The sequence below is a fragment of the Halalkalibacillus halophilus DSM 18494 genome, from assembly GCF_000423105.1.
Taxonomy (GTDB): domain Bacteria; phylum Bacillota; class Bacilli; order Bacillales; family Alkalibacillaceae; genus Halalkalibacillus; species Halalkalibacillus halophilus.
The window spans coordinates 1-57,671 of sequence record NZ_AUHI01000014.1 but is presented as its reverse complement, the minus strand read 5'-3'; the positions used below and the strand labels follow the sequence as shown (position 1 = coordinate 57,671).

The window sequence follows — 57,671 nt, the reverse complement described above, 5'->3', positions numbered from 1 at the left end:
TCACGCACAAGTTCAGCAATTTTTTCAATTAAACGTGCTTTGTTTACTTGGTATGGAATTTCAGTCACGATAATGCGTGCTTTTCCATTAGCTTCTTCTTCAATGTCCGCTTTGGACCTTATCGTTACGGAACCTTTTCCTGTTTCATACGCTTGACGAATTCCGCTTCTACCTAAAATCTCTCCACCAGTAGGAAAATCAGGTCCGTGAATATACTCATCCATTAACTCCATAATCGAAATATCTGGGTTGTCACTGATTGCTAAAACAGCATCAATGACTTCTCCAAGTTGATGTGGTGGAATATTTGTCGCCATACCAACCGCAATCCCTGAAGCACCATTTACAAGCAAGTTAGGGAAACGAGCAGGTAATACAATCGGCTCTTTTTCCGCTCCATCATAGTTCTCTTCATAATCGATTGTGTTTTTATTAATATCTCTTAAAATTTCCATCGAGATCTTGGACATTCTTGCTTCTGTATAACGCATTGCTGCTGCAGCATCGCCGTCGACTGAACCGAAGTTCCCGTGTCCATCTACTAACATATATCTAAAGTTAAAGTCTTGCGCCATACGAACCATCGCATCATACACAGCAGAGTCACCGTGCGGGTGATACTTACCAATAACTTCCCCTACGATACGCGCGGACTTCTTGTATGCTTTATCCGAATGCATTCCTAGGTCATGCATTGCGTATAAAATACGTCTATGTACCGGTTTTAGTCCATCACGGACATCCGGTAAAGCTCGCGCTACAATAACACTCATTGCATAGTCTAAGAATGACGTACGCATTTCATGGCTAATATTAATTTCTTGTACTTGTGGACGTTGTTGATCCAAGTGTCATGACCTCCCTCATTTGTTTGCCAAAATAGAAACAAACGAATGTTTTAAATATCTAAGTTTTTCACGTATTGAGCGTTTTGTTGAATGAAATCGCGTCGAGGCTCGACTTGATCGCCCATTAATATATCAAATGTTTCATCAGCTTCCATGGCATCCGATAAATTGACCTGTAGTAGCGTACGAGTTTCTGGATCCATAGTAGTCTCCCATAGCTGAGTAGGATTCATTTCCCCTAGACCTTTGTAACGCTGAAGTCCTGGTTTCGGAGCTTTTGGAATTTCTGCTAACACATTTTCCATTTCTTTCTCGTTGTACGCATAATAGATTTTCTTTCCTTGCGTAATTTTGTATAAAGGTGGCTGAGCAATATAAATATACCCATGCTCAATAAGTGGACGCATGTAACGATAGATAAAGGTTAATAAAAGCGTTCTAATATGTGCCCCGTCTACGTCTGCGTCTGTCATAATGACAATCTTTTGATAACGTGCTTGTGTGATATCAAATTCTTCGCCAATACCAGTACCTAAAGCTGTAATGATCGCTCGGATTTCATTGTTAGAAAGGATTTTGTCTAAGCGAGCTTTTTCTACATTAATGATTTTTCCTCGTAAAGGTAAAATAGCCTGAAAATGACGATCACGACCCTGTTTAGCAGAACCACCAGCAGAGTCACCCTCTACCACGTAAATTTCACTTTTCGTTGCATCTTTTGTTGCACAGTCTGCTAGTTTACCAGGCAGGCTGGATACTTCTAATGCACTCTTACGACGAGTCACTTCACGAGCTTTTTTCGCTGCGATTCTAGCACGAGAAGCCATTAATCCCTTTTCAACAATTTTTCTTGCAACTTTCGGGTGTTCAATCAAAAATTGCGAGAATTTATCTGATAAGACTTGATCAGTAATGGTACGAACTTCACTATTACCAAGCTTTGTCTTTGTTTGACCTTCAAATTGAGGGTCAGGGTGCTTCACAGAAATAATGGCTGTAATTCCTTCACGCACATCATCACCAATCAAATTGGGATCATTTTCTTTATATAAACTATTTTTACGAGCATAATCATTAATCACTCGTGTTAAGGCAGTTTTGAAACCAGCTTCATGGGTTCCACCTTCAGCTGTATTAATATTATTTGCAAACGAATATAAGTTACTAGCAAAGCCATCATTATATTGAATAGCAAATTCTACTGTAATATCTTGTAGTTCATTTTCACCGAAGATCGGTTCATGTAACGCTTCTTTTGAACGATTCAAGTGAGCGACATATTCAGAGATTCCACCTTCAAAATAAAAGTGCTCTGCTTCTGAATCATTACGCTTATCTTCAATGGAAATTTGTAATTTTTTATTTAAGTATGCAAGTTCTTTTGTACGATTCTGAAGGGAATCATACTCATACTCTAGTGTTTCTGTGAAAATTTCAGGATCTGGTTTAAAATGTGTCTTCGTTCCTGTTAATTCCGTTTCACCAATCACTTCTAGTTCATTTTGAGGTACCCCGCGCTTATAACTCTGGTAATAAATTTTTCCATCACGATAAACATGTACTTCACATTCACTAGACAAAGCGTTTACTACGGAAGCACCAACGCCGTGAAGTCCACCAGAAACTTTATACGATCCACCGTCAAACTTACCACCAGCGTGAAGAACCGTCATAATAACTTCAATAGCTGGCTTTCCTACTTTCTCATGAATATCAACAGGAATTCCGCGCCCGTTATCCGTCACGGTAATACTATTATCTTTTTCGATTATAATTTCAATATGATCACAGTGTCCTGCCAGTGCTTCATCAATACTATTATCTACTACTTCCCATACCAAATGGTGTAGTCCACGTGTACTTGTAGACCCAATGTACATTCCTGGTCGTTTTCGTACTGCTTCTAATCCTTCTAAAACCTGTATTTGACTAGCGCCATAAGCATTGTTTTCGTTTAAGTTCTCTTCCATCGCTATCGTCTCACCTTCATTTAAAAAGTATCGTACTTATACGTTCTCTTCATCGTCTAACTCATTCAATTCATCGATTTTATCGAGCGTTAATGTAACTTGTGCTCGTCTATTTAAAGTCGATACAGATAAGGAACTAAAGAATATTTGATCGACAGTAATGACAATCGCTTTTGCGTCCCCATAATAAGCCTCTGTCACATTTCCATTTTCTCGTTGATTGGATATCATCTCTTCTATGATCGATGAAGATTTGAACAAGTTGTAATCAATAATAGATACGACTTCCTCCGAACGAATAACGTGTTCATCGCCTATATGTATAAACAATCTGTAACCTCACCCTTCTGTTTGTAGCTTCCCGTCCGATACGGTGAAGATATCAGCTTCTTCTAGTGTTTCATGAGCAATTCCATCTACACTTGTTGTCGTCACAAAAGTTTGGACTCTTCCTTGGATCGTGTTTAATAAATGAGATTGGCGGTGATGATCAAGTTCACTTAACACATCATCAAGGAGCAAGACTGGATATTCCCCAACTTCTTGATAGATCAGCTCTATTTCTGCTAGCTTTAAAGACAGCGCAGTTGTTCTTTGTTGTCCCTGTGACCCATATGTTTGAACATTACGACCGTTCACATAAAATAAAAGATCATCTCGATGTGGTCCGATCAAAGTAGTCCCACGTTCAATCTCACGTTTTTCTTTCGCTTCAAAGCTTGTCTGAAACGTCTCTTTTATTGTTTCCAAACTCATATCCTCTAATACTTCCATGGAAGAATCATAGTGAATTTCCAGCTTCTCTAATTCTCTACTAATTCCTTTATGGATCTCACTTGCCCAATCTCTAAGCTTACGAAGAAAAAGAAATCTTCGTTCAAGAACAATACTTGCATGCTCAATTAATTGCTCTGTTAAAACGTGAAGCATCGTTAAATCTGGAGATTGCTTTCTCATCAAATCTTTTAAAAGGGCATTCCGCTGCTTGAGAATTTTCTGGTACTGACCAAGATGATAGATATAGACCGGCTGAATTTGACCAATCTCCATATCAATAAATTTCCGTCGCTCCTGTGGACTGCCCTTCACGAGGTAGAGATCCTCTGGTGCAAACATGACCACATTCAACGAACCTATATAATCACTTAGTCGTTTTTGTTCGATATGATTAAATTTTGCTTTTTTACCTTTATGTGAAAAAATCACATCTAACGGAAAGGTTCGATTTCTTTTAAAGATGCTACCCTCTATTTTACCATACTCTGCGTCCCATTTAATTAATTCTTTATCCTTTGACGTACGATGCGACTTTGTGAATGCTAAAACGTAAATAGCTTCCATTAAATTCGTTTTACCTTGTGCGTTTTCACCAATAATCACATTTATTTGCCGATCGAATTGAAGGGAAATTTTTTCGTAGTTTCGGTAATTCGTTAACGTCAATTGTTGGATTTGCATATGGGACTCCTCAATTTCTCTTAAGCTTCTTTGGTAACTATAAAAATACCTACTTCTTCAATTTCAACCTGATCATTAATGTAAAGCTTACGACCACGGCGCTGATCTTGTTCTCCATTTACGTAAACAGTGTAATCTTGTAAAAATAATTTAACCATTCCACCGGATTCGACGACATTAGCTAATTTGATAAATTGACCTAACGTAATTTGATCGGTTTTTATCTCGATTGGTTCTGCCATTTCTTTCACCTACTTTACCGTTTCTTCCTAACTATATATTTTACTAAAGATTTGCCATAAAGAAAAGAAACTGAAAGCAAAGATTGATTTTATCTCGAATGCCTTCAGTTTCTTATATGTTTTTTTAATATTGGCTATGTTAGCGAATATGGCGGGTGATGACTGTTAGAGCAATCGATATCCTGAAAGCCATTCAAAAACTTAATTCAGCGGAAAAACATCGACTGCGGGAATACTTAATCGATGTTCTTCCTGTCTCATCTTCAACAGGAACGATACTGGAAGAAACACCGGAACGAAAGCATTTGGTGTGGACTCATAGTCGGCATGATTACAGGTGCTTTCTGTCGTAACCCCCCAGTTCATGTTCGGTTCATATTCGTTTGATACTCTGTGATTCAGATAGCGGCTGCCGCAATCATTTCAGTGGCAGCACACTTTGACATCAGATTAAAACGGAGGAACGACATGAAAGATGCACTCAATATTTTCAAACAGGACTTAAAGAACATAAAAAGGGTGCCCCTTGTGGGCATTCTTCTCATTGGACTGGCGATACTACCCGCCCTTTATGCATGGTTTAACCTGAGCGCCTCGTGGGACCCCTATTCCAACACGCAGGGAGTTCAGGTAGCTGTAGTGAATAACGATGACGGATATACCGTCGACGGTGAGGATATTAATATAGGTGATGACCTGGAAGAAAACTTAAAAGACAATAACGACTTCGGCTGGTCGTTCGTTTCCCGTTCCGCGGCTGAAGATGGAGTGGAGACGGGGGAGTATTACGCTTCTATTTACATAGAAGAGACGTTCTCTGAGGAAATTTCAAGTGTGATTGGCGGGGAGCCTAAATCCGCTGAAATGCACTATCAAGTGAATGAAAAAATTAATGCTATAGCTCCAAAAATGACGTCCTCAGGTGCTTCTGCTATCGTGACCGAAATTAACGATACATTTATTGAAGAGACTACTCAAAGTCTCTTTCACGAATTTGATGAAGCTGGTATCAAACTGGAGGAAGAAATGCCCACATTCAGAAGAATCAGAGACACCGTTTACAGTCTGGAGGAAGAATTCCCGCAAATCAATGAGACCGCAGACACCATCATCCAGATTGATGAAAACTGGGACAACATTGATTCTTACGCTGACAAATTTTTAGAGATACAGGAACTGGAAGATGAAATCTCAGAGGGTGAAGAACTGATACTGCTCCTGGAAGAACGTTTGCCGGATGCACACAGGTTAGGTGACAGTGTTGTAGAACTGGAAGAGCAGCTCCCGGCCTTCGAATCGGCTGTTGATCAAATGGAAGAAATCGATTCAGCGTTCGAGGAGATTACAGCTCAACTGGAAGAGGCTCTTAACGGTGCTCAAGAAGCGCAGGAAGTCATCGAAACGGCGCTGGCAGCTGTACCGGAAGTGGAAGAGAAGACTGTCAACGTTGAAGAGTACTTGAACGCTTTCCTCCTATTTTCAGAACAGGCTGAAACGGCTGCTCTATCTGTCACAGAAACCTTTTCCCAGCAACTCCTTTTCGCAGGCCAGACAGCACAGTCGATTGATGAATCGCTGTCGCAGCTGAATGATGAGAAGACAGCAGAGGCTGCACAGGACAGGCTGAATGAAGCGGAGAGCCAACTGGCTTCGCATATAAATACGCTCGATCAGGCCATATCCACCTACGAGGCGTTGTATGAGGTGACGGAAGACGAAGAGATTCAGGGGATCATTAACTCTTTGACAGAATTAAAAAATGAGACTGAACGTCTTCACGACCAGGTTGTATCCATAAATAGTCAGCTTGATGAAGGCGATATTCCTGGAGAAGAAGAGGTTCAAAACATTCAAAATGCCGCCGGTGAAGTGCAAGAGAAATCTGATAATCTTCACAGTTTTATGACCATTGAAGGAACTGAAACGGTTAAATCTGCCTTTTCTAAGCTTGAAGACGAGCTGGATGCTGCAGGTGAGTCTCTCGATTCCCAATATGAGCGATTGGAAGAATTGGAAGAGGTTCTCATTAATGCGGTAGAATTGTCTGTAACAGGAGAAGAACAAATTCAGGAGCAGCTTAATGAGTTACCTGAGATTGAACAAAAAGTTCAGGAAACGGTGGAACGCATTAACGACGCCTACCCGGAGCTCGAGCGAACAGTGAAGAACTCAGCCGATTTTGTCCGCCAGGATCTGCCGGAAGTAGACAGAACCATTGCATCAGCTGCTGATTTCGTCCGGGACGACCTTCCCGGTCTGCAGGAAGATTATCAAGAGTTGGCTAATCTCATTGAAGAAGAGATGCCTAACGTGGAATCATCCGTGTCAGAGTTGGCAACTTTCTCACAGCAGGAACTTCCGGAGCTGGAAGAAGATGTGGACTCTGCCGCAGACCGAATCAGGGAAATTGAGGATGAAGACGTGCTGAATGAGCTCGTATCCATATTGCGTAACGATCTGGAAGACGAGCAGGAGTTCTTTTCCAATCCGGTAAATTTGGAGGAGGAAACCTTGTTCCCCGTTCCAAATTACGGCTCAGCCAATACCCCATTTTACACAACGCTCAGTCTCTGGGTAGGGGCACTTCTGCTTACGAACTTAATGAGTACAAACTTGCACAGAAAGGACATGTCACCATCCTATTCGCTGCGTTCCATATATATGGGCAGAATGTTACTGTTTCTCATCGTAGGCTTTCTGCAAGGACTCATCGTCAGTCTCGGAAATCTTTTCATGCTAGGGGTTTATGCCGCACACCCCGTCATGTTCGTGCTGTTTTCCATCTTTATCGGCCTGATTTTCATGACCATGGTGTACGCTTTGGCGTCCATACTCGGAAACATCGGGAAAGCCCTGGCCATCGTGCTTCTCGTCCTTCAGCTCTCAGGAGGCGGAGGGACTTTTCCGATCGAAGTGGCACCGTCATATTTCCAGCAGATTAACCCTTACTTGCCATTTACGTATGCCATTAACTTGCTGCGAGAAGCCGTAGGAGGGATTATTCCAGCACTTATGACAAAAAATCTTGTCATCCTTACCGGATTCTGGCTGTTCACGTTTGCTGTCGGATTTTTTCTGAAGCCGGTTCTTGCGGCGCGGATTGAAAAAACGTATGAAAAATCCAAATCCAGCCGGTTGATTGAATAACCAATCAGGACAAAGAACAGAAGCAACTTCATGACTCATGATAAAATTAAGATAGAATTTTTTGCAAGGCTCGAAGAAAATTAACAATATACAAATGGCTGCATTCTTAGCTATAAATAAGAATTTTCGATTCATTTCCACTTTACAAGCGCATTAACTTATAGAAGGGCTGATCCTATCATGACAACAATTTTAGTCGCTGATGATGATCCACATATCCGAAAACTCATCACACTTTATTTAACAAACAGCGCATACCACGTGCTCGAAGCCGCAGACGGACAGGAAGCACTTGATCTTCTGGACAAAGAGAAAGTTGATCTAGTCATTGTTGACATTATGATGCCACACGTGGACGGACTGGAATTGACAGAGGATATTCGGTCTTTTTCAGACATTCCCGTTCTGATGGTTACGGCTAAGGGGGATTCACAGGATAAAGTGAGAGGATTCAACGCCGGATCCGATGATTATCTTGTGAAGCCCTTTGACCCGGTTGAATTAAGTTTGCGAGTGAGGGCACTGCTGAAGCGTTATCAGGTTAACGTATCACACCTCGTCACTCTTGGCAGCGCCACCATCGATTCAGAGCGGCTCTTAGTGGAAGATACCGACACTACCGTTCCTTTGAAAAAAAAGGAATGCGAGCTGCTAATGGAGCTGGCCGGCTCACCTGGAAAGATTTTCACTCGGTCCCAGCTCATTGAGAATATATGGGGATACGATTATGACGGGGACGAGCGAACCGTGGATGTGCATATTAAAAGACTTCGCGAACACACGACAGCAATCTCTGATGTTACTATCACCACAGTAAGAGGACTGGGGTACAGAATGGAACAGCCGCTATGATCCGGAAAAGTTTGTACTTACGTATTGTCATTACCTTTGTAACTGTCGTTCTTATAAGTCTTGTTATTTCTTATGTGGTCACTTCCTTTTTCTTTCAGCGCGAGTCTCTTTTTGAAGAGGAAATGATTCAGGTAACTGAAGGTGCCGCAAATGTTGTATCTCTTCTTGAAGAAAACCAGCTAGATGAATTAAATGACTCATTAACAGAGTTTGATCTGGATTTTTTTATTGCAGAAGAGAATGATTTAAGAGCTGAGGAAATCTCAGAAATGGCCGTTCATCAGGACATGATTAGGCAGGTATTAAATGCTGAATTCAATACACCTGTAGTTGTAAGTGACGGGACTCAGAGAATAGGGGCTGTGCGTGTTGAAAGAGATGGGACCCAACACGTTCTATTTGTTCAGATGAATTATGAAAATCAGGGAGAATCCATCCGCCAGGTGCTCATCATGGCGCTTGCTATCGTTCTTATTGCAGGAAGTGTGTTAATCTTTCTGGCGTCAAGGTATGTGGTGGATCCAATCAGAAAATTGACAGAAGCGGCTAAAGAAATGGCCCGCGGAAATTTTTTAATCCGGATAAACGCCAAAGACAAAGAAGATGAAGTAGGGGAACTGATCAAGAGCTTTAATCATATGGCATCTGAAGTGGAGCAAATTGATAAAATGAGAGATGATTTTGTCAGCAGTGTGTCCCATGAGTTTCAATCACCCCTTACCTCAATCAGAGGCTTTACGAAAGCTATTAAAGATGAAGTGGTTCCACTATCTCATCAGAAGGAGTATCTGAATATTATCTCGCAGGAAACGGATAGGTTGTCGCGATTAAGTGATCATTTACTTCAACTCGCCTCATTGAACCCAGAGCATTATGAGTTAGAAACTAACAGGTACAGACTGGATGAACAAGTTAGAAGGGCCGTCCTATCCACAGAGCCTTTATGGCAAAAAAAGAATATAACAGTAGATTTACAGCTGGAGCCTGTTTTTATAAATGCAGATGAAGACCTGATGAACCAGGTGTGGATAAATCTTCTTTCAAATGCTATTAAATGCTCACCTGAAAACAGTAAGATAACTTTAACGATCCACATTGGCAGTGAACAACTTTCTGCCTCATTAACCGACGAAGGGCCTGGGATTTCTGAAGATGCGCTGCCATATATTTTTGAACGTTTTTATAAAGTGGATAAAGCGAGAACGCGGGCAGAAGGGGGAAATGGACTGGGACTTTCAATAGTAAAGCAGATTATTACCATTCACGGCTACCGAATAACTGTTGATTCAGAGATAGGGAAAGGATCGACCTTTACTGTCAAAATACCCGAATCGAGTAGGAGGAGGTGATTAATCTCCGTCCTCTCACACCACCGTACGTACGGTTCCGTATACGGCGGTTTCTTTAAGATTGACGTATTGTTTGATATCTACCATACAAGCTTGTTAAGCCTAGGTTTCTCCAGTAGGAGTTTCCTAGGCTTTTGTGTAGGATTGGGCTATGGGCTATGGGCTATGGGCTATGGGCTATTCGCCAGTATGCTTTCCTAGTGTTGCCCCATTCATAAGCTTTTGAAGGGTTAACTCCAAGTGCTTTGAGGTTCCTTACTCTTGCCTTCGGCACCTTCCACTCTTTCCACTTGCACATTCGGAGCCTTCTTCGTATCCACTCATCGAGTTCTTTGAATATACTCTTTGTATCTGTTAGAGCGAAGTATCCAAGCCAACCGTTTAGGTACTTATTCAACCGTTCAATCCTCACTTCCATTGGAATTGAAGATTTACGTGATGTTAATTCCCTCACTTTTGACTTGAGACGTTTGATACTTTCCTTATGAATTCGAGTGCGCGTTTGCTTTTCTACTGTAAAACTAAATCCTAGAAATTTACGCTTCCATGGTCTTTCAACCGCTGACTTCTCTTTATTCACTTTCAGCTTCAGAGTCTCTTCAAGCAATGTCGCAACAGAAGCCATGACTCTTTGTCCAGCTTTACGAGACTTAACGTAAATTTGGAAGTCATCTGCATAGCGGACAAACTTATGTCCTCTTGTTTCAAGTTCTACATCTAATTCGTTCAAAAGGATATTGGCTAGAATTGGGCTCAGAGGACCGCCTTGTGGGGTTCCAACCTTGCTTCTAGTTGCTACACCATTGACCATGACTCCTGCCTTAAGGTACTTGTAGATGAGTTTCAGAACGTTCTTATCTTCGATTTTCTTAGCTAAGATTCCCATGAGTTTATCATGGTTCACTGTGTCAAAGAACTTCTCTAAGTCAACGTCAATGACCCATCTATGTCCATCCTTGATATAGGCTTTAGCTTTCCTAACTGCGTCATGACCTCGTTTATTTGGACGGAATCCGTAGCTGAATTCGGAGAATTCAGGGTCAAAGACCCTTGTTAACTCTTAGGCAATAGCTTGTTGGATGAAGCGATCCATCACGGTTGGTATTCCTAGTAACCTTTTCCCACCATCGGACTTCGGGATTTCGACTCGACGTACAAGGTTCGGGTTATAGGTTCCCTTCCTTAGTTCATCTTGGATGATATGCCAATAGTCATAAATCTGATGCCGTAGGTTTTGTACGGACATTTTATCTACTCCATGGCTTCCTTTATTGCTTTCAACTCGTTTAAGAGCAGTTAATAAGTTTTCCCGAGATAGAATCGCTTCAATCAATGATATCTTCCTTTCCAACGCGAGCGCACCTCTCATTTCTTCCCTGCTTACTCCACCACTCTGAAGTCCCCCACGGGATTCACCGTTTCCTCCATCAGATGTGCCTTATCGGTTATCTGTGTCATTGTAAGTCAAGCCTCCATAAGTGCCGCTCTTTCTTAAAGATTCAGTCCTTCCTACTCTATCTTAAGCTAGAGTAGTACTATGACCTATGCTGACTTCTGACGAATCAGCCATCCTTCACAGAATGGGTTATCAAGTGTACTTGACGTATCCGTCAGACCTCCCCAGGTAAGGATGCAATCTTTCCCTCCACCTATCTGCTTTATTTACTCTGTATCACCTTCGGCAGTAAGGACTTTGCTTTGTAATGCAAGCTCATCCAATGATACCTAGCCTTATATGAAGTTCGTGTGCCTCAGACCGGAGGTTTGCCGCTCGCTTCCTTCAGATTCTGGGTCACCCCAGACACCCTTGCGTTAAGCTAACCACTACTACCGCCTTCGTGGTTCAGGACTTTCACCTTATAGATTGCACCCATGCTGGGCACACATTATAAAACAATCTGAAAAATTATCAGATTGTTTTAACTTAATATTTTATAACACTAGTTTATTTTTAATCGTTTCTTTTTTATCTTTTGCTCTATTAAAGCTTGTTTTTGATATTAGCTTCTTGTCAAGACTTTAAAATCCATATTAAACTTACGGAGAGCGTTAGTTCAATAAGACAGTCAAACGGAACTCCCAGTTTTATGGGGGTTCCGTTTTTTTAATAATATCAAGATTGAACGTTAACAGAGCCTTAATGCTTTAATAATAGATTCAATATTTTAATACGTTCGAACAGGTGTTATCAGTTGTAATATATGTTGTTCTTCTTCTACTGGTTGGATGATAAATGGTCGCATGGCGCCAGTGAATTGAATTTTAATTTCTTCTGCATCAATTGCTCGTAAGGCATCGATCATATATTTTGCGTTAAAAGAAATTTTAAGTTCTTCTCCTGTAATTGATTTCGTTTGTAGAAGTTCTTCAGCTGTACCGATTTCAGGAGAGTTACTTGTGATTTCTAATACATCGTTTTCTTGAGTTACTAGTTTAACGATGTTATTTCGGTTGTCTTTCGCTAATAAACTAGCACGATCAATCGTTTGAATAAGTTCTTTTGCATTCACTTTTACTTCTGTTTTGCTTTGGTCAGGAATTAATCTTGAAGTATCAGGATAATTGCCATCTAGCAGTCGAGATAAGAAATATACATACTTTGTTTTAAATAGAATTTGATTATCTGACACACTCACTTGAACAGTTTCCTGCCCGTCATCAAGAATTTTATTTAATTCCGTAAGGCTTTTACCAGGAATAACAATATTATTGAAACTAATGGAATCTTCTTGCTTGTCCATTTCGATTTTGCGAGAAGCAAGGCGGTGACTGTCCGTTGCCACTAATTCTAAGTTGTTGTTTTCAAGCTTAAAATTGACTCCCGTTAAAATAGGGCGAGTCTCTGAAGTGGAAACAGCAAAGTTAGTTTGACGAATCAATGTTTTAAGTAAATCAATCTGTAGATCAAAATGATTTTCTGTTTGTAGTACAGGAAGTTGTGGATATTCTTCTGGATCTTGGCCATTTAGTTTAAATTCAGCTTTTCCAGAACGAATCGTTAGGTTTAGATCATCATCTGAACTAATCTCTACTTCGCTTTCAGGTAATTTACGAATAATATCTGGAAGAAATTTTGCTTGTACAACGACTTTACCTGGATTCACATCATGAATGTATACGATTCCTTCTTCTTCTTTAGGAATGATCGATTCAATAGTTATGTCTGAATCACTACCAGTTAGTTTTACTTCTTCTTGGGTAGCTTCGATTTTTATACCTGAAAGAATTGGAATAGTTGTTTTTGGAGAAATTGCTTTCATGACGTTTTGGATACTTTGCATTAATTGGTCACGTTCAATAATTATTTTCATAATGTCCTCCTGTATTGGTGCTTATATTTATTTATTTTTAATAAGTAATTCCGTAATAATAGTAATAGGGCCTGTGAATTTGTGGATAAGTAGGATTGAACCTAGAACATGAAAGTTATCCACATGTGTACAAGCTGTTCGTAAGTGTGTACAGGTTATACACACTGTTAACAACTAGTTTGCTTTGATTTCTTCTGTTAAGGAATCAATTTCTTTTTGTAACTGGAGATCTTCTGCAATCATTTTTGCGATTTTTTCATGAGCGTGAATGACTGTTGTATGATCCCGTCCTCCAAATTCTTCACCAATTTTAGGTAATGAAAAATCGGTAAGCTCTCGAGACAGATACATCGCAATTTGTCTTGGGAACGCTACAGATTTGGTTCGTTTTTTAGCTGCGAAATCTTCTAATTGAATACTAAAACGTGTAGCAATAATCTCTTGAATCCCTTTGATTGTAATCTTTTTAGGTGATGAATTAGGCACAATATCCTTTAATGCATCAGCTGCTAAAGAGGCATCAATATCCTCATTCACAAGCGAAGAATAAGCCACAACACGTATGAGGGCCCCTTCAAGTTCTCGAATATTAGTATCTATCTGATTAGCAATATAAAGCATTACCTCATTAGGTATATCAAGTCCATCAGCCTTTGCTTTCTTGCGTAAGATGGCAATTCTCGTTTCTAGATCTGGTGGAGTAATATCTGTAATTAATCCCCACTCAAACCGAGAACGCAGTCGATCTTCTAATGTTGGGATCTCTTTTGGAGGTCTATCACTAGAAATGACAATCTGTTTGTTTTCTTCATGTAACGCGTTAAACGTATGGAAGAATTCTTCTTGTGTTTGTTCTTTTCCTGCTAGAAATTGAATATCATCTATTAAAAGCACATCTACATTTCGATATTTATTGCGAAAATCTATTGTTTTATTATCTCGAATTGAGTTAATAAATTCATTTGTAAATTTCTCAGATGATAGATAGACAACTTTTGCTTCTGGGTTATGTTCAATCACATAATGTCCAATCGCATGCATTAAGTGAGTTTTACCTAAACCAACGCCACCATAAATAAATAGTGGGTTATATGCTTTTGCTGGTGCTTCAGCGACTGCAAGAGATGCAGCATGTGCGAAGCGATTTCCAGAGCCTATGACAAACGTCTCAAACGTATATTTAGAGTTCAACATCGTCTTTTTGTCTGCTTCATTTGGACCTTGTGGTTTAATCTTTTTAATAGGTTCATTAATCGGTTCTTCGATCTTTGATTCTGGAATGATGAATTTAGGCTCTAAGTGGGAGCCTGTTAATTGATATAAGGATTCGGCAATTAATCCTGAGTAACTATTCTCTAGCCAGTCTCTTGCAAATTCATTCGGTGCAACAATGAAAATCTTATCTTTTTCTATATTTTTTGCTTTCGTAGATTTCAGCCATGTATCAAAACTAGGTTTACTAACTTTCGATTCTAGTTCTTTTAAGGTTTTATCCCACATTTCTGTAATATTTTGCAAGTGTATGCACATCCTTTCGTTTCAATCTAAAAAAAAATAATATAAAAAGTGAATAGGCGGATGTGGACGAGTGAACTCTTATGTATCAAGAAAATGAGACATTTATCGACATATTCGACAAAACTGTTGATAACTTTAAAAACAGCATGTGAACTGTTATACACATACTATCCACAGTCTGTGGAAAACGTTTGTTCGTTAAGTTGCTTATTCACAGTTAAAACATTATAATCATACCAAATAACCCTAGGAGAATCAATGACTTATTAAAGTTATCCACATAAGAAACAAACCTGTTCAAAATAATTATCCACAGCACTGAATGTTGTGGTTATTTGTTGAATAAGCTGTGTGGATAAATAAAAAGAAAAATGCGCGACGTTCATAACTTGTGGATAAACAAAATCTTTTAACTCCTTGTAATTAATAGAGGGATGATATATAATAAAAAACGGTCTGTTCATTGACAGTGACTACAAATATTTAATATACTAATTTGTATTGACTAAAAGTTAGTTTTTAAATGTAGAACGAAATTGGTAAAAGTTTTTCAGGAGGTGTAGAGCATGAAACGCACATATCAACCAAATAGAAGAAAGCGTAGTAAAGTACACGGCTTCCGTGCACGTATGAATTCTAAAGACGGACGTAATATATTAGCTCGTCGTCGTCGTAAAGGAAGAAAAGTTCTTTCTGCTTAGACCACTGAAAGATATCAGTGGTCTTTTTTCTACTATTTTGTACGATTTTTAATAAGGCGTAGATTGGATGATCATGTTGAAAAAAGCTTATCGAGTAAAGAAAAATGAAGAATTCCAACAAATTTTTAAACACGGTCATTCCTTTGCTAATCGTCAACTAGTACTTTATTTTATGAAAAAAGAGGATCAAGCTCATTATCGCGTCGGATTTTCAGTAGGGAAGAAGATTGGAAATGCGGTTATGCGAAATCAAATTAAACGTTATTTAAGACAAGCTTTTACAGAGTTAGAAGCTTACATAGAGCCAGAATACGATTATGTAGTCATCGCTAGAAATCCAACAAAACAGATGGATTTCCACGAAGTGAAGGATAGTTTACTTCATGTGATAAAAAAATCGAAAAAATTTCGTCAATAAATCATCAATTTTTGATAGAATATTCACGGTTTGCAATGATAAAATACGTATGGTTACTTCCTATTATTATAGGAGTGTACGTTGAGGAGCTAGATAGGAGGAAGTTGAAGTGCGTAAAAGATTATTACTAGTCGGGATCTTAATTGCCATGGCAGCTTTATTATCAGGTTGTTTTGAAATTAATGAACCGATTGATTCAGACAGTGAGGGTATTTGGAATAGCTTCTTTGTATATCCGTTATCCTTCTTAGTTACTTATATTGCAGAGGATATATTTGATCACGGGTTTGGTGCAGCAATTATCATTGTTACTGTATTACTTAGAATTTTAATTCTCCCATTAAATATTAAACAGCTGAAATCAACGCATGCTATGCAGTTGATTCAACCAGAATTAAAAGAAGTTCGTGAAAAGTATTCTTCAAAGGATGCGCAAACACAACAAAAACTACAACAAGAGACAATGGCATTATTCCAACGTCACGGTGTAAATCCATTAGCAGGGTGTTTGCCGATTTTAGCTCAGATGCCGATTTTAATCGCATTCTATCATGCGATTATGCGTACAGAAGAAATTAGTAATTATCCTTTTCTTTGGTTCGAGCTAGGTTCACCTTCGATCATAATGGCTGTAATTACATTCGCAACGACATTTATTCAGCAAAAAATTATGATGTCAGGAACACCAGCTTCTGCTAACCCACAAATGCAAGTTATGTTATACTTGTTACCAGTTATGATTGGTGTATTCGCATTATTCTTCCCAGCAGCATTAGCATTGTACTGGGTAGTAGGTAACTTATTTATGATTGCTCAAACATTATTGATTCGTCGTCCGATGATGAGAGAATTTGAAAAAAATAATGGAGGATCAAAATAGTGAGAGAAATTACGGCTAGTGGTCAAACAGTTGAAGAAGCAAAAGAGAATGCGTTAAAACAATTGAATTTAAATGAAGAGCAAGTGATTGTTGATGTGATCGATGAAGGAAAACGCGGAATCCTTGGAATGTTTGGTTCGAAGCGCGCCTATGTGAAAGTCACCGAAAAAGAGGATGCTCTCCAAACTGGGAAGACATACCTTTTGGATGTGGCACATGAAATGGGTATTGAAAACATCGATATTGAAGTTAGTCAACAAGAGCAAGAAATGAAGTTTGATTTCGTTGGGGACAAGCTTGGTATGTTAATTGGAAAGCGTGGACAAACGATCAACGCGCTACAATATTTAACTAATTTAGTCGTTAATAAAAACCAAGAAACCTATTTCACAGTAGTGGTTGATGCGGAGAATTATAGACAGCGTCGCCAAGATACACTTGAGAATTTGGCTAATAACTTAGCCAAAAAAGCAACTCGCTTGAACCAAGAGGTTAAAATCGAACCAATGCCTTCGTTTGAACGTAAAGTTATTCATACAGCTCTTCACGACCACAGTGAAGTTTCCACCTATTCAGATGGAAGAGATCCACACAGAAGAGTCGTTATTAAACCTAATACGATGGAATAAAGAGAAAGAGCTGATCCTATTGATGGGTCAGCTTCTTTTGTATCAATGATTAAAAGCATGAAAACTACACATAATATACCAATTTATATTTCTTTCCTTTCTATAAGAGATATGTTATTGTTTTAAGTTGGGAAATTAGAGTGAAAGGGGTGAAGGAAAATGGAACAAGATACGATTGCAGCGATTTCCACTCCGGTTGGAGAAGGAGCGATTGCCATTGTTCGACTGAGTGGAGAGGAAGCTTTTACAATTGCTAATCGACTGTTTCAAACAAAGGACTTTCAGCAAGTCGATTCACATACGATTCACTACGGGAAGTTAGTCGACCCGAAGACAAATGAATTAGTGGAAGAAGTTATGGTTTCTGTCATGCGAGGACCTAAAACCTTCACCCGTGAAGATATAATCGAAATTAACTGTCACGGAGGAATGGTTTCAGTCAATCGAGTCTTGCAGTTAGCACTTCGAGAAGGGGCACGACTAGCTGAACCAGGAGAGTTTACCAAACGGGCCTTTTTAAATGGTCGTATTGATTTGTCTCAAGCAGAGGCTGTGATGGATTTGATTCGCTCGAAGACAGACCGTGCCATGAGTGTAGCTTTAAAACAGATGGATGGTAGGTTATCAAGTTTAATTCGTGACTTACGTCAGCAATTAATCGAAACAGTCGCTCACGTCGAAGTGAATATTGATTATCCAGAATACGACGATGTAGAGGAAATGACGCATACGGTATTAACAGATAAAACCACCTATGTGAAAACAGAAGTAGAAAAGCTTTTACAAACAGCTAAGCAGGGGAAAATTTTACGAGAAGGAATCGGAACGGCAATTATCGGAAAACCGAACGTTGGAAAATCTTCTTTAATGAATATTCTCGCACATGAAAATAAAGCAATTGTTACCGAGATCCCTGGTACAACAAGAGATGTGATCGAAGAATATGTTAATGTTAGAGGTGTACCACTTCGATTAATCGATACAGCAGGAATTCGTGAAACAGAAGATATCGTTGAGAAAATAGGAGTAGAACGATCCAGGCAAGCATTACAAGAGGCCGATTTAATTTTACTCGTTTTAAACGGAAATGAATCCTTCACAGAAGAAGATGCAGCTTTATTTGAAGCAGCAAAAGATATGGATTTCATTGCGATTGTAAATAAATCCGATTTAGAAATGAAGCTAGATTTAGACCAAGTGCGTCAGGCAGCCGGTGACGCGCCGGTGATTACCACTTCCTTAATCCATGAACAAGGGATTGATGAATTGGAATCAGCGATTGGAGACACGTTCTTTGATGGCTCCATCGATAGCGGTGATTTGACGTATGTATCTAATGTAAGACATATACAATTACTAGAACAGGCAGAAACAGCACTCCAAGATGCTTTAGAAGCAATGGAGAATGACATGCCACTAGATCTAGTTCAAATTGATATTACACGAACGTGGGAACTACTTGGAGAAATCATTGGGGAAGATGTAAATGACTCCCTGATTGATCAGTTATTCTCCCAGTTCTGTTTAGGAAAATAAAGAAAAGGAGGATGATCTTATGTATGATGCAGGACGGTATGATGTAATTGTCATAGGTGCAGGACACGCTGGCGTAGAAGCAGGACTTGCTGCAGCGAAACGTGGTGCGAAGACACTTATGCTCACATTGAATTTAGATTTAATTGCCTTTATGCCTTGTAATCCATCAGTAGGTGGGCCAGCTAAAGGTGTTGTTGTAAGAGAAATCGATGCTTTAGGCGGACATATGGGAAAGACGATCGACAAAACCCATATCCAAATGAAGCTATTAAATACAAGTAAAGGTCCGGCAGTACGTGCTTTACGTGCACAAGCGGATAAAGTTTTATATCAACAAGAAATGAAATATGTCATTGAAAACCAAGAAAATCTTACCCTTCGTCAAGGAATGGTAGAGAAACTGTTAATAGAAGATGACCAAATCAAGGGTGTTATGACAGAAACAAAGGCTTGTTATTATGCGGATCAAGTCATTGTGACAACTGGTACATTTATGCGTGGAAAAGTCCTAATTGGCGATATTGAATATGAGAGTGGGCCAAATAACCAACGTCCAACCATTTTATTATCAGAGCAATTAGAGGAGCTAGGATTTGAACTAGTTCGCTTTAAAACAGGTACACCAATGCGCGTAAATTCGCATACCATTGACTACTCGAAAACGGAAATCCAACCAGGTGATGAAGTGCCACGTGCCTTTTCTTATGAGACTACAGAATTTATCACAGACCAAATCCCTTGTTGGCTAACGTACACGGGAGAAGTAACTCACCAAATTATCGATGAAAATTTACAGAAGTCAGCGATGTACTCAGGTGCAGAACGAGGGGCAGGGCCGCGTTATTGCCCGTCTATTGAAGATAAAATCGTTCGTTTCAATGATAAGCCTCGTCACCAAGTATTCTTAGAACCAGAAGGTAGAAAAACGGATGAGGTCTATGTGCAAGGCCTATCAACATCCTTACCAGAATATGTGCAGAAGAAGCTTTTAGAAACAGTTCCAGGTTTAGAAAATGCGGAAATTATGCGTGCGGGCTATGCCATTGAGTATGATGCAGTTGTCCCTACTCAACTATGGCCAACACTCGAAACGAAAAAAATTGCAGGGCTTTATACAGCAGGACAAATTAACGGAACATCTGGTTATGAAGAAGCGGCAGCACAAGGGATTATGGCAGGAATTAATGCTGCAGCCCAAGCGCTTGATAAAGAACCATTGATTCTTGATCGTTCCCAAGCATATATAGGCGTATTAATTGATGACCTTGTTACGAAAGGGACGGACGAACCATACCGTTTATTAACATCAAGAGCAGAATACCGCTTACTATTACGTCATGATAATGCCGATTTACGCTTAACAGATATCGGATATGATATGGAAATGATTACAGAAGAACGTTACGCGATGTTTAACCGTAAAAAAGATCTTATCCAAGATGAAATTGCTCGGTTAGAAAAAACGCGCATTAAACCAACCAAGGAAATTCAGGAAATTATAGAAGAAATTGGTGGTTCACAGCTGAAAGATGGTATATTAGCTGCAGACTTACTACGTCGGCCAGAAGTGAAGTACGACACGATTAAACGAATCGTACCAACGGAGGACCAATTACCAGAAGATGTAGAAGAACAAGTAGAAATTCATATTAAATATGAAGGCTATATTAAGAAATCAAATCAGCAAGTCGAGAAAATGCGTAAAATGGAAAACAAATTGATTCCGGATCATATTAACTATGATGAAGTGCATGGACTTGCAACAGAAGCTCAAGATAAGCTGAAAGAAGTTCGTCCATTATCAGTTGGGCAAGCTTCACGAATTGCAGGAGTGAATCCAGCAGACGTATCGATTTTACTCGTTTATTTAGAACAAGGAATGCGTTCAAAAGTTTCCAATGAATAGAGGTAACTAGCTATGGATGAAAATAAATTTGTAACAATGCTGGAAGATGAGGGAATTACTCTTACAGAACAGCAGTTAGCTCAATTCCGATCTTACTATGACATATTAGTGGAATGGAATGAGAAGATGAATCTAACAGGTCTGACAGCAAAAGAAGATGTATATTTGAAACATTTTTATGATTCCATCACTGCAGCTTCCTACTATGATTTCACGACACCTATTTCAATCTGTGATGTTGGGGCAGGGGCTGGTTTCCCCTCGCTCCCATTAAAGATTGTATACCCACATATTAAAGTAACCATTGTCGATTCATTAAAGAAGCGAATTACCTTTTTAAATCATTTGGCAGACCAACTTGGGTTATCTGGAGTAGCATTTTACCATGATCGAGCTGAAAACTTTGGAAAAGATAGTAAATTCAGAGAAAGTTTTGATTTGGTTATTGCTAGAGCAGTAGCTAGAACTTCTGTATTAAGTGAACTGTGTTTACCACTTGTAAAAGTAGGTGGGCATTTTATGATGATGAAAGGAAGTAATTATCATGAAGAACAACAGGCAGGGGAATTAGCTTTAAAAACAATGGGTGGAGAATGGCACAGTGTAAGTGAGTTTAATCTACCAATTGAAGAAAGTGAACGCACAATTGTTTTAGTAGATAAAAAGAGAAAAACCTCTGGAAAGTATCCTAGAAAAGCAGGTTTGCCGAATAAAGAACCTATTGAGTAATCTTTGCTATACATTCTAAACTGCGAATTAGCAAGAATACAGTCGAACGATTGCTCGAAATTTTACTTTATATGTTGGCATAGTTTATGGTAATATAATAATAGATTAGACTGGATGCAATTGTTAATATGGATGTTGCATAGTCAACGAAAATGAAATGTTTCACGTGAAACATTTCATTTTTTATACATAACCAGGTCGAACCATATTTAAAGTTGAACTAGATGAAGAAAGACAGAAGGTAGGTGGCAACTGAATGAGTTCGCTTAGTAGATTGTTTGGAAAAAATGAATCGAAAAACGAAGAGAAATCAACTGTACAGGCTAATGAAATAGTAGAAGTGAAAGTAGAACAAATAAAGCCTAACCAATACCAGCCTAGAACAGTCTTTGATACAGAGAAAATCTCGGAACTAGCACAAACAATCCATACACATGGCATGATTCAGCCAATTGTCTTAAGAAAATTAGATGAAGAAGAATCGTATGAATTGATCGCTGGAGAAAGACGTTGGAGAGCAGTACAAACACTGGAATGGGAGACGATTCCTGCAATCATTAAGAATATGACAGATACAGAAACCGCATCTGTTGCTTTAATTGAGAACTTACAGCGGGAAGAATTGACTGTCATAGAAGAAGCGATTGCCTATGACCAATTGCTTCATCAACATGGGCTTACCCAAGAAGCATTGGCCCAAAGATTAGGGAAGAGCCAGTCGACCATTGCAAACAAATTAAGATTATTAAAACTTCCAAGTGTTGTGCAGCAAGCACTTCTGAATAAGCAAATTACCGAGCGTCATGCACGAGCTTTAATTAGTGTTAAAGATCCAACACAGCAAGAGGAAGTTCTTCAAATGATTATTCAGGAACATTTAAATGTAAAACAAACAGAAGAACGAATTAAGGAATTAGCCAATCCAGAACCGGAAATGGAAGAAGAAACGAAAAAAGAACGCAAACCACGTGTCCAAGGTGTAAACAAAGACGTGAGAATTGCACTTAACACCATTAGACAATCATTAAACATGGTTGCCGAAACCGGTATGGATGTAGAGACAGAAGAAGAAGACTCAGAAGACTATTATCAAATAAGAATTAAGATTCCTAAAAAATAATCACATGTGATGAATAGATCCCATCTTTTCTTAAGAAGATGGGGCTTTTTTCACTTCAATATTCGTATAATCGATAATTTTTGGTAGGAATTATTAACGGATAAAGACATATTCACTATATTTATAATCTGTTTTTAATGATAGAATAGAAAATGGAGTATTAATTTTAGGGCAGGTGACACTATGGGAAAAGTCATTGCCATCGCTAACCAAAAAGGTGGCGTAGGTAAAACAACTACCTCAGTAAATTTAAGTGCATGTTTGGCTGATATGAATAATAAAGTATTGTTAATTGATATCGACCCACAAGGGAATGCAACAAGTGGTGTAGGGATCAATAAAGGCGATATGGAAACGTGTATTTATGATATTTTAATTGAAGAAGAAGACGCAAAAAGTGTTTGTGTACCTTCCAAAGTACCAAATCTGGATGCGATCCCTGCAACCATACAATTAGCAGGGTCTGAAATTGAACTTGTACCAACCATCTCAAGGGAACTACGTTTAAGAAAAGCTTTAGAGTCTATTAGAGATGAATATGATTATATTATCATTGATTGTCCACCGTCACTGGGCTTACTGACGCTTAATGCTTTAACAGCAGCAGATAGCATTATCATTCCAGTGCAATGTGAATATTACGCGTTAGAAGGTTTAAGCCAACTTCTAAATACGGTAAGACTTGTACAAAGACGGTTGAATCAAAACTTAGAAATTGAAGGCGTTTTATTAACAATGCTTGATGCAAGAACGAATTTAGGATTGCAAGTAATCGAGGAAGTGAAAAAATATTTCCAAGATAAAGTATTTCAAGCTGTTATTCCACGAAATGTACGCTTAGGGGAAGCCCCAAGTCATGGGGAACCAATTATTCAATATGATCCGAAATCAAGAGGGGCAGAGGTTTATAGTGAATTAGCGAAGGAAGTGATGGCAAATGGCCAGAGGATTGGGTAAAGGTTTAAATTCGATCTTTCAAGATGTTGATTATCACGATGAGTCTGTTCAAAATATACCTTTAAAGGATTGTCGTGCGAATCCATACCAACCGAGAAAGGTATTTGAAGCAGATGCAATCGATGAATTAAAAGATTCTATTCTTCAATACGGTATTTTACAGCCCATCATCGTTCGTAAATCGATCAAAGGTTATGAAATAGTAGTAGGAGAGAGAAGGTACCGTGCTTCCAAAGAAGCGGGACTAGATACTATTCCAGCTGTCGTCCGTGAGCTTACTGATGATCAAATGATGGAGCTTGCACTTCTAGAGAACTTACAACGTGAAGACCTCAACCCAATGGAAGAGGCAGAGGCTTATGAACGTTTAATTAACGAGTTAAAGATTAAACAAGATGAACTAGCCAAGCGACTTGGAAAGAGTAGACCACATATTGCTAATATGGTGCGTTTACTTACGTTACCAGAAAAAGTTCGTGCAATGGTAAATAACCGAGAACTATCTATGGGGCATGCTAGAGCATTATTATCAGTAAAAGATGAAGAAGAGATGCTTTTAATTGCTGAGCGAATTAGAAAAGAACACCTGAATGTAAGGCAAGTGGAACAGTTAATCACTAGATTAAATGAAAAACCAAAGAAGAAAAAGAAAACTACTAGTAAAGACGTCTTTATCACTTCCAGGGAGACGGAGCTTCAAGAGGTATTAGGAACAGGGGTCTCGATTCAACCTGGAAAACGAAAAGGTAAAATCGAAATCGACTACTTTAATGAAGATGATCTAGATCGAATCGTTGAGATTTTAACAAAAACAAATCAAGCTTAACCCGTCTATTCTTGTATAAGAATAGACTTTTTCTATACATAGATTGAGGATGTTTCACGTGAAACATTAGATTGAAGGTGAGTGTTCATGGAGTTATTAGGTCCGATTGTAAACGGTATTGGTATCATTTTAGGGACGTTAATCGGGTTGTTGTTTACAAGAATTTCAGAGCGAATAAAAGAAACGATTATGAGTGGAATTGGGCTTACGATTATTTTAATAGGCCTATCCATGGGATTCGCATCCGATCGAATTATTGTTATTCTATTGAGTCTTCTTTTAGGTGCTTTAATAGGGGAAGGTATTGATCTAGATGAAAAGCTTAATCGAATCGGCTATTTCATTGAGTCAAAATTCAAGAAAGCAGACACAGAATCAACGATTGCAGAAGGTTTCGTTACAGCTTCTTTAATTTTTGTGATAGGAGCGTTAGCTGTTGTTGGTGCTTTAGATAGTGGTTTGCGTGGAGATCATGAAGTGTTATTTACGAAAGCTTTAATAGATGGATTTGTGGCACTTGTTTTAACGACCACACTTGGAATTGGAGTGATCTTTTCGGCTATACCAGTAGTCTTGTATGAAGGCGCAATTGCCTTATTCGCAACCCAAATAGACCGATTTGTACCGGAATATTTGTTAGAAATGTTCATTAAGGATATGACAGCTACTGGTGGATTGTTGATTGTAGCGATTGGATTGAACTTATTAAAGATTACATCCATTCGTGTCGCTAATTTGTTGCCAAGTCTATTAGTAGTTGGCTTGGTGCTATATGCATACATTCAAGTTACATCTTGGTTTTGATTCATTATCAAATTACTTAATATCTCTAATCGGAGCAGGGGGCTTTTCCTCTGCTTTTGTTTTTAAAGAAAGGTCTACATATAAGAGCGATCTAGACACACAGTCGGACATTTCCATTACCTCATACAGACGCGTACACTGAAGTACTTGTAAGGGCATGAGACCTAATGCATTTACATAACCTTTCAAATAAAGGTCTCCAATTGGGTCGATTTCCTTTTTTAAAGCCGTACCAGGGGATAAGGAGCCTTCGCCAACATCAATCGTTTGAAGCTTACTAACACTACCTAAAGCAGCATCAATAGCAATAACATAAGGGTTGTCATAAGACGCATAAATATGATCAGTAGTCTCCTGCAAATTAAGCGCATGGACTGGGTGTTCAAGTGTGCCATATACTTTTAGTTTTGCAGGCTTACGTTTTTGGATGTTAGTCCCAATTAAAGGGCCAAAACTATCCCCAGTGGAACGATCGCTACCTATACATACAACGACAATTGGGCGATCCTTAGGGAGTAAGTCAAATACATAATTAGCCATTTTAAAGCGGATAAAATCTTCTTTTATATGAAAGTTATCTTGTTTACCTGTTGGCAGAATAGACATAGTAATTCCTCCTTTAACATATATTTATAAGTATATGAAACTAACAAATATTCTATACGTTATGTATGTTGGAGGTTGGCAATGGCAAATGGATTAAAGTGGACAGGTCTCATTATTGCAACGATGGTAGGAGCGGGATATGCTTCAGGAAGAGAGTTATGGGAATTCTTTGGTTTTGAGAGTCAACTGGCTATTTTGCTTTTTGCTATATTATTTACGATAAGTTGTTTTGTTATATTAAAATTAAGTTATGAAATGCAATCGAATAACTATATACCAGTACTATATAAATTAATTGGTAAACGTGCTGGTAGGCTATACGACTATTTTATATTTTTATATCTATTTACTACCCTTTTTGTAATGATCTCTGGTAGTGGAGCGACTTTTAAGATGTTTCATTTACCATTTATTGCAGGAGTAGCTTTAATGATTGCTGGCTTATATTTTGTGATGAATTATGGGATCAATGGAATTTTAGGTGTAAATAAGTATGCACTGCCGTTTTTAATTGGAATGTTACTCGTCGTTTTAGGCTATTTTGTATATGTTCAACAGATTATGCCGTTCGGACAAGTCATGCAGCAGAAAAATTGGAGTGCTGCGATCCCTTTTACTTCCTTAAATGTACTTCCACTTGTCGCAGTATTAGGCGCGATTGGAAATCAAATTAAAAGTGACAAAGAGATATGGGTTGCTAGTATAACAAGTGGAATCACTTTAGGTGGAATCTCGTTTTTATATAATGAAAGCTTAGTTCATGTCGCAGAGCAGTTGTACTTTTATGATATTCCCTTGTTCGCGATATTGCATGGCTTTCCGATGATTGTATTTGTTGTGATGGTGATTTTATTGTTGTTTGCGATTTATACGACAGCTATTACCTGTTTGTTTGGTTTGATGTCTCGTCTTGATCAATGGTGGAAATGGGACAACCGCATGCTAGGTGGCTTAATTATTGTTCTAGCTGTTCCTTTTGCTTTCCTTGGCTTTGCGGAACTTATTAGTTTCTTATACCCTTTATTTGGGGTAATTAATCTTTATGTCTTATTAATGATTTTAATTTATCCTATAATTACCCGCGCAGAAGCCTTTAAAATTTGATAAAATAGAAGATAGACTAAGAAGCTATAAGATATTAAAAGGAGATAGGGGTATCATGATGGATCGGAGTTTTGATTTACATGATGTAGTAGAAATGAAAAAGCCTCACCCATGTGGTGCGAATGAATGGAAAATTATTCGAATGGGCATGGATATTCGCATTAAGTGTCAAGGGTGTCAGCACAGTGTATTAATTCCTAGAAAGAAATTTGAGAAGCGAGTAAAAAAAGTTTTAAAAAAAGCGGATTAATTTTCATGTTTCACGTGAAACAAAATGGAACAGTTTTATAAGTAATGATATTAATCGATAATAATTTGAAAAACAAAGGCGATAACCCTTTGTTTTTTCGTTTTTGTCTAAGCTTGTTTTTTAACTGGTATATAACTATAATTGGTATGACTAATCTTGGATAGGATTGGACCGGAAGTGAAGGAGATGAAAGTTACATGTCATTAACAGCAGGGATCGTTGGCTTGCCAAATGTTGGTAAATCAACTTTATTTAATGCAATAACACAAGCAGGAGCTTTATCTGCGAATTACCCGTTCGCTACAATTGACCCAAATGTAGGGATCGTGGAGGTTCCAGATCAGCGTCTAAATGATTTAACTGAATTAGTAAAGCCTAAGAAAACTATTCCAACTGCATTTGAATTTACAGACATTGCAGGGATTGTAGAAGGGGCGAGTAAAGGAGAGGGGTTAGGAAACCAATTCCTATCTCATATTCGCCAGGTAGATGCAATATGTCATGTGGTACGTTGTTTTGACGATGAAAACGTTACCCATGTTTCTGGGAAAGTTGACCCAATCAGTGATATCGAGACGATTAACTTAGAATTAATCCTAGCTGATTTAGAAACAGTGACGAAGCGTATACCTAGAGTGGAGAAATTAACGAAGCAAAAAGATAAAGATGCGCTTCAGGAATATGATGTATTGAAGAAATTGCAAGAGGCACTAGAAAATGAACAGCCAGCGCGTGCTATTGAATTTACTAAGGAACAAATGAAGCATGTGAAGCAACTTCATTTGTTAACAAGTAAACCAATCCTTTATGTAGCAAACGTAGGGGAAGATGAACTGCTGGATGTAGATTCTAATGAAAACGTTAAAAAGGTTCAAGAATTTGCAGCGAACGAAAATGCAGGTGTCATTGTAGTTTGTGCGAAAGTAGAATCTGAAATCGCAGAATTAGAAGGCGAAGAGAAAGCAGAATTTTTAAGTGAACTCGGCATTGAGGAAGCAGGATTAGATCAGTTAATAAAAGCGTCTTACGATATGCTAGGATTAGCTACTTACTTTACAGCAGGTGAACAAGAAGTACGTGCTTGGACGTTTAAACAGGGGATGACTGCCCCACAAACTGCAGGGATTATTCATACTGACTTCGAGCGTGGATTTATCCGTGCTGAAACGGTATCTTACGATGACTTGATGGCTGCAGGATCCGAAGCTGCCGCAAAGGAAAAAGGTAAGGTGCGTTTAGAAGGAAAAGAATATTTGGTGAAAGACGGCGATGTGATCCATTTCCGTTTTAATGTGTAGTAAAAAATCTATTGTGTAAAGCATAAGACTTTGGTATAATCTTATGATGTGAGTAATTGAAAGTTTCAATTTACTCCTTGCCTTATTGCCGAATAAGGCCGCATAGTCCAAGAGGAGGTGAAGACGGATGAATAATTACGAAATCATGTACATCATCCGCCCAGACGTTGAGGAGGAAGCTCGTAAAAGTGTAATTGAGCGTTTCCATACAATCTTAACGGATAACGGAGCGGAGATTGAAAATGTAGACGAAAAAGGTTCTCGTCGTTTAGCGTATGAAATCAACGATTACCGTGAAGGTTATTACGTTGTTGTTAATTTCGCTAGTGATGTAGAAGCAATTGAAGAATTTAAGCGTCAAGCGAAATTTGCTGATGAGTTTCTTCGTCACATGGTAATTCGCGAAGACGATCAATAAGGAGTGTTTGATGTGCTAAACCGAGTTGTTTTAGTAGGCAGATTAACCAAAGACCCTGATTTAAGATATACGCCTAATGGAGTCGCGGTTGCGAATTTCACTATTGCAGTGAATCGCCCGTTCTCTAATCAGCAAGGGGAGAGAGAAGCGGATTTCATTAACTGTGTAATCTGGCGCCGCCCTGCTGAAAATCTCGCTAATTATATGAAAAAAGGTAGTATGATTGGTGTAGATGGACGTATCCAAACACGCAATTTCGAAGGACAAGACGGAAAGCGTGTATTCATGACGGAAGTTGTTGCAGACAATGTACAATTTTTAGAAACGAAAGGCTCGAATCAAGGGGGCCAAAGTTCTTCTGCAGGCTACACATCAAACCAAAACCCTGGAGCAAACCAAGGGCAGTCAAACCAAGGACCATCGCAACAGTCTTCTAAGGCTAGCGATAATCCATTCGAAAATAGTGGAGAACAAGTAGATCTATCTGATGATGATCTGCCGTTCTAAACACCTGAAGTAAAAAGGAGGATTTTAAATGGCACGTCGTGGACGTAAGCGTAAAAAGGTTTGTTTTTTCAAAGCCAATAACATTACGCATATTGACTATAAAGATGTTGATTTATTAAGACGTTTCGTTTCCGAGCGTGGTAAAATTTTACCTCGTCGTGTAACAGGAACTTCTGCTAAATATCAGCGTAAGCTAACTATCGCAATTAAGCGCGCTAGACAAATGGCTTTATTACCATACTCTAGTGAATAATAAATAAAAGTGCTGTAAGTGATCTTCGAGGTCACTTGCAGCACTTTTTTTGTTTGGGGAGGCTGAATGATGAAATAGGAGTAAGTTGGAAGAGGACTTTGCGAGAATTTATGCGCGAAACAGATTGGATTATGCTCGAAAGTAAGAGCATATCGACGAAAAATTTTCAATAACGACGAAAGTTCAAGCGTTATGTACAAAACTAGAAACTTTATGCTCGAAAGTATGTGCTTAACGGCGAGAGTTTAAAGTTATCGACGAAAGTCCTTCAGCTTAAAACTACTAGCTTGATCTAGGTGAAATTCTACTGCCCGTCCGGAACGATTCACCACATATGATCACTGTTATTTTCACTCTCAATAAGGTATGATGAAGTATAGATAAATTAGATACTTTTACAATTTTCCCATCTACTTGGTAGAATGTGAAAGAGTGAAAGTTTGTGTTTGAAATGAGAGGTAATGCATACATGAATCAATCAAGAAAAATTACAGAAGGTGCTGCGTTAAGTGCGATTTACCTCGTTTTAATGTTAATGACTTTCTACCTACCTGTTATCAATATTGTCACCATCTTTTTACTTCCTGTCCCGTTCATTATTTATACGTCTAGGCATTCTTTACAGCCGGCTTTAGTGATGTTTGGAACGGCATTGATTCTTTCGTTGATCTTTTTATCGATTTTTTCCGTTCCGCTAACACTGCTGATGGGAATTGGTGGTATTGCGATTGGTATGGCAATTTATAAAAATAGACACGCTTATGAAGCTTGGGCTCAAGGTACATTAGGTTTTGCGGTAGGTTTAGCAATCCTTTATGCTACTACCCAGTTTATATTTGATATAAATTGGACAGAAGAATTTCGAGTTGTCATGGAAGATTCACTTGCTTCTACTGTACAGATGTTTGAAGAGTTAGGTGTGGGTACTTCAGAAGAAGAGTTAGAGGGGATTCAAGCGACGCTAGAGGAGTTAATTTATTTACTACCTACGATTGTCGTGATGATTGGCCTTGTTTTCGCATTTTTATCCCAATGGGCAAGTTACAAGATCTTGAACCGTTGGAAGAGTGAAAATTACTTCTTCCCACCATTCAGAGAGTTCCGTTTGCCAACGAGTATCATATGGTATTTCTTAGTGGGGATTATTCTTACATGGATTTATACAGACCCTGGAGAGACGATGTATCTCATTGCTAATAATTTATATACCTTACCTGGTTTATTGTTGGTGATTCAAGGTTTATCATTTGTTTTTTACTTTACACATTATAAGAAATGGTCTAAAGCACTTCCGATCGTCACGGTAATTTGTTTTGCTTTGTTTCCATTTTTACTGCTGTATCCATTACGAATACTTGGAATTATAGACCTTGGATTTCAGCTAAGAGACCGTTTAAACGGAACGCATCGAAAATAACTAGTGGAAGCTCGACCCGTTGGGAGATGACTTAAACATGAACGATGTACGAACGTTAATTGTAAACAAGAATATGTGGTTACTGTATTCACTAGCTGTGGTTCTAACGGCGATTGTGATTTATTATCAGTGGATTATTGGCCTTATTTTAACTGCATTTCTTGGTTTGTTGATTTATTTATCCATTAAAACGGAAGAAAAATTAAAGAAACGCACCGAACAATATATTTCTACTTTATCTCACCGCGTCAAAAAGGTGGGGGAAGAGGCGTTATTAGAGATGCCTTTTGGTATTGTTCTATTTAATGAAGACCATCAGATTGAATGGGCCAATCCTTATATGAACGAATACATGCGTGATGATGAAACATTGATCGGGGAACCTTTAAATAAGCTGTCTGAAGAGTTAACAACTGCAATCAAAGATGAAAAAGAAGAGTTTTGGTTACAGCTTGAAGATAAGCAGTATCAGACGTTTATTAAAAAGCAGGAACGATTAATCTACTTCTTTAATCGTACCCAACAAATAGAACTAGAGGGTCGTTATCATAATGAAGAAACGATTCTAGCGGTCATTTTTCTCGATAACTATGAAGAGTTGACACAGGCGATGGATGATACGTCGAAGAGTCATATGAACTCACAAGTAACTTCGATTTTAAATAAGTGGTCGAATGATTACGGATTTTACTTAAAAAGAACATCTCAAGAACGTTTTCTAGCTGTTATGAATAAAGAGATTTTATCGCAATTAGAAAGTACGAAATTTGAAATTTTAGATGAAGTTCGTGAATTAATTTCTGATCAGAATGTGCCTCTTACGTTAAGTATTGGTATTGGTAAGGGTACTTCGGATCTTCCGGAACTAGGTGAACTCTCTCAATCGAGTCTAGATTTAGCTCTAGGTCGTGGGGGAGATCAGGTTGCGATCAAGAACGAACAAGGAAAAGTGAAATTCTACGGTGGTAAAACAAACCCAATGGAGAAGCGGACGCGGGTGCGTGCTCGAGTGATTTCCCACGCGTTACGTGAATTGGTGAGAGAAAGTAATGACGTGTTAATCATGGGTCACCAAAGTCCGGATATGGATTCGATTGGCGCGTGTATCGGAATTCTTAAGATGGCTCAACAAAATGGGAAGAATGGATACATTGTATTTGACCCAGACGGCGTGAATACTGGTGTTCAGAAGTTAATAGATGAAATTGAAGAAGATGAGTCACTGGCGGATTGGTTTATCACACCAGAACAGGCTCTTGATATGGTTTCTAAGCATTCCTTAGTCGTGGTTGTCGACACGCATAAACCGTCGATGGTCATGGAAGAGAAGTTATTATCGAAAACGGAACACGTCGTTGTCATTGACCACCATAGACGTGCAGAAGAATTCATCAATGACCCGACACTTGTATATATGGAGCCTTACGCATCCTCAACAGCAGAGTTAGTTACAGAGCTTCTGCAGTATCAAGATGGACGCGTGAGACTATCGACGTTAGAGTCCTCTGCACTATTAGCTGGTATTATTGTTGATACTAAATCATTTACCCTGCGCACAGGCTCACGTACGTTCGATGCTGCTTCTTATTTACGTTCGAAGGGTGCAGACACCGTTTTCGTCCAAAAGCTCCTGAAAGAAGATTTAGACGTATATGTGAGAAGAAGCGAATTGATTAAAAATGCTACGGTCTTTAAAGAAGGAGTGGCAATTGCGAGAGGAAATGAAGGCGAGAGCTATGGGGCGATTATTATTGCCCAGGCTGCAGACACTTTACTTACGATGGACCAGGTAAAAGCATCGTTTGTGATTTCCGAAAGAGACGACGGCAGAATCGGTGTAAGTGCTCGCTCTTTAGGTGAGATTAATGTTCAAGTTATAATGGAGAGAATGAATGGTGGCGGTCATTTAACGAATGCTGCGACCCAGCTTGATGATTCCACGATGGATCAAGTGGAAGAGCAACTAAGAGAAATATTAGACGATCATTTGCAAGGAGGAGAATCATAATGCAAGTAATTTTTCTAAAAGATGTAAAAGGTAAAGGAAACAAAGGCGAGGTCAAGGATGTTCCAGAAGGCTATGCTAGAAATTACTTATTTAAGCATAACCTTGCAAAGGAAGCTACAAAGGGTAATTTAAGGCAGTTAGAAGGCCAACAAAAGAAAAAAGAAGAAGCGGAACAAGAAGAATTAGAGCAAGCGAAAAACTTAAAAGCTGTAATGGAAGAATTAACGGTGGAGTTAACGGCGAAATCTGGGGACTCAGGAAGATTATTCGGTTCTGTTACGAGTAAACAGATTGCTGATGAACTAAAGAAAACGCATGACATTAAAGTAGATAAACGGAAGATAGAGTTAGATGATCCAATTAGGAACTTAGGTTTTTCAAATGTTCCAATCAAGATTCACCCAGATGTAACGGCAACCATACGTGTGCACGTCAAAGAAAAGTAATCGTTGCAGCTGAGCGGAAGTAAAAGGGGGAAACGATGTGGCAGAACAGTATACACAAGATAGAGTCCCACCGCATAATATAGAAGCGGAACAAGCTGTATTAGGAGCGGTCTTTTTAGAGCCTGAAGCGATTATTACTGCAACGGAAATATTAGAAGCGGAAGACTTTTACCGGATCAGCCACAAACGAATCTTTGAACAAATGATCCGCTTAACAGATAAAGGAGATCCGATTGATTTAGTGACAGTGACGACTGCGCTAACCAATGCGGAGATTCTGGATGATGTTGGTGGGGTATCTTATCTATCCGATATAGCTAATGCTGTTCCAACTGCTGCGAACATTCAGTATTACGCGAAAATCGTTGAAGAAAAAGCGACACTTCGAAATATCATATCGGCTGCTACGAATATTGTTTCGAAAACATATGAAGAAGATGAAGAAGTAACAGATGTATTAGACCATGCGGAGAAAACCATTCTTGATATTTCTCAAGATAAGACGTCTGGTAAATTTCGAAATATTAAAGATGTCTTGATTAATGTCTATGATAATATTGAGCACTTGCACCACCAAAGTGAAGGGATTACAGGGATTGCGAGTGGGTTTCGAGACTTAGACAAGCTTACTTCTGGTTTTCAACGAAATGACCTAATAATCGTTGCCGCTCGTCCATCTGTTGGTAAGACGGCATTTGCTTTAAACATTGCTCAAAACGTTGCTATCCATTCGGATGAAAACGTTGCGATTTTTAGTTTAGAGATGGGTGCGGAACAGCTCGTTAGTCGTATGTTGTGTGCGGAAGGAAATATTGATGCCAACCGCCTTCGTAATGGTAATTTGGAAGAGGAAGACTGGGGCCGGCTGACGATGGCAATGGGTAGTCTATCGAATGCGGGAGTGTTTATTGATGACACACCAGGTGTGAAGGTTAATGAGATTCGTTCCAAATGCCGTCGTTTAAAGCAGGAACAAGGGTTAGGCATGATCTTGATCGATTACTTACAGTTGATCCAAGGTAGCGCGAATAGTAGAGAGAATCGTCAACAAGAAGTATCTGAAATCTCCCGTTCCTTGAAGGCTTTAGCTCGTGAATTAGAAGTACCAGTGATTGCATTATCTCAGCTTTCACGTGGTGTAGAGCAACGTCAGGACAAGCGTCCAATGATGTCTGATTTACGTGAGTCAGGAAGTATTGAGCAGGATGCGGATATTGTAGGTTTCTTATATCGTGATGATTATTATGATGAGGAATCAGAAAAAGAAAATATCATTGAGATTATCTTGGCGAAACAACGTAACGGTCCAATTGGTACAGTAGAGCTTGCCTTTGTAAAAGAGTATAACAAGTTCGTTGACCTCGATCGGCGTTACCAAGACTCGGATGTACCACCAGCTTAAGAGAGCCACCTATATCAATCTGATGTGGGTGGTTTTTTGTGGGTGGAGATTGTGGTAAAACACGGACGTTAATTTAGAAGTCATTAATAAAATTCGTATTTAACATTGATTATTCGTGATGATATTGGTAATATTAGTTCGTAATTGATTATTTTCTTAATATTAAGGAGGTCCAACCATGACAACAGCGATTGTAGTTGGTACCCAATGGGGCGACGAAGGAAAAGGTAAGATTACTGATTTTTTAGCAAAGCAAGCAGATGTAATTGCACGATTCCAAGGTGGAGATAATGCGGGGCATACGATTAAATTCAACGATGTCACTTATCACCTACATTTGATCCCATCCGGAATTTTTAATAAAGATAAATGGTGTGTACTTGGAAATGGAATGGTGATTAACCCGAAAGCACTATTAAAGGAAATGAAATACTTAGAATCCTATGACGTATCATTTGAGCATTTACGCATAAGTAGTCGCGCACATGTGATCATGCCTTATCATATTGAGCTAGACCGTCTACAAGAAGAACAAAAAGGCGTAGACAAACAGATCGGCACAACGAAAAAAGGAATCGGTCCAGCTTATAGTGATAAAATTAACCGCTGTGGAATCAGAATTGCCGACCTTTTAGATGACGAGTTGCTGTATGACAAAATTAAAGAACAAGTGGAAGAGAAAAATATTTGGCTAGAGAAGTTATATAATCAGCCACCAATCAATGTCGATGAAGTGTATGAGCAATATAAAGCATACGGCGAGAAGATTGCACCATACGTTACAGACACATCGATGCTTCTTGATGAAGCGCTGCAAAACAACCGAAAGATTCTATTTGAAGGGGCACAAGGTGTGATGCTTGATGTCGATCATGGTACATATCCATATGTTACTTCTTCAAGCACTTCAGCAGCAGGCGTTGCCACAGGAAGTGGAATCGGTCCAAATAAAATTGACTATGTCGTCGGTGTTTCTAAAGCCTATACGACTCGTGTTGGGGACGGACCTTTCCCGACAGAACTAGACGATGAGATCGGCGAACAAATCCGTAAAGTAGGAAAAGAATACGGCACAACAACAGGACGCCCACGCAGAGTAGGCTGGTTCGATGCAGTCGTGGTGAATCACGCAAGCCGCACAAGTGGGATGACCGATATTTCATTAAACTCCCTCGATGTCTTAACAGGCATTGAAGAATTGAAAATCTGTACCGCCTATGAATTAGACGGAGAAATCATCAAAGGCTATCCAGCTAGTTTAAAAGAATTATCAAAATGCAAACCAGTCTACGAAACAATGCCAGGCTGGAACGAAGACCTTTCTCAGGTCACACAGTTTGACGACCTACCAGAAACAACACAAAATTACGTCAAACGAATAGAAGCACTAACAGGCGTACCAGTAGCAATCTTCTCCGTCGGCCCAGACCGAGATCAAACAATTGTACGATACAGTCCGTTAGACAAATAGTAGTGTGGCCCTCCTTTCATTGTGGAAGGAGGGTTTTACTTTTGTGGAGGGTTCAATCAGTTGTTAGTGCGTTCCAATCAGTGTTCAGAGGTTTCAATCAGTCGTTAGCGAGTTCCAATCAGTGTTCAGAGGTTTCAATCAGTCGTTAGCGAGTTCCAATCAGTGTTCAGAGGTTCCAATCAGTGTTTAGAGGTTCCAATCAGTCGTTAGCGGGCTCCAATCAGTGTTCAGAGGTTCCAATCAGTCGTTAGCGGGCTCCAATCAGTGTTCAGAGGTTCCAATCAGTCGTCAGGAAGCTCAATCGCCCGTCAGCAGCGCACGCCAATCGCTCGTCAGGAAGTTCAATCGCCCGTTAGCACACGCCAATCGCCCGTCAGAAATTCCAATCACTATTCAGAACCACCACAACTGGAAATCATAATTCCCCTCTAATGTTTTTCCGGAATCATCATCCCCCACTCTTTTTTCAAAATTAACTTGTCAAAGCTTTTGAAACTATGGTAATATAAACGCTGTCCGATAATACATTTGGTCCGGTAGTTCAGTTGGTTAGAATGCCTGCCTGTCACGCAGGAGGTCGCGGGTTCGAGTCCCGTCCGGACCGCCATTTTTATTATAATTACATAGTATGGCTCGGTAGCTCAGTCGGTAGAGCAACGGACTGAAAATCCGTGTGTCGGCGGTTCGATTCCGTCCCGAGCCACCATTTTTTCAACACAGCAGAGAGAAAGCTGTGTTTTTATTTTGCTTAAAAAGGGTGAATCGTTGTGGAAGAAGAGTATTGGAATCTATTAGATGAAAATCGTGAGGATACAGGGGAAGTCCATAAGCGCGGAGAACCAATTCCGGAACACCGTTATCACTTAGTGGTGCGTGTTTGGATCAAGAATGCCCAAGGTGAATTCCTGATGTCCAAGCGTCATCCAGATAAACCAGAGCCTTTTAAATGGGAAGCGACTGGTGGGTCTGTAACAATTGGGGAAGATAGTTTAACGGGTGCGATTCGAGAAGTGAAAGAGGAGCTAGGTCTTACTTTGAATTCGGCTCACGGGGAGCTAATGCAGTCTGTTCTTCGTAAGCAGCATCAAAGCTTTTATGATGTATGGTTGTTTGAAGCGGAGGCAGAAATAAATGAACTGACTCTCCAACACGATGAAGTGGTGGATGTGAAGTGGATGACAACAGAGGAGATCGAGCGATTACACAGTGAAAATCAACTTTTGCCAACACTCGACTATTTTAGACAGATGATTCATGCAAGCGAATAAATCTTTATTTCTACTATCCGTAGAACATAAAATCGAATCACCCTGATTTATAGGAAAAATTGTCGAACATTGATATACTTAAAACGCTTTCATGCCAAGACATGGAAGGATTATTACAAGGGCGTAACAACTGCTTAAACTATTCTGAACAAACCACATTATAATGTGTAATTTTACACTTTTATAGCGGTTTTACATACAAACTTACCAGTTAATCCCTATTTATGATACAAGTTGATTACATTTTTAAAATATGCTTTATTTCCCTGAATTCAATATGGTAGATTGTTAAAGTGTAGAAAAATAGAGAGATAAAAGAGAAAGTATACACAAATCAACTTTTATGAACAAATTGGGGGAAACGGCCTTGGATAACTTATTTCAAAAAGTTATAAAAGGTGCTAAAACAAGTGTGCGTCACACAACAGATTCGTTGACTAAAAAGATAGCACTGACAACCGTACTAGGTTCCACACTTATGTTTAGCACAATGTATGCAGATTCACAGAATGAAGATTTAGTAGATGTCTATCACGTATATGTGGATGGAGAAAATATAGGAACAGTGACAGATAAAGAAGAGATTGAGGACTTTATTGATCAACAAGGCGAACAAGCTGAAGAAAACTATCAAGATGTAGATTTAGAGCCAGTAGAAGATGTTAGCTTTGTGCAAGAAGTGGTTTTCTCACCAAGTGAAGACACGGATGAAGTGAAAGACTACTTAGAGGAACAATTAAACTTTCATGCGACTGGTGTTTTATTAGAAGTTAACAATCAAGCATTAGGATATGTAAAAGATCTTGATGTGGCAAACAAAGCTTTAAATAAAGTAGTCGGGAACTACTTACCAGATAACGTGGATAAACAATTTGAGTTTTTGACAGAAGCGGAAGAGATGGATGAAAGTGAAATTACCCTTCATGACCTCCTACCTCAAAACGTTTTTGATGAAAGCATGGCGGAAAAGCAAGCAGAAGATGAGCCGGATCGCCAAACATTTACGCAAGAATCAGTGGAATTAAATGATGGTTCACTTGTATTGGATGTTGGTTTTTCACAAGAAATCACGTTTACAGAAACTGCAGTAGAACCGAATCAACTGATGGAAGCGAATCAGTTAGTGAAAATGATTGAAAGAGGGGCTCCAAGTGAGGAACCTCAAAAGATAGATACGGATGAAGAGATTGAACAAGTAGCGAAAGAATTTGATTTATCAACTGATGAATTACTAGAGTTGAATCCCGAGTTGGATGACCAAGAAATCATTCAAGCAGGTAAAGAAGTAAATGTATCGGAGTTCTCTTCGTTTGTAGATGTTTCTTTCACAGAAGAAAAAACGGAAGAAGAAACGTTAGACTACGAGGAAGTAACGGAGAAAACGAAGGATTTATATAAAGGCGAAAGCCGCGTGAAGCAAGAAGGTTCGAAAGGGAAGAAAGTTGTTACATACAAGGTGACGACAAAAAACAATAAAGTCATCGATGAAGAAAAAGTCGATGAAGATGTGGTAGAAGAACCGAAAGATCACATCATCGAAGAAGGAACGAAAGAACGCTCGCATATTGGAACTGGATCGTTCGCATGGCCAGCAGTTGGCGGATATATTTCTAGTCATCAAGGGCCGCGCTGGGGGTCTTATCATAAAGGAATCGATATTGCAGGACCGAGTGACCGTGCGATTTTAGCTGCGGACAACGGTACCGTTACATCAGCAGGTTATAATAGCGGCGGGTACGGCAACAAAATTGTCATTAACCATAACAACGGTTACCGCTCTGTTTATGCACATATGTCTTCCTTGAACGTAAGCCCAGGGGACACGGTTCAAAAAGGGGAAAAAATCGGAGTAATGGGATCGACTGGTCATTCGACAGGCATTCACTTACACTTTGAATTATACAAAAACGGTTCGTTAGTTAATCCAACGAATTATGTACGATAAGACCAAGCATCTCTAGCGATAATTATGTTATTGCTAGAGATTTTTTTATACACGAAGAGAGGTTTCTGGATATAGAGTGACTTTTGTGGATAAAGGTTCGCTTTTCTGAATATATACGCAACAATTCTGGATATCCTCGCCGCTTTTCTGGATATATTAAAAACCTTCTGGATATGAAGCGGCTTTCGTGGATAAAGCCTTACTTTTCTGGATAAATAAAATCACTTCGTATCCTATGAACCTTCCGCCACCAATCGCCTCACAAAAACACTCAACTACACATGATTTTCTCCGAATTAGGGAATGGAAGGGAATAGTATTCTTAAATAAGACATTTTGCTCTATTTACGATAGAATGGAAACTATAAGAACATGAAATGAGGATGGTGTATTTGATGAAATATACTGTATTAGTTGTAGAAGATGAAAAGCCAATCGCGGATATTTTGCAGTTTAATCTGGAAAAAGAAGGCTACCGTGTGGTGTGTGGATATGATGGAAATGAAGCCATAGATTTAGCGAAACAAGAAGAGCCAGACTTAATTCTTTTAGATATTATGCTTCCGGAGAAAGATGGTATGGAAGTATGTCGTGAAATTCGTAAAGATTATCAGATGCCGATTATTATGCTAACAGCTAAGGATTCTGAGATTGATAAAGTATTAGGACTAGAGTTAGGTGCCGATGATTATGTGACTAAGCCGTTTAGCAACCGCGAGTTAGTGGCGCGTGTAAAAGCGAATTTGCGCCGTAAAGGTTCAGATGACCCGCAGCAATCATCGAGCAATATTCCGAACTTAAAAATCGGTGGGTTAGAAATTAATCGTGAAAATTATTCCGTTACGCGTAATGGGGACCCGATTGATTTAACGCACCGTGAATTTGAGTTGCTCTTATACTTGGCAAGACATATGGGACAAGTAATGACGCGCGAGCACTTATTAGAAACGGTATGGGGCTATGATTATTATGGCGATGTACGTACAGTTGATGTAACCGTCCGTCGTTTACGTGAAAAAATCGAGGAAAATCCAAGTAATCCAAGCTGGATCGTAACAAGAAGAGGGGTTGGCTATTACTTGCGGAATCCTGAGCAGGAGTAGATTGTATGAAGCGTTTTAAGGGATTTTTTAAATCCATACAACTGAAGTTTATTATCATCTATATATTACTTTTGCTCATAGCTATTCAAGTAATCGGAGCTTATTTTGCTAGACAGTTAGAAACACAACTTCTAGAAAATTTTACGGACTCGATCAATGAGCGGGTCCAGCTTCTTGATTACAACTTGGAACAGTCCTTATCAGCCGAACGGGATGAGGATGATCCATCTGTAGATCAAGACGTGCGCTCGATTATCTTTGATTTTGATAATTCAGAGGATATAACGGAGATTCAAGTGATTGATTCGAATAGTCGGGTACTTGGAACGACAAGTCAATTTGACCAAAGTAATATTGGCAAAAGAACGACTGAATTACGGATTCAGCGGGCATTAACTGCCGGGAACCGAGAACAGAATGTGGTTTATAACCCGCAAACAGGTCACCGTACCTTAGTGGTGTCGAAGCCGGTATATCATAATGAAGAAGATGAAATTGCAGGTGCATTATACTTAGAAGCTTCCATGGAAGGCGTTTATAACCAAATGGAAGATATCAACCGGATCTTCGCCAACGGGACAATTCTCGCAATTAGTGTGTCTGCTTTACTAGGTATTTTAGTTGCGAGGACGATCACACGCCCAATCTCAGAAATGCGGAAACAAGCGAGAACAATGGCGGCAGGTGACTTCTCGAAAAAGGTTAATGTTTACGGGGAAGATGAAATTGGGCAGTTAGCGCATTCCTTTAATGACTTAAACAACAAGATCCAACTTGCGCAGGCTACAACCGAAGGCGAACGAAGGAAACTGAGTTCGGTTCTTTCTAATATGTCCGATGGGGTGATTGCAACCGACCATCTCGGGGATGTTATTTTAATGAACGAGCCGGCTGCGAAACTGATTGGCCGTAATTATGTAGAAGTACAAGGAGAGCCATTACTCGCTGTACTTGGTATCCAAAATCAGAACACCGATCTTCAGGAAGTAAAAGAAATGAACGGTATGATAATCGATTTTTCAGAGGAGGAAGAGCAGTTATTATTAAAAGCGAACTTCTCTGTCATTCAAGATGAGTATGGTGAAATCAACGGGTTCATTACCGTATTAAGTGATGTCACTGAAGATGAGAAAATTGAGCGGGAACGTAGAGAGTTCGTTGCTAATGTTTCCCATGAATTACGTACACCACTAACGACGATGCGTAGTTATTTAGAGGCATTAACTGACGGGACGACATGGAAAGATGAGAACATTGCACCGAAGTTCTTAAATGTCGTGCAAACAGAATCTGAGCGTATGATTCGAATGGTTAATGATCTGTTACAGTTATCGAAAATGGATAACAAGGATTATCGCTTGCAGAAGCGGCGCGTAGAATACGTCGAGTATATTAATCATATCGCCGACAGATTCGCCTTAAATTTAAAAGATGAACTAAACTTACTTCGTGAACTACCAAGTGAAGCTTGTTACGTATGGATTGACCAAGATAAATTGACACAAGTTCTGGATAATATCATCTCAAACGCGATCAAATACTCACCTGAGGGTGGAGAGATTATTATTTCAGCTGAGAAACAACGACACCAGATTTTAACGAAGGTTTCCGACCAAGGTGTAGGAATTCCTGAAGAAAACTTAGAAAAGATATTTGATCGATTCTACCGTGTGGATAAGGCACGTAACCGTCAGTTAGGCGGCACCGGACTAGGTTTAGCAATTGCCAAAGAATTAATCGAAGCCCATGACGGCAAAATCTGGGCAGAGAGTAATGAGGGTAATGGAACGACGATTTTATTCAGCTTGCCGTTGATGCGTAAGAAACGGAGGCAGAAATGATGAATATCGAACATTTAAAAACGATTATTCTGGTGCTTCTTGTTGGGGCAAGTCTGTTGTTAACCCTTGCATTGTGGACCTATCAACCTGATTTTGAGGAACTAGATCAGGCGACTTATTTGGATGAAACAGAATTAGGCGGAGAAGAGCGAAATGTTAGAGAATTAATTCGCCCGACGCAAATATCCTTTAATAATTTCAGAGAATACAGCATGATTAAAGATCAAGAAACGAAGCAACAACTCTATGATGAAATCACGGATTGGAGCTTTTCCCAAATCGATTCTCACACAACCGGCGGGAATGCGAGTGTACTTTCACGCAACATGGAAGTCACCTTTCCAATAGAAGTGCCACTTCAGATGATTGGTCAGATCTTTGATGTCGAGGATTTCGAGTATGAATGGAACCAAACATTTAACCGTGTGTACTTTCAGCTCGTTCAAAGCTCGGAGAATATGATTCGTGTTCAGTTTGCATCCAACGAACATGAAGAAACGCTTCAAGGGGAAATTGAGTCTGGAAGCGCTTATGAATTAATTAGCGATTATATTGTAGGAAACAATACGATTCCAGCTGAACGCATTGATTTACAATCAGGTACTTACATTTATGTCCCAACAGAGCCAGTGGAAGTAAGCAGCCCAACAATCTTAACTGAACGTTTAGAGAGACAAACGATTATTAATATTCTCTTTAATAACCCGTCCCTCGTCCGCCAGCAGAGATTATCGAGTTCTACAGAGGATCGTAATTTTACAGATGGCACAAGAGAGCTTCAAACGAGCCAAGTGCTTCGCAATCAAGAATTCATGACCTATGTGAACCCGCTTACGGTGGAAACCATGTCGATGACGGACCAAGAATTAATCCGAAGAAGTATCGATTTTAACAATGACCATTTAGGCTTCACCGATGACTTTCAAATCGACCAAATTCAAAACGCATCGAACACGATTGATTACCGTATGCATTATGATGGGACGCCGATCTTTGATGAATCGGACTATTGGATGATGGAACAGTCGTGGTCACCGAATGAACTACAAGAGTTCAACCGACCACTATTTGAAACCCAAACAAGGTTTCAAAATGAAGGTGACGTGGACGAGTTAGATTCAGGAATAGATGTGTATCAATTTTTCGAAAATAACCAAGATGAATTTTCACTCGACTTAATAGAAAATATGCGAATTGGATATGCCGTCGAGATTGGTGATGAAGTTTCTGGCGTATTATTTTTACAACCAACGTGGCATATATATTATGCAGGCAGATGGCGTACGATAGATTACTTCGAAGAACGAGTGATGCTTCAAGAGGAGAGTGGTTAGATGCAGTGGGGAGAAATAAAGACGTTGTTTATTGTCAGTTTTTTGATACTAAATATCTTTTTGCTGCAACAGTTTCTTGATAAAATAGAAGAGACCAACATTGAGACCCTAGCTCAGACAACATTTGAAGATCGATTAGACGCAGAAGAAATAGAATTAGGCGAACTACCTGAACGCGGCCAACGGGAGACCTATGTCTCTTCTCAGCGGTATACACTGACAGAGGAAGACTTGGAGTATCTCGAGGAATCTCTAGATAACCAAGAAAACAATGTTGTAGAAAACGAAATCATTCTCGGGGAATTCTCTGAACCAGTTGAAATAGACTTAGAAGAAAACCGAACTGATTCGTTAACGAGCTTTAAAAATCGCCTGTTATTTGGTTCGGAATATACGTTATGGGAACACCGTGAAGAAGATAATATGTTGTTATTCTTCCAAGAAAAGAATGGCAGGCCGATTTATTATAATTTAGCAGGTGTACTAGCCGTTGAATTAAATGAAGACGGAGATGCGATTAGATATGCGCAGAGTATTTTAGAAGATGTCGAGGTACAAAGTGAAGAACAAACCGTCCTAGACCCAATTAACGCAATTGAAGTGTTATACACAAACGATGCGTTAGAAAGTCAAGACGAGCTAACCGATATGAGCTTAGGTTATCATACGTTGGTACCGTTAGAAGATGGAGTGCAAATCTTTGCACCAACATGGAAGATGACAATCAATGAAGAAGACACCTATTTCGTCAATGCGATGGAAGGGCAGTTAATTCCAAATAATGAAGAAGAATTCGTCCAACAAATTACACAGTACATGGAATACCAGGTCGAACAATTAATTCGGAGTGAATCAGAATGACCTTACAATTTAGCGTTTTAGCATCAGGAAGCTCTGGAAATGCTTTCTACGTAGGAACAGATAACGTCAAGCTACTTGTTGATGCAGGACTTAGTGGAAAGAAAATAAAAGAACAATTAGCCCAAATCAATGTATGCCCGACCGACTTAGATGGCATATTAGTGACACATGAGCATAGCGACCACATTAAAGGATTGGGGGTCATGGCACGAAGGTACCAGCTCCCAGTCTATGCCAATGAAAAGACACGGAAAGCGATCGATACGTCATCCGTTGGTGAAATCATTACCGATCAAAAATTCTCCTTCGATATGGAATCCGTAAAGACTTTGGCAGATTTAGATGTCGAGAGCTTCGGAGTCTCCCATGACGCTGCAGACCCGATGTTCTATATCTTTCATTACGAAGGCAAAAAGGTCGCGATGCTAACAGATACCGGCTATGTTTCCGAGCGAATGAAGAAAAAAATCGAAAACGCCGATGCAATCCTGTTTGAAGCGAACCATGATGTGGGCATGCTACAAATGGGGAGATATCCGTGGAACGTTAAACGAAGGATATTGAGCGATCTCGGTCACGTGTCCAACGAAGACGCCGCGATCGCGATGATGGATGTCATCGGTGATCAGACGAAAAGCATTTACTTAGGGCATTTAAGCCAGGACAACAACATGATCGATATCGCTAGAATGAGTGTCGAACAATATTTAAAACAACATGACATCGGCGTAGGGGACAAACTACACATTAAAGATACCAGCCCTACAAAAGCAACGCCTATTGATTATATATAAGCTTGTGAAAAAAATGGTGAGGTGTAAGAGATGGGTTATTACGATAATCATATACCAAAGAAAAGCAAAGAACGAGGATGGCTATTACCAACATTTATCGGATCAATACTAGGAGCATTGATTATCCTCCTAGCATTGCCAGCATTAGTGCAGTCCGATTTCATCCCGTATGATTTATCCGTGCAAGAAGCGGCGGATGAAAACGATCAATCCGGTGAGTCGCAAGGCGAAGAAGGTGCGGATCACCAACCAGTGAATGTCGACATTTCCTCTCGAACTACAGAAATAGTGGAAGAAGTATCTTCAGCAGTAGTTGGAGTCGTGAACATTCAGAACCAGAACATCTTCGGTGGCTCGCAACAACAACCGGAAAATGAGAATGCACCCACTGGTTCCGGAGTTATCTATAAACAATCCGATGAATACGCCTATATCGTGACCAACTATCACGTGATTGAAGGCGCCGATTCGGTGGAAATTGTCTTCTCAGATGAAGAACAGACAGAAGCGGAAATCGTTGGAGGAGATATGTTCTCTGACTTAGCCGTATTACGTGTTGATGAAGAATTCGTCGATCACGTCATTGAAATCGGAGACTCGAATAACTTAAACGTCGGTGAACCATTACTTGCGATTGGAAACCCACTAGGCTTACAATTTGCAGGATCCGTCACCCAAGGAATCTTAAGCGGGAAAGACCGCCTAATTCCACTGGATTTCGATAACAACGGCATTGTCGACTGGCAAGCAGAAGTTATTCAAACCGATGCTGCGATTAACCCTGGTAACTCAGGAGGAGCCCTCGTGAACATGGAAGGGGAGCTAATCGGAATTAACTCGATGAAGCTTGCCTCTGCCCAAGTAGAAGGATTAGGCTTCGCGATCCCAACAGCATCAGCCGTGCCAATCATGGAAGAACTCGAACAAGACGGTGTCGTGACTCGTTCGTACTTAGGAATCTCTCCATATTCCTTAACAGATGTCGCACAGTACCACTGGTCGAACACGCTTAACCTACCTTCAGAAGTAGAAGGAGGCGTCCTAGCTGCATCAGTAGAAAATGTATCCCCTGCGGCACAAGCAGGACTAGAACAATACGATGTCATCGTCGAATTAGACGGGACACCAGTCATGAACGTATTAGAATTACGCCAACACTTATATAACGAAACAAGTCCCGGAGATGAACTCACCATCACCTTCTACCGTGACGGCGAACGCCAAGAAGTAACAACAACATTAACATCTCAAGAATTTTAAGAGGAAAGGCTTGCTGCTGATAAAGTAGCAAGTCTTTTTTAAATCTAAAACATTAAGAAAGTAAAAAGGAATCGTTCGGAAATAAAGTTATACACAGAAAAAGAGGACTTACCCACAAATTGTGCATAACAATTTTAGCGATGTATGTATATAGAACGTATATTTAAATGGACCTCTAAATATAGCACGAACATATGTTGATATGTTAGTAACTCTGTGGATAAGTATATATTTATCCACTAAAAGGGTACTTTTCCCGAGTTATACATGCTCATCCACACTTCATGTGCACAAGTTGGGGATAGAAAGAGAAAGGGTAAGATAAAAGGCTTTTCCTTCGTCAACGAACTAATTGTGGATAACCTGTGCACAAATTATCGTTCGCTTTTCAACATCCAAAAAGCAATAAACAACTATGCAAAATTATTTCACTCACAAATATTGTTCGGTTTTTCATTTAATCCAATATTCGGTATACTTAAAATACAAAAAAAGACGAAGGAGCACCCAACTATGCAGATCACAATCGTCTCCGTAGGCAAGTTGAAAGAGAAATACCTCAAACAAGGCATCGACGAATACCTAAAACGCCTAACCAAATACGCCAAAGTAAATATTATCGAAATCCCAGACGAACAAGCACCAGATAACCTCAGCAAAGCAGACGAAGAACAAGTCAAAAACAAAGAAGGAGAGAAGGTATTAACAAAGTTATCCACAGACAGCTACGTCATCACCCTAGAAATCGAAGGTAAACAACTTACATCTGAAAAATTCGCTAAAAAACTAGACGAACTCGCTACATATGGAAAGAGTAAAGTCGCATTTGTGATTGGAGGCTCTTTAGGATTAAGTGAAGATGTGAAGAAAAGAAGTGACTACGCGATTTCATTTAGCAAGATGACTTATCCACATCAGTTGATGCGGTTGATTTTGTTGGAGCAGGTTTATCGGGGGTTTAGGATTTTGAGGAATGAGCCTTACCACAAATAAAGGTAATTCTAAATCTTATGAAGAATTCTTATAGAAGAAGATTTAATATTTAAAGCCGAAAGCTAGGTGATTAAAGTGCTCGTATACGAAGCTAGCAAAAGTGAGTTCCTAACACATGTTGATCAAGATGTCTTAGTCCAACATATCTTATCAAAATTCCAAGAAAAGCTCGGGAGAACAACTAGCGAGTCTGAAATTCGTTCATGGGACAATTCCATGTTACATATGTACCGGGTTCTTAATGATACAGATATACCTGAAAATGCTGGAGTGGCCATTGAGTATAGCATTCCCCAAACATCGAAACGAGTAGATTTTTTGATTAGTGGGGTTGGTGATGACCAGGATCAAGTTATTATTGTTGAACTAAAACAGTGGGCAAACGTGGAGAAGGTCGAGGGGAAAGAGGCAATTGTTCGAACAGCTCTTAGTGGTGGATTAAGAGAAGTCCCTCATCCATCCTATCAAGCGTGGTCTTATGCCGCACTGATCGAGGATTATAATCAAAATGTGCAGGAGAAGTATATTAATTTATATCCTTGTGCGTATCTACATAATTATCACTATGTAGAAGATGATCCGTTAACGGATTCTGATTATGACCATTACTTAAGTCAAGCGCCTGTCTTTGGCAAGGGTGACGTTCAAAAGTTAAGAAACTTTATCAAGTCTTATATCACATATGGTGATGACAAAGAGATTTTATATCACATTGAACAAGGTAAAATTAGACCTTCTAAATCCTTGCAAGATTCACTGAATAACATGCTACAAGGTAATCGGGAGTTTGTGATGATTGATGAACAAAAAGTTATTTATGAAACAGCAATTGAACTCGCAGAGAAAGCCACTAGCCACGACGAAAAACAAGTGATGATTATTGAAGGCGGCCCTGGCACGGGGAAATCGGTATTGGCGGTGAACTTATTGGTAGCTTTGACAGGTCGAACCATGACCAGCCAATACATTACAAAGAATTCAGCACCACGAGAGGTTTATTCGACTAAGCTTAAAGGTGATTTTAAGAAGACACGGATCGATAATTTATTTAAGGGCTCGGGGAGCTATACAGAAGCGGAAGCAAATGAACTTGATGCTTTAATTGTGGATGAAGCCCATCGTTTAAATGAAAAGTCAGGGATGTTTCAGCACTTGGGTGAAAATCAAACGAAAGAAATTATTAACGCGTCGAAGTTCTCAATCTTTTTTATTGATGAAGACCAACGCGTGACCTTAAAAGATAAAGGTAGCATAGATGAGATTAAGAAGTTTGCTGAGGAGATGGGTGCTAGGATCACAACAGGCTTTCTTGATTCTCAGTTTAGATGTGATGGTTCCGATGGTTATATAGCTTGGTTAGATGATGTATTGCACATTCGAGAAACGGCGAACGCACATGATATGGCTATTGATTATGATTTTCAGGTTTTTCGAGATCCGAATGCTTTATTACAGGCCATTGAAGAAAAAAACAAACGTAACAATAAGTCGCGTTTGTTGGCAGGCTATTGTTGGGAGTGGCCGAAAAAGTACCGAGCTTCAACAGAACATAAAGATATTCAGATTCCTGAGCATGACTTTTCAAAAAGCTGGAATCTAGATAATACGCACACCTGGGCCATTGATGAGAAGTCTGTCAATGAAGCGGGCTGCATACACACGAGTCAAGGGCTTGAGTTTGACTATGTAGGTGTCATTATCGGAGATGATCTACGCTTTGAACAAGGTGAAGTCATCACGGACCATATGAAAAGAGCCAAGTCAGACCAGTCATTAAGAGGTATCAAAAAGATGATGAAAGAAGATCCTAAGAAGGCTAACAAGTTAGCCGATCAAATCATCAAAAATACGTACCGGACATTAATGACGAGAGGTCAAAAAGGTTGCTATGTCTATTGTACGGACCCCCAGTTAGCTGATTATTTAGAAAAAAGACTTAATCAAGTTCATAAAAAGGAGTTTCTATTAGTTGCGGAGAGTCGCGCTAATTATGGAAATCTTAGTGACTAAAAAAGGGGCAAAAAAATGAGCGATGTGAATAAAATAATTAACTCCATCGACGACTTTCGAGATGAGCGGAATTGGCGTCAATATCACAATCCGAAAGACCTTTCTGCCTCTATCTCAATTGAAGCAGCTGAGCTTTTAGAGAGTTTCCAATGGGTTAATAGCGAAGAAGCCCTTAAGAAAAATAGTACTAACATTGAAGATGAAATAGCGGATGTTTTGATCTATTCACTCATGTTGTGTTCTGATTTGGACTTAGATGTTGAAAGAATTATTAACGATAAATTGAATAAAAATGCTCTGAAATATCCTGTGGAGAAATAGGTTGTTTAAGCGTAGAAATTAGTCACGCAAATATTCGCTTAATAAAAATGGGTGGTCTCGTATAGAGAGCACCCACTTCACTATTACTTATCAAATTGAAACGTATCATTCATACTCACCGAACCAAAATCTTTACCTGCCATTCGTTTATATTAAAAGGAAACTTTCTTTTTAAAATTATCTCTCTCCCAATATTCTGTTTTATATAACACTACCTGGTTAAATTTGATAACATTCTTTTGAAGAAGGTGTTATTGAATGCATCTTATTGTAAGAGGAGCTTCAATCAGAGTTATCGCCCTTTAACTAGTGAAATTGGTTGAGGGAAGCTTCTTTTTTATCATTCATATAGAATTAGCAGGTATTTTATCATCTTCTATTGAATCCCTGTATTACCCCATTATTTAAATTGGGGCATACTATAAACAACGAAGAGAGCTGACTCATGATGAAATCATTACAAATAGGATGGGTAGATTATTCAAAAGAACATCGCAGTAAAGTCATGTCGGTATTGGATCTATTAAATGAAAAAGGTGCTGTGGATGAGCTTGGTATTGGGATGATCCGAGATGGGTTTGGTGACGTTTTATTTCCTGGTACTTCTACGATCCAAACAAGAGCGAAATACCATTTTATTATTCCCTATATCATGATGGAATTGGAAAAGGAGACCTTTTCAACGGTTGATGGTTTTTTGGAAGCGCTTGCCGAGAAAGAATTGGACATAGTTGAACTTTTTTCAAACTCGAATGAAGATGGAGTGATTGGTCAACGTGCTGGCAGAAGCTTAAAGCGAAGGCCTTCTTCTATTTATTGGAACGCTCTTCAAACGTTTGAAATATTCAAGTATCCTAATATATCTCAAAATAATTATGCAAAAATGGCAATTGAAAAGAGCAAAAATATAAAAGCAGCTAAAAATTATGGTTTGGAAGACTCAGCTGAACATAAATCGATGGTGCATGGATCGAGCTATGATTTCTGGAATTGCCCGATTCCAGATCCAAATTGGAAGCACGATTTGACAATGAGCCTAAACGAAGAAGAAGCTAAACACTTAAAAGAGAGAATTATTACTTCCCCTTATTCAAGTGAAAGTCTAATGGCTTTTATTCTAAATCAAGATTCCGGTCTATTACGCCGAATCGAAAGTTTTGATCAAATTGGAGAAGTATATGATTTACCACCAGATTTAAAGCAATGGTATGACAAAGCATATAATATGAGTTTGTTTTTAGAAGGTGCTAACATTCGCTATAACTACCTGCTTTCTAATAAAGAAAATGACAAAGCTTATAGCGAGTGGAGAAGGTGGTTGTCTGATGATTTTGTGAAATACGAGTTTAGTGAGTTTAACTTTAAAGAGATTTTAGTTGATTTGAAAATATCAAATTATAAATTGAGAAATTTTCTGGAGAGTTGGCAAACTGTGGTTACTCGGGGATTGGAAGAAGAGATTGATGAACTAATCCTTAAACGAGAAATACAGTTAAAGACGAAAGAGCGTGCTAAGTTGTATAACACCAAATACTATGGGTACGAGGCTGGTACTTGGTTAGGTGCTCAAAGGCTTAGCTACCGGTTCAAAGACACTAAAACGATATTGTTAGATATATTTGATGGGTTGGAGGGAGAGCATGATTAATGTAACGGAAGACCGGTTGAATTATAGTGAACTGTTGCACCCTCCGGAAGGCTATCGAGTCGAATTTGCTGTGGCCAATACATATTCTCTAGATTTGGAAACGTTAATTGGTTTTCCTATTGCACTAAACATGTCTGCGGAGATGAACAAGACTGTTTTAAATGATCCACTTTCCATTATCGAAGGGATTAGACAGAGCTCAGAGCGTTTGGCGGTGTTTTGCCAAGGTGGTCAAATGCTCAATTCAGGACGAGAAAACCGTTCTATTTTTGGCTTACTCGAAGATAATGTGTTCGAGGTAAATTTAGAAGATCAGCAGAAATCTTTTCATCCAAAGATTTGGTTAATTAAATTCGTGAATGAAGCGAATGAATCTAGGTATCGTTTAATTGTACTTAGCCGGAATATGACTTTTGACCGGAGTTGGGACATGGCAGTAGCTTTAGAAGGTAAAAGGACGGAGCAAAATGCTGGACCCGATACGGAGCCTCTAATCAATTTACTTACATTCTTAAAGTCTAGTATCAGTAGCCACCCTAAGTCGCAAGCTATACAATCTATTATTGAGGAACTTCCCTATATAGAATTTGATGCTGAAGATAAACACATCAAGGATATGAATTTTCTACCATTAGGAATAGAGACGAACCAAAGTGAGGTAGGCGAACTCTTCTCTTATTACCATCAAATGCTGATTGTATCACCGTTTTTAAGTAAAAGCATGTTGGAAAAATTGATGAAACTGAAACTGACTGATGAGAATATGAAGAACATTTTAATTACACGACGTACCGAGCTATCAGAATTACCTTCCAATGCCTTTGATCACTTTGATGTTTATGTGATCAAAGAAACGATTATTGACGGGGAAGAGATGATTAGTGAAGGTCTGGAACTGCCAGACCTTCAAGAAATTCATGCCAAGTTATATGTGAAGAGAAAGTATAATATATTTAATTTCTATGTTGGGTCGGCAAACTGTTCTAATAATGCTTTTCATGGGAACGTAGAGTTCTTGCTAAATTTTCAATATAAACGGTGGGGATTCAAGTTTGATGAGTTAATCGAGGAATTACTTGGGGAGGACCACAAGTTTCAGCCATTTGAAAAAGTTGAAGAGATCCCTGTGCAAGAAGAGGTTGAAACTCCAATTAAAGATAGATTGGCAGACGAAGTTAGAAGACTAAGCAACCTGCACTCTCAAGCGACGGTTACAGCTACAGAAAATCAATATGAGCTCCTAATAGAATTCGATGATTTTGTCCCACACTTTGATATGACTATATCACCTTTGCTCAGTAAAGCTAGTGCACAACTAAAGGAAAAAGTTACTTTTCATCAGTTAGACTTATTAGAATTAGGAGAATTCTACTTGGTAAGAGTTGAAAGTGGTGGAGAGAGAGTCGAGAGAATTATTAAAATTGATACATTTGGGATCCCTCCCAATCGTAATCAAAAAATCTATCAACATTTAATAAAAGATTCGAATTACTTTCTTCAATATATATCCTATTTATTAGCAGATGACTTCTTGTTGACTTCCTTAGAGGACAAGCATTTATCTGGGCTAGAAAATGATTTTCAAAGCAAGCAGGACTACATTCCAGTCATTTATGAGAAAATGTTACGAACAGCTTACTACTCTCCAGAGAAGTTAGCGGATATAGAAGAGATAATGAACCTGATTGAAAGAGAATCTGTTGTTCCTGAGACATTTTTGAACGTTTATAGCACCTTTCAGCAAGTAATAGAGGATGTGACAAAATGAACGACCTAAAAGAGATCGAAAAGAATATACTAGATGGGCTTAAAGATTTTCAGCAAGCAACGGTCTCAAGAGTTTATTCTCTTTTCACTACTGGATATCATCGTGTTCTTGTTGCAGATGAAGTAGGACTCGGGAAGACGATGATAGCTCGTGGCGCTATTGCCAAACTAGCCCAAGATCATGTAGCTTCCGGTAAAAAGGATAAATTTAAAGTGGTGTATGTATGTTCCAATCAAAGTATCGCTTCACAGAATATAAAGAAGTTACAAATTGAAGGAACGAATTTTAACCATTCACATTCGGAAAACCGTTTAACGATGCAGCATAAAGTCATTGCTCAAGAAAGATATTTAAAGGATCGTGCACCTGCAAATCTGCAGCTAATACCTTTGACTCCGTCTACCTCTTTTTCAATCACTAATAGTGTTGGGAATGTTGCCGAAAGGGCTTTAATTTATGAAGTGCTAAAAAGTTACCGTTTATTTGATGGGTACCAGGATAAATTAAATACCCTTTTGCAAGACCAAGCGTTCAAAGGATGGAAGCACGCGTTGAAAAGGTATCAGCCAGAGATTAAGTCATTAGAGGAGCAAAGTGAAGGCGAATACCTTAAAAGTTTACATGAACAGATTGATAAGTATTTAGATCAAGACGAAGAACTATTGAATTTAATCATACATGTATGCGAAAACTCAGATGATCTTATACATATTGATAAACGACATAAGCATGCGATTCAATTAATATATAAACTTCGAAAAATGTTTGCAGACATTAGTATTGATCAAATGAATCCAGATTTAGTAATTATGGATGAATTTCAACGGTTTCCTGAGTTGGTTGATTCTAATAGTGATTCCGAGACCGCATTAATCGCACAGAAATTCTTTGGGTCAGCGAATGAGACGTCTCGGTTGAACGTGCTCCTACTATCTGCGACACCATATAAACTATACTCGACTGTAGAAGAGATGGAAGAACTAGGACACGATGAACATTACAAAGAGTTCTTTAGATTATTTGGGTTTTTATTTGAAGAGCACCCTGATGAACTTAAAAGGTTTAAAGATAGGTGGGAAACTTATTCTGATTCCCTTCGCACATTAAAAGAAGGCCATTCAGCTATTATTCAAATTAAGAATGAAGCAGAAGAGAGTTTGTATAAAGGTATTGCTAGAACGGAAAGGAATTCTGTAAAAGGTGCAGATAAGCTTATTTCAGAAGTTCCAACTGAACTAAGAATAGAAAAAGCAGATATTACTTCCTACATGGAGATGAACCAAAAACTAGATAATCTAGGTATTCCTATGGAGGTTCCAACTGATTATGTCATGTCGGCACCTTATTTGATGTCGTTTATGGAAAAATATAAATTGAAAAAAGAACTAAATCATAAAGTGTCTGAACAGCCAAGCAATATGAACAAATTAAAAAGTAGGAACTTGTGGATTGATAAAGATCAAATAGCAAATTATGATAAAGTCCCTTATCGAAATGCAAAATTAAAATTACTCGATGAAAAGCTTTTTGATAACCAAGCAGAATTACTGCTGTGGGTACCACCGTCCCTTCCGTATTACGAACTGGGCGGTCCTTTTAAGGAACAAGCAGACTTTTCGAAGGTATTAATATTTTCTGCGTGGGAAATGGTGCCGCGTGCTGTCTCGACGTTAATTTCATATGAAGCAGAACGCAAGACAGTAGGCCAATTAATAAAAGGTGAACAGCAAAAGGAAAAAGAAAAAAAGCATTCCTATTTTGGAGACACGTACCCTACCCCGAGAATTAATTTTTCTATGAGGGATGGAGATACAAACAATATGAACCACTTGACCTTGTTGTATCCATCAGAAACTTTAGCAGATTTATTTGATCCGATGGTAAGCTTAAATAATAATCAAGGTATTAATGAAATAAAAGCAGGAATACGAAAAGAACTTGTTCACTTGCTAAACGAGTTAGATATTCAACCTGATAATTCTACCAACAGAGAAGATGAAAGCTGGTATTATCTAGCACCGGTATTGTTTGATAGAACTAAAGCTTTGCCTTATATGTGGTTTGATAGAAGTGCCATGTCAGAAGCAAGTAGAGTTGACTCTGATACTAGTGAAAAAGAGAAGGGAGCTTTTACCCAACACCTGAATCAGTTAAGGAATTGTTTCTTTCATCCTGAGTCATTGAATCTCGGAAGACAGCCCTCTGATTTAGTGGAGGTGTTAGTCGAGATGGTGTTAGGTTCTCCAGCTATTGTCTCGTTAAGAATGTTAGGTGAAAAGCATAAAGATTCTATTCCACTTGCTCTTCAACTGGCAAGAAAGCTCATTGATCGAATGAATACACCGGAGGCTACTGCTATTGTTGAATTAACGTATGGTCAAAGCGAAATACGTAAGCCCCACTGGAAGAAACTGTTGAAGTACAACGTGGATGGGAATATACAATCCATGCTTGATGAATATGCCCATATGATGATTGGAGAAGCGGGATTGCATCAGCTCTCCAAGGAACAACGTGATAGAGAACTAGTTGATCTAATAAAGGATGCTTTCACCAGTCAGGCGGGGAGGTATACCGTAGACACATATGATAATTTCAAAAAAAGAAATACAGACCCTGATGCTACTGTAGAGCAGGTTAATATTAGAACAAATTTTGCAGTGAGTTTTAGTGGGAGAAAAAATGAAGAGTCCGCGGAGACAAGAAAGTTAAATGTTCGAAAAGCCTTTAATTCGCCTTTAAGACCTTTTGTGTTGACTACGACGTCAGTGGGGCAAGAAGGGTTGGATTTTCACCATTATGCTCGTAAAGTCTGGCACTGGAACCTTCCTTCTAACCCTGTTGATATTGAACAAAGGGAAGGAAGGATCAACCGTTACAAAAGCTTTGCGATTCGACAGAACATAGCTGGGTATGCGCCTTCGATTTTGTTTAAAGAAAACATATGGAATGAAATGTTCGACTATGCAAGCAATATCGAAAAAGATGCAGCAACACCTGCATTAGTTCCTTTTTGGACTTTACCGAACAAAAATGACATTAAAATCGAAAGAATTGTTCCCTACTATCCCTATAGTAAAGAACAAGCAAAATACAAACGCTTAATGAAGATCTTACAGTTGTATCGCCTTAGTCTAGGACAACCTAAGCAAGAGGAATTAGTAGAATACTTCATGAATAGCGATGTTGATGAAAACTTTTTACAAAGTTTATTTTTGAATATAAGCCCTTATTTTAAGGAGCCATCTAAGTATTTAAGCGAATGATAATTTAGGTATCTCATCCATTCGCGCGTTTGAGAATGGATGATTATTTATGTGTATAAGATTATTTCACGATCATCTAAGAAACCAATTCGAATTCAACTCACCAAAAAAGGTGGTCCGATATCAAGAAAATTGCTACCTTTGCCCACACGGAAATAGGTTAAGTCACTGACCATAACCTGATATGGTGTTTCCTAGTGAAAGTCATGATTGAGCTTGTTTCCAATATCGGATTCGTTAACAGGAGATTTCTTTGGATTAATTGAGCGCCTGTATACTTATACACTAGCCCCGGCTATTTCATATTTCGGCCAATGCGAAGTCGGGAGACATACCACCCTTGCTATGCGAGATCAACCTTAATTTTGCGTTGCCCATAATTTGATAAACAAACCCGTTTTCTTAGTTGTTCTCTAAAATCTTTAAAGATATTGATATTGTTACATCACAGCTTTTCTTTATTTTACACAATGCACTTAGAAGTACACAATGTTACTTTGTAAACATGCAGGAAACATTATAACTTAATAAAAAGGTAAATAAATTCAAAATATTTCGTTTATATTATTGCGATTTTTTAAAAATTAAGTTACAATTTGTAACAAACAATTACAAAATACACCATTAATTGTTTTTCTTATTAAATTAGGAAGGAGGATGTAAAAAAACTTAACAATCACTATTTTTAAGGAGAGGAAAATTATGTTTAAAAAATCATTTATGTCAGTACTCACTTTAGCACTAATTTTTACCACCCTATCATTTAGTTCTCCTATAGCTGCGGATGGGTCTGACGAACCTGATAATGAATCCGTAGATAACAACGACATTGAAATACAAGCAAATACCATATGGAGAACTTATAACAAAATTGTCCC

The 57,671-nt window shown here is 39.0% G+C and carries 47 protein-coding genes, 2 tRNA genes and 2 pseudogenes (1 of these 51 running past the window's edge); 42 read left to right on the top strand and 9 right to left on the bottom strand.

The genetic code is table 11. From position 1 onward, the window contains the following. The 5 genes from gyrA to yaaA form a co-directional block, all read right to left on the bottom strand. Positions 1–800, bottom strand: partial view of a DNA gyrase subunit A gene (gyrA, locus tag G532_RS0109415; protein ID WP_051189130.1) — the beginning only. 1,675 nt of this gene lie to the left of the window's left edge; 800 of the gene's 2,475 nt are visible here — the first part of the coding sequence; its start codon is at positions 798–800; the stop codon falls past the left edge of the window. 98 nt (positions 801–898) lie between these two features. Next, complete coding sequence (gene gyrB / locus G532_RS0109410; protein ID WP_027964590.1) at positions 899–2,818, bottom strand: DNA topoisomerase (ATP-hydrolyzing) subunit B; 1,920 nt, start codon at positions 2,816–2,818, stop codon at positions 899–901. 36 nt (positions 2,819–2,854) lie between these two features. Further along, a complete protein-coding gene (gene remB / locus G532_RS0109405; RefSeq protein WP_027964589.1) occupies positions 2,855–3,148 on the bottom strand; it encodes an extracellular matrix regulator RemB in 294 nt (97 codons plus the stop codon). Positions 3,149–3,157: 9 nt separating this feature from the next. Continuing rightward, positions 3,158–4,276, bottom strand: coding sequence for a DNA replication/repair protein RecF (gene recF, locus G532_RS0109400; RefSeq protein ID WP_027964588.1), 1,119 nt, complete (start codon positions 4,274–4,276; stop codon positions 3,158–3,160). A gap of 20 nt (positions 4,277–4,296) precedes the next feature. Further along, positions 4,297–4,518, bottom strand: coding sequence for a S4 domain-containing protein YaaA (gene yaaA / locus G532_RS0109395; protein ID WP_027964587.1), 222 nt, complete (start codon positions 4,516–4,518; stop codon positions 4,297–4,299). Positions 4,519–4,676: 158 nt separating this feature from the next. Here yaaA and G532_RS15865 point away from each other — a divergent pair. The 4 genes and pseudogenes from G532_RS15865 to G532_RS0109380 form a co-directional block, all read left to right on the top strand. Beyond that, a pseudogene (locus tag G532_RS15865) lies at positions 4,677–4,859 on the top strand (IS1595 family transposase); the annotation flags it as partial. Positions 4,860–4,986: 127 nt separating this feature from the next. After that, positions 4,987–7,665 carry a YhgE/Pip domain-containing protein gene (locus tag G532_RS15080; RefSeq protein WP_035512842.1) on the top strand — a complete coding sequence of 893 codons (2,679 nt, stop codon included), beginning with the start codon at positions 4,987–4,989 and terminating at the stop codon, positions 7,663–7,665. A gap of 180 nt (positions 7,666–7,845) precedes the next feature. Further along, positions 7,846–8,517 (top strand): response regulator transcription factor, encoded by a 672-nt coding sequence (locus tag G532_RS0109385; RefSeq protein WP_027964586.1) that lies wholly within the window; start codon positions 7,846–7,848, stop codon positions 8,515–8,517. Next, entirely contained in the window at positions 8,514–9,866 is a 1,353-nt protein-coding gene (locus G532_RS0109380; protein ID WP_051189129.1) for a sensor histidine kinase, read from the top strand. Before G532_RS0109385 ends, G532_RS0109380 begins: the two co-directional genes overlap by 4 nt. A 55-nt stretch (positions 9,867–9,921) precedes the next feature. Here the strand turns inward: G532_RS0109380 and ltrA are convergent. From ltrA to dnaA, 3 genes and pseudogenes are all read right to left on the bottom strand, one after another. Beyond that, positions 9,922–11,235, bottom strand: a pseudogene (gene ltrA, locus G532_RS15075) (group II intron reverse transcriptase/maturase). 796 nt (positions 11,236–12,031) lie between these two features. Beyond that, on the bottom strand, positions 12,032–13,177 hold the full coding sequence (dnaN, locus tag G532_RS0109370; RefSeq protein WP_027964584.1) for a DNA polymerase III subunit beta: 1,146 nt from the start codon (positions 13,175–13,177) through the stop codon (positions 12,032–12,034). A 174-nt stretch (positions 13,178–13,351) separates the two neighbouring features. Further along, complete coding sequence (gene dnaA, locus G532_RS0109365; RefSeq protein ID WP_027964583.1) at positions 13,352–14,695, bottom strand: chromosomal replication initiator protein DnaA; 1,344 nt, start codon at positions 14,693–14,695, stop codon at positions 13,352–13,354. 566 nt (positions 14,696–15,261) lie between these two features. On the opposite strand from dnaA, the gene rpmH reads away from it, so the two are divergent. The 11 genes from rpmH (at position 15,262) to G532_RS0109310 (ending at position 25,201) form a co-directional block, all read left to right on the top strand. After that, entirely contained in the window at positions 15,262–15,396 is a 135-nt protein-coding gene (gene rpmH, locus G532_RS0109360; RefSeq protein ID WP_027964582.1) for a 50S ribosomal protein L34, read from the top strand. Between the two features lie 76 nt (positions 15,397–15,472). After that, the gene (gene rnpA / locus G532_RS0109355) at positions 15,473–15,814 is read left to right on the top strand and encodes a ribonuclease P protein component (RefSeq protein WP_027964581.1); all 342 of its coding nucleotides are present in this window, start codon (positions 15,473–15,475) and stop codon (positions 15,812–15,814) included. 109 nt (positions 15,815–15,923) lie between these two features. Then, entirely contained in the window at positions 15,924–16,694 is a 771-nt protein-coding gene (spoIIIJ, locus tag G532_RS0109350) for a YidC family membrane integrase SpoIIIJ (protein ID WP_027964580.1), read from the top strand. Continuing rightward, positions 16,694–17,323 carry an RNA-binding cell elongation regulator Jag/EloR gene (gene jag, locus G532_RS0109345; protein WP_027964579.1) on the top strand — a complete coding sequence of 210 codons (630 nt, stop codon included), beginning with the start codon at positions 16,694–16,696 and terminating at the stop codon, positions 17,321–17,323. Before spoIIIJ ends, jag begins: the two co-directional genes overlap by 1 nt. Positions 17,324–17,482: 159 nt before the next feature. Next, on the top strand, positions 17,483–18,859 hold the full coding sequence (gene mnmE, locus G532_RS0109340) for a tRNA uridine-5-carboxymethylaminomethyl(34) synthesis GTPase MnmE (RefSeq protein WP_027964578.1): 1,377 nt from the start codon (positions 17,483–17,485) through the stop codon (positions 18,857–18,859). 19 nt (positions 18,860–18,878) lie between these two features. After that, entirely contained in the window at positions 18,879–20,765 is a 1,887-nt protein-coding gene (gene mnmG / locus G532_RS0109335; protein ID WP_027964577.1) for a tRNA uridine-5-carboxymethylaminomethyl(34) synthesis enzyme MnmG, read from the top strand. Between the two features lie 12 nt (positions 20,766–20,777). After that, on the top strand, positions 20,778–21,494 hold the full coding sequence (gene rsmG, locus G532_RS0109330; RefSeq protein ID WP_027964576.1) for a 16S rRNA (guanine(527)-N(7))-methyltransferase RsmG: 717 nt from the start codon (positions 20,778–20,780) through the stop codon (positions 21,492–21,494). 256 nt (positions 21,495–21,750) lie between these two features. Then, positions 21,751–22,614: a nucleoid occlusion protein gene (noc, locus tag G532_RS0109325; RefSeq protein ID WP_027964575.1), complete on the top strand. Its 864-nt coding sequence runs from the start codon at positions 21,751–21,753 to the stop codon at positions 22,612–22,614. Positions 22,615–22,797: 183 nt separating this feature from the next. Next, complete coding sequence (locus tag G532_RS0109320) at positions 22,798–23,571, top strand: ParA family protein (protein WP_027964574.1); 774 nt, start codon at positions 22,798–22,800, stop codon at positions 23,569–23,571. Continuing rightward, a complete protein-coding gene (locus tag G532_RS0109315) occupies positions 23,552–24,397 on the top strand; it encodes a ParB/RepB/Spo0J family partition protein (RefSeq protein ID WP_027964573.1) in 846 nt (281 codons plus the stop codon). Before G532_RS0109320 ends, G532_RS0109315 begins: the two co-directional genes overlap by 20 nt. Positions 24,398–24,484: 87 nt before the next feature. Further along, positions 24,485–25,201, top strand: coding sequence for a DUF554 domain-containing protein (locus tag G532_RS0109310; RefSeq protein WP_027964572.1), 717 nt, complete (start codon positions 24,485–24,487; stop codon positions 25,199–25,201). A 12-nt stretch (positions 25,202–25,213) separates the two neighbouring features. Here the strand turns inward: G532_RS0109310 and yyaC are convergent, their stop codons facing one another. Next, positions 25,214–25,807, bottom strand: a complete 594-nt coding sequence (gene yyaC, locus G532_RS0109305; RefSeq protein WP_027964571.1) for a spore protease YyaC — start codon at positions 25,805–25,807, stop codon at positions 25,214–25,216. Between the two features lie 81 nt (positions 25,808–25,888). Between yyaC and G532_RS0109300 the strand changes: the two genes are divergently transcribed. From G532_RS0109300 to G532_RS0109170, 27 genes are all read left to right on the top strand, one after another. Further along, positions 25,889–26,911 (top strand): YkvI family membrane protein, encoded by a 1,023-nt coding sequence (locus G532_RS0109300; RefSeq protein WP_027964570.1) that lies wholly within the window; start codon positions 25,889–25,891, stop codon positions 26,909–26,911. A 55-nt stretch (positions 26,912–26,966) separates the two neighbouring features. Further along, positions 26,967–27,161: a DUF951 domain-containing protein gene (locus G532_RS0109295; protein ID WP_027964569.1), complete on the top strand. Its 195-nt coding sequence runs from the start codon at positions 26,967–26,969 to the stop codon at positions 27,159–27,161. Positions 27,162–27,358: 197 nt separating this feature from the next. After that, positions 27,359–28,459, top strand: a complete 1,101-nt coding sequence (gene ychF / locus G532_RS0109290; protein ID WP_027964568.1) for a redox-regulated ATPase YchF — start codon at positions 27,359–27,361, stop codon at positions 28,457–28,459. 127 nt (positions 28,460–28,586) lie between these two features. Continuing rightward, entirely contained in the window at positions 28,587–28,877 is a 291-nt protein-coding gene (gene rpsF / locus G532_RS0109285) for a 30S ribosomal protein S6 (protein WP_027964567.1), read from the top strand. A gap of 12 nt (positions 28,878–28,889) precedes the next feature. After that, a complete protein-coding gene (gene ssb, locus G532_RS0109280; RefSeq protein WP_027964566.1) occupies positions 28,890–29,384 on the top strand; it encodes a single-stranded DNA-binding protein in 495 nt (164 codons plus the stop codon). Positions 29,385–29,412: 28 nt separating this feature from the next. Further along, complete coding sequence (gene rpsR, locus G532_RS0109275; protein ID WP_027964565.1) at positions 29,413–29,637, top strand: 30S ribosomal protein S18; 225 nt, start codon at positions 29,413–29,415, stop codon at positions 29,635–29,637. A gap of 469 nt (positions 29,638–30,106) precedes the next feature. Further along, complete coding sequence (locus G532_RS0109270) at positions 30,107–31,054, top strand: YybS family protein (protein ID WP_027964564.1); 948 nt, start codon at positions 30,107–30,109, stop codon at positions 31,052–31,054. A gap of 37 nt (positions 31,055–31,091) precedes the next feature. Next, positions 31,092–33,062: a DHH family phosphoesterase gene (locus G532_RS0109265; RefSeq protein WP_027964563.1), complete on the top strand. Its 1,971-nt coding sequence runs from the start codon at positions 31,092–31,094 to the stop codon at positions 33,060–33,062. Continuing rightward, entirely contained in the window at positions 33,062–33,508 is a 447-nt protein-coding gene (gene rplI, locus G532_RS0109260) for a 50S ribosomal protein L9 (RefSeq protein WP_027964562.1), read from the top strand. The genes G532_RS0109265 and rplI overlap by 1 nt, the downstream gene beginning before the upstream one ends. A 37-nt stretch (positions 33,509–33,545) precedes the next feature. After that, entirely contained in the window at positions 33,546–34,910 is a 1,365-nt protein-coding gene (gene dnaB / locus G532_RS0109255; protein WP_027964561.1) for a replicative DNA helicase, read from the top strand. Between the two features lie 178 nt (positions 34,911–35,088). Next, entirely contained in the window at positions 35,089–36,381 is a 1,293-nt protein-coding gene (locus G532_RS0109250; protein ID WP_027964560.1) for an adenylosuccinate synthase, read from the top strand. 530 nt (positions 36,382–36,911) lie between these two features. After that, positions 36,912–36,988 (top strand) — tRNA-Asp (locus G532_RS0109245). A 23-nt stretch (positions 36,989–37,011) separates the two neighbouring features. Continuing rightward, positions 37,012–37,087, top strand: a tRNA-Phe gene (locus G532_RS0109240). A gap of 61 nt (positions 37,088–37,148) precedes the next feature. Next, a complete protein-coding gene (locus G532_RS0109235; RefSeq protein ID WP_027964559.1) occupies positions 37,149–37,649 on the top strand; it encodes an NUDIX hydrolase in 501 nt (166 codons plus the stop codon). A 367-nt stretch (positions 37,650–38,016) separates the two neighbouring features. Then, the gene (locus G532_RS0109230) at positions 38,017–39,594 is read left to right on the top strand and encodes a peptidoglycan DD-metalloendopeptidase family protein (RefSeq protein WP_051189127.1); all 1,578 of its coding nucleotides are present in this window, start codon (positions 38,017–38,019) and stop codon (positions 39,592–39,594) included. A gap of 395 nt (positions 39,595–39,989) precedes the next feature. Next, positions 39,990–40,697 carry a response regulator YycF gene (yycF, locus tag G532_RS0109225; RefSeq protein ID WP_027964557.1) on the top strand — a complete coding sequence of 236 codons (708 nt, stop codon included), beginning with the start codon at positions 39,990–39,992 and terminating at the stop codon, positions 40,695–40,697. Positions 40,698–40,702: 5 nt separating this feature from the next. Further along, a complete protein-coding gene (gene walK, locus G532_RS0109220; protein ID WP_027964556.1) occupies positions 40,703–42,538 on the top strand; it encodes a cell wall metabolism sensor histidine kinase WalK in 1,836 nt (611 codons plus the stop codon). Further along, the gene (locus G532_RS0109215) at positions 42,538–43,872 is read left to right on the top strand and encodes a YycH family regulatory protein (protein ID WP_027964555.1); all 1,335 of its coding nucleotides are present in this window, start codon (positions 42,538–42,540) and stop codon (positions 43,870–43,872) included. Before walK ends, G532_RS0109215 begins: the two co-directional genes overlap by 1 nt. Further along, positions 43,873–44,733 carry a two-component system regulatory protein YycI gene (locus G532_RS0109210; protein WP_027964554.1) on the top strand — a complete coding sequence of 287 codons (861 nt, stop codon included), beginning with the start codon at positions 43,873–43,875 and terminating at the stop codon, positions 44,731–44,733. After that, positions 44,730–45,527: an MBL fold metallo-hydrolase gene (locus G532_RS0109205; protein WP_027964553.1), complete on the top strand. Its 798-nt coding sequence runs from the start codon at positions 44,730–44,732 to the stop codon at positions 45,525–45,527. Before G532_RS0109210 ends, G532_RS0109205 begins: the two co-directional genes overlap by 4 nt. 30 nt (positions 45,528–45,557) lie before the next feature. Beyond that, entirely contained in the window at positions 45,558–46,787 is a 1,230-nt protein-coding gene (locus tag G532_RS0109200) for a S1C family serine protease (RefSeq protein ID WP_027964552.1), read from the top strand. Between the two features lie 513 nt (positions 46,788–47,300). After that, positions 47,301–47,780 carry a 23S rRNA (pseudouridine(1915)-N(3))-methyltransferase RlmH gene (rlmH, locus tag G532_RS0109195; RefSeq protein WP_027964551.1) on the top strand — a complete coding sequence of 160 codons (480 nt, stop codon included), beginning with the start codon at positions 47,301–47,303 and terminating at the stop codon, positions 47,778–47,780. Between the two features lie 75 nt (positions 47,781–47,855). Continuing rightward, entirely contained in the window at positions 47,856–49,790 is a 1,935-nt protein-coding gene (locus tag G532_RS0109190) for a DUF2075 domain-containing protein (RefSeq protein ID WP_027964550.1), read from the top strand. A gap of 15 nt (positions 49,791–49,805) precedes the next feature. After that, positions 49,806–50,111 carry a nucleotide pyrophosphohydrolase gene (locus G532_RS0109185; protein ID WP_027964549.1) on the top strand — a complete coding sequence of 102 codons (306 nt, stop codon included), beginning with the start codon at positions 49,806–49,808 and terminating at the stop codon, positions 50,109–50,111. A 445-nt stretch (positions 50,112–50,556) separates the two neighbouring features. Next, positions 50,557–51,759 (top strand): DUF6361 family protein, encoded by a 1,203-nt coding sequence (locus tag G532_RS0109180; RefSeq protein ID WP_245570128.1) that lies wholly within the window; start codon positions 50,557–50,559, stop codon positions 51,757–51,759. Then, the gene (locus G532_RS0109175) at positions 51,752–53,527 is read left to right on the top strand and encodes a phospholipase D family protein (protein ID WP_027964547.1); all 1,776 of its coding nucleotides are present in this window, start codon (positions 51,752–51,754) and stop codon (positions 53,525–53,527) included. Before G532_RS0109180 ends, G532_RS0109175 begins: the two co-directional genes overlap by 8 nt. Then, positions 53,524–56,793, top strand: a complete 3,270-nt coding sequence (locus G532_RS0109170) for a DEAD/DEAH box helicase (protein WP_027964546.1) — start codon at positions 53,524–53,526, stop codon at positions 56,791–56,793. Before G532_RS0109175 ends, G532_RS0109170 begins: the two co-directional genes overlap by 4 nt. Positions 56,794–57,671 lie beyond the last annotated feature (878 nt).

Coding starts and splice junctions, on each gene's coding strand:
- gyrB (WP_027964590.1), bottom strand. CDS start 2,818: ATGGAAGAGAACTTAAACGAAAACAATGCTTATGGCGCTAGTCAAATA.
- recF (WP_027964588.1), bottom strand. CDS start 4,276: ATGCAAATCCAACAATTGACGTTAACGAATTACCGAAACTACGAAAAA.
- yaaA (WP_027964587.1), bottom strand. CDS start 4,518: ATGGCAGAACCAATCGAGATAAAAACCGATCAAATTACGTTAGGTCAA.
- G532_RS15080 (WP_035512842.1), top strand. CDS start 4,987: ATGAAAGATGCACTCAATATTTTCAAACAGGACTTAAAGAACATAAAA.
- G532_RS0109385 (WP_027964586.1), top strand. CDS start 7,846: ATGACAACAATTTTAGTCGCTGATGATGATCCACATATCCGAAAACTC.
- G532_RS0109380 (WP_051189129.1), top strand. CDS start 8,514: ATGATCCGGAAAAGTTTGTACTTACGTATTGTCATTACCTTTGTAACT.
- dnaN (WP_027964584.1), bottom strand. CDS start 13,177: ATGAAAATAATTATTGAACGTGACCAATTAATGCAAAGTATCCAAAAC.
- rpmH (WP_027964582.1), top strand. CDS start 15,262: ATGAAACGCACATATCAACCAAATAGAAGAAAGCGTAGTAAAGTACAC.
- mnmE (WP_027964578.1), top strand. CDS start 17,483: ATGGAACAAGATACGATTGCAGCGATTTCCACTCCGGTTGGAGAAGGA.
- mnmG (WP_027964577.1), top strand. CDS start 18,879: ATGTATGATGCAGGACGGTATGATGTAATTGTCATAGGTGCAGGACAC.
- rsmG (WP_027964576.1), top strand. CDS start 20,778: ATGGATGAAAATAAATTTGTAACAATGCTGGAAGATGAGGGAATTACT.
- noc (WP_027964575.1), top strand. CDS start 21,751: ATGAGTTCGCTTAGTAGATTGTTTGGAAAAAATGAATCGAAAAACGAA.
- G532_RS0109320 (WP_027964574.1), top strand. CDS start 22,798: ATGGGAAAAGTCATTGCCATCGCTAACCAAAAAGGTGGCGTAGGTAAA.
- G532_RS0109315 (WP_027964573.1), top strand. CDS start 23,552: ATGGCCAGAGGATTGGGTAAAGGTTTAAATTCGATCTTTCAAGATGTT.
- G532_RS0109310 (WP_027964572.1), top strand. CDS start 24,485: ATGGAGTTATTAGGTCCGATTGTAAACGGTATTGGTATCATTTTAGGG.
- yyaC (WP_027964571.1), bottom strand. CDS start 25,807: ATGTCTATTCTGCCAACAGGTAAACAAGATAACTTTCATATAAAAGAA.
- G532_RS0109300 (WP_027964570.1), top strand. CDS start 25,889: ATGGCAAATGGATTAAAGTGGACAGGTCTCATTATTGCAACGATGGTA.
- G532_RS0109295 (WP_027964569.1), top strand. CDS start 26,967: ATGATGGATCGGAGTTTTGATTTACATGATGTAGTAGAAATGAAAAAG.
- ychF (WP_027964568.1), top strand. CDS start 27,359: ATGTCATTAACAGCAGGGATCGTTGGCTTGCCAAATGTTGGTAAATCA.
- rpsF (WP_027964567.1), top strand. CDS start 28,587: ATGAATAATTACGAAATCATGTACATCATCCGCCCAGACGTTGAGGAG.
- rpsR (WP_027964565.1), top strand. CDS start 29,413: ATGGCACGTCGTGGACGTAAGCGTAAAAAGGTTTGTTTTTTCAAAGCC.
- G532_RS0109270 (WP_027964564.1), top strand. CDS start 30,107: ATGAATCAATCAAGAAAAATTACAGAAGGTGCTGCGTTAAGTGCGATT.
- G532_RS0109265 (WP_027964563.1), top strand. CDS start 31,092: ATGAACGATGTACGAACGTTAATTGTAAACAAGAATATGTGGTTACTG.
- rplI (WP_027964562.1), top strand. CDS start 33,062: ATGCAAGTAATTTTTCTAAAAGATGTAAAAGGTAAAGGAAACAAAGGC.
- G532_RS0109250 (WP_027964560.1), top strand. CDS start 35,089: ATGACAACAGCGATTGTAGTTGGTACCCAATGGGGCGACGAAGGAAAA.
- yycF (WP_027964557.1), top strand. CDS start 39,990: ATGAAATATACTGTATTAGTTGTAGAAGATGAAAAGCCAATCGCGGAT.
- walK (WP_027964556.1), top strand. CDS start 40,703: ATGAAGCGTTTTAAGGGATTTTTTAAATCCATACAACTGAAGTTTATT.
- G532_RS0109215 (WP_027964555.1), top strand. CDS start 42,538: ATGAATATCGAACATTTAAAAACGATTATTCTGGTGCTTCTTGTTGGG.
- G532_RS0109210 (WP_027964554.1), top strand. CDS start 43,873: ATGCAGTGGGGAGAAATAAAGACGTTGTTTATTGTCAGTTTTTTGATA.
- G532_RS0109205 (WP_027964553.1), top strand. CDS start 44,730: ATGACCTTACAATTTAGCGTTTTAGCATCAGGAAGCTCTGGAAATGCT.
- G532_RS0109200 (WP_027964552.1), top strand. CDS start 45,558: ATGGGTTATTACGATAATCATATACCAAAGAAAAGCAAAGAACGAGGA.
- rlmH (WP_027964551.1), top strand. CDS start 47,301: ATGCAGATCACAATCGTCTCCGTAGGCAAGTTGAAAGAGAAATACCTC.
- G532_RS0109185 (WP_027964549.1), top strand. CDS start 49,806: ATGAGCGATGTGAATAAAATAATTAACTCCATCGACGACTTTCGAGAT.
- G532_RS0109180 (WP_245570128.1), top strand. CDS start 50,557: ATGATGAAATCATTACAAATAGGATGGGTAGATTATTCAAAAGAACAT.
- G532_RS0109175 (WP_027964547.1), top strand. CDS start 51,752: ATGATTAATGTAACGGAAGACCGGTTGAATTATAGTGAACTGTTGCAC.
- G532_RS0109170 (WP_027964546.1), top strand. CDS start 53,524: ATGAACGACCTAAAAGAGATCGAAAAGAATATACTAGATGGGCTTAAA.